We start from the raw sequence: 57,671 nt of genomic DNA on the forward strand, positions 1-57,671 counted from the left end.
TCGCCGTCGTTTACCGCGCCGCCGTCATCCTCAACGCCGTCATCGCCTGGACCCGGCAATTGTCAGACACACCCTAGACGCGGACGGCGCCCCCGAACGCGGCGCGCAGGCGCTCCCGCAGCGCGGGGTCGTGTACGTAGACGTACGTGCCCCGCATGCCGCGCGTCATCAGCACGACGTAGATGTTGACGATGAAGTCGCGCAGGTCATCGTCGCTGGGGGCGACGCCGAGCATCCGGTTCGCTTCCTTGCCTTTCGCGTCGAAGTAGCGCGAACGGTCGGCACGCACCGTTTCCGTAACCGGATCCCAGGTGAGCTCGGGGCCGATGATGACGCCGGCGTAGTTGAGGTCGTACCCCTGGACGGTGTGGATCGAGCCGACCTCGTCGACAGACCCCGGCGAGTTGATCCAGTCGACGACCCGCGAGTTCCAGCGCATCGCGAGCCCGCCAACCTCGATGTCGAACGCCGCCTTGTCACCCTTCGACCGCCACGGATACCCGTACCCGCCGAGCATGCGCGCGAGGCCGGACTCGGCGTCGCGCCGGGCGATCGCCTCCCGCATCGCGACAGGAGAGTCGAAGAAGCGGAAGTCGTAGTCGCCGAGGTCGATGGACCGGACAGATCCCCCGAGCGCGTCGCGCACCCACCCGACGTAGTCCACGCCCGCCTTCACGCGCATCTGCGTCATGAGGTGGTGCCAGTGGCCAGATCCGCGCGCCTGCTCGCGCAGGTCGCGCTGCGTGTCCTGGTCGATATCCGCCGGCCGCACGCTCTGCGCGCTGTCCATGAGGAAGATCTGGTGCGTGCTCTGCGCGCGGATCCAGTCGACCTGCGTATACGCATAATCGTCGGCGCCGAACAGGCGCTCGTTGATGAGCCGGTAGTCCCGGTTGCGCACGCCCGAGGACTGGTTCGACCGGCGCGTGAGGCGGTGCGTCTCGTCGACCACGAGCAGGTCGTACGGCTCGTCGCTCTCGCCGACCTCGAACGGCGTCAGCACCATGTCGGCGCTGAGCCCCGGCGTCCGCGCAAAGACCCGGCGCACCGACTTCCGCAGCGACTGCTGCGGGATGACGAACCCGATCCGCAGTCCGCGCGCGAGCTCCGGATACCCGCGCAAAAAGTAGTCGGCGAACACGGAGTCACCCTCGAACGCGTCCGCGTCGTCGGCCGCGCCGATGTCGCGGAGGAGCTTGAGAAGGTAGATCGCGACCACGGTCTTGCCGGTGCCCGGCCCGCCCTGGACCACCGACATGCTGGGCGTCGCAGCCGCGAGGTCGGTGAAGAGCGCCTCGAGGATGCCGTCGACCGCCGCGAGCTGATCCGGGCTCAGCGCCTTGAAGGGCGAGAGCTTGAACAGGTCGCTGTTCTCGATGTCGCCCCGCGACCGCGTGAAGATGCCCTCGGCACGTAGCGCCTCGAAGATCTCGTCGAACGTCTCGCGGTACCGGGCGCGATCGAAGTAGTCGGCGTCGGTGACGCCGTCGTTGCGGTTGCGCACCTGACGGGATCCGTCGCCGCCGAGGTAGCGGATGAGGTGCGACTCGAGGTCGAGGCAGGCCGACTTGTTGAACTCGTCGCCGAGCACGATCCGTGCCTGCGTCATGGTGCGGTTGCGCGAGGCAGGATCGCGGTGCTGCCGCAGCCGCTTGGCGGCGTTGATCGTCTCGCCGACGTAGACGGAGGACGTGTCGTTCAGGACGTAGACGACCGGCCAGTTCGTGAACTGCTCCCCCGCGGCGGCAAGCGCCCGAACATCCTGATCCGTGAACGGGCGCCGTTCGAGACTAAAGCTCGTCATACTTCGCGCTCCGGCCGCGGGCCTTGTCGACGGGGTACTTGGCGCGCGTTGTCGCGAGCTTCGCGCGGATCAGTTCTAGCGGATCCGCACCGATCCGGTCCGCGAGGAGCAGGCAGTACGTCAGGACATCCGCGAGCTCACTGCGCACGCCATCGAGGTCGGCTGGCTCGCCCCACTGGAACTCTTCGAGAAGCTCGCCCGCTTCGATCGCGACGGACTTCGCGAGGTTCTCGGGGGCGTGAAACTGCGCCCAGTCCCGCTCGGCAACGAACGCGCGGAGCTCGCTCTGCACTTCCTCGACCGACATGCGCGCCAGCCTAGCGCGGGCCTACGACACGGCCGGAACGACCTCTTGCGCGGGGACCCGCACCTCAATCGTCACCCACTGCTTCTGCATCGGCCACTGCTCGCGTCAGCGCCATTTGGGAGGTCGGGTGTACGTGGTCGCGCCGACGGTGAAGGTCTCGGGCAGAAGAGCCTGGCGGATCTTGTCGCGACCGATCGGCGACGACGCGGGCATCAGCTGCTTGAGCTCGCTCGAGAACCGCTTGGGTGGGAAGGCTGCGCCGATGAACATGTGCGGGCGGAACTGTTTGGCCGCCCTGACCGCGGGCGCAAGATCACTGTCGGCGCTGATGATCAGTGCCGAGTCCATCGCGTTCATCGCGGCGTCGCCGACAAGCGCAACGGCGATGTTGACGTCGGTCTCCTTCTCCTCGTGGACCGTACGCGTTGCGCGACAGGTGAAGCACGTCACGGTCTTCGCTTGATATCGGCCCTGCGTGACGCTGAAGACGTGCGGGTGACGCGCGGCGACGGCTGCCTGATGGTAGGCCTGACGACTGGCCGCGCCCCCATCGCCCAACACGGGCGCGGTGAAGTACTTCACCGCGACGATATGGCTACGCGGACGCAGGCTCTGCGCGAGGGCAACGAAGTCAATCCAGAGCGTCGAGCGCCCGAACTTGTCGTGCATGCCGTGATAGAAATTGAAGCCGTCGATGTAGACGATGAGCCGCTCGTGCGGCGGTTCAGGCACGGGTGAGGCTGACACCAGATAACTCCAAATCGTTGCGCGAGGTGGTCATCTTCCTACCAGCGATCGTGTGTATAGTGTGGTTACACCCCGCCCGGTTGTTCATCCCAACCGTGGCCCGACGCCCTCCCTCGTGGAGGGCGTCTTTGTGTCTAAACGCGCGAGGTCCCCGCACCGTTTCGCTGAGCGCCGTCACCAGCGACAGTCGCCATCACTCCTCGCCCCAGTGCCCGGGGAACCACTCGTGCTGCTCCACGGTGCATACGTAGACAGGCTCGTTGTCGACCAGCGTCGCCATGACTCCCGACCGGTCGACCTTGAAGCGTCCCCCGCCCGGGCGCACCTCCCGCATGATGTCGCGGACTATGCCGGCCTGAGTGGAGCCGATGGTGCTGACGAGCGAGCGACTGCTATCGAGCGGATAGATGTGGCCCTGCGTGTCGAGCTGGTACGAGATGCCGTCGGCCCACGCCACGGCCGCGGCGGCGGTCCACTGACCGCGACGATCGTCGGCCTCGACATAGTCTCGCGCAGTACTCTCAGCCCGTGGCCTCTCCGGGGCGGATCGCGGGCGGCTCGCTGTCTCAGGCGACGGCGGCTCAGACACGGTCGGTACCGCAGCAGACTCGCCGCCACGGGCATGCGCGGCCACATACGCCTCCTGGATCTCCTTGGAGATGCGGCCGCGGTCTCCGATCGAGAAGCCGTTGGCGCGAGCCCACTCGCGCATCCCCGCTACACTCGTCGGCTTCGCCGCGGTTCGCGGCTCAGCCTCTTCAGCCCCGGTTGCCAACGAGCGGCCCGGCGTCTTCCGCACGGCTGTGCCGGGCGAAGTACGGCGAAGCTCGTCAGGCGCGACCAGGGTGTCCCGTGTCTGAGCACCCAGCGCCCCCGGACCATCAACCGGTGCCGTCTCGTCAGCCTCAGGAGACTCGGAATGCGCCACAGCCGTGGCGACCGGCGCAACCGCCTCGGCGCGCGCCGCGTCCTGGAGCGCCTGAAGGCGCTCCGCGTCGGCCCTCTCCTTCCGGACCCGCGCGAGGTCTTCAGACTCCGCCGCTCGGGCCTTCATCTCCTCGAGCCGCGCCCAGAGCGGCTTCATGGCCTCTTCGGGGTCGAGATAGTACTTGGACGCGCGGATCCGCCAGAACGTCCACCCCAGGCGCTCGAGGACGCGCTGGCGCCGCACGTCCTCGTCCCACTTGTCGGGGCCGTGGAACGAGTCGCCGTCGCATTCGACGGCGAGCCGCTCCCCGGCCGCGACGCGCACGACGAAGTCGATACGGTAGCTGCCCACACGGTGCTGCGCCTCCACGTCGTACCCGCGCTCGAGCATCTGCTTGAGGACATCGCGCTCGAACTTGGATTCCGTCAGCTCGTAGACGCTCTTCGCCTGCTCTCGGCGCCCGTAGCTCTGCGCGTATTCGATCATCGCGCGGCGCTGGTCCTCATGGTTGAGGGTGGCCGGATCCATGCTGTGGAAGACCCAGAGTTGGTCCTGGGCGCGCGAGGCGGCGACGTTGGCCCACTGTGAGTAGCGGGGGCTCGTCGCGGCGAAGGAGGCGTCGTGCGCGACCATCGAGACGAACATGACGTTTCGCTCGTCGCCCTGGAAGAGCGGAGGGTTCCCGACGCGCAGCCGGCGGTTTTCGAACTCCTCGTCGCCGATCTCTTCGCGGACGAGGTCCTGGATAATCTGGGCCTGCGGGCCGCTCATCATGGTGACGACGCCGAAGGTCAGGCCGTCGTACGAGGGATCGCGCGTGCATTCCGCCACCTGCGCGGCGATCGCCTTCGCCTCGTCGACGTTGACGCGGCTCGAGCCTTGGACCACCGAGACGGCCTCCTCGACGCGCACAGCTCGGAGCGGCTCGCCGATCTGCGGGACGCCGACCTCCCGCAGCGGGAGAATCGCGTTGTTGTAGTACCGATTGGAGAACCCGATGATCTCCGGCACGCATCGGAAATGCTCCTTCAGCGCGATCGTCGAGGGGAATGCGCGGCCGGATATCGAGTAGAGCGAGTCGTCGAGCGTGAGGAGCCGCGCCTCCGGTATGCCCTTCAAGTGCTGGTCCTGGAGTGCGGCGATCTTGTCCGTCGGGATCCCGACCCGCTCAGGGGTGGTCTGCTTGTCGTCGCCGACGACCACAGTTTTCTTTCCGAGCGCGAGTACCCCGAGGGAAAGCAGGTCGCATTGCGAGGACTCGTCGACGACCACGACGTCGAACAGGTCGGAGACGCGCGGATCGAAGTTCTCCATGACGCGGTAGATCGGCATGATCCAGATCGGAACGGCGCCCATCGCCGCGGGCAGCGCCTCGCGCGCGGCTGCCTGGAACCGCGGCGCGTTCTTGCCCGTGCCCTTGCCAACCCGCTTGACGGCCGTCAACCAGGTCTCGAGGGCACGACGCTGGCGATCTTTGAAGTTCTTCTTGAGTTGGACCCGCGCTGATCGGCTCGCGAGATCGACGATCGCGCGACGCAGCTCCGCCCCGTCGTTGTGCGACCGCTCCATGAGCGACTCGACGTCGGTCTCGGCGTGGAGCGACAGGATCCAGGCACGCGCCTGGGCGCACGCCCACGCGAGCGGGAGGCTCGCGGGGTCTCCCAGCACCGCCTCGTCACCGCGCGACTCAACGATCGCTCGCGCCCACACCGGCGCCCCGCCCTTGGCGAGTCGTTCTCGGATCTCCTCCGAGCGGAGCACGCGAGCCCGCACGGCCTGGAGACGTCGCGACTCCTCCTCCACCTCCGCCCACGTGTCCGCGCGCGCGAGGTCCAAGGCCGAGCGCAGCCGCGGCCACAGGGGCGATGCCTTCTTGCCGCGCCCGCTGCGGGCGATGCGGTCCTTCAGGACAACGAGCTCGCCGCTCAGCTCGCGTTCCTCGAGCCGCGCCGCCGCGCCGTCAAGGAGCTCCGCGGCGCTCTCGAGCGTCTCGGGGTGCCTGGCGGCATCGTGCGCCGTCACGAATGTCTGGATACGCGTCGCGAGGGTCGGGTAGGTCTCGGCCCACCAGTGCGCAACCGCGTCAACGCGCGCGGCGAGCTGATCCGCCGCGAAGAGGAACGACCCGTCGAGCGGCGGCACCGGGATCTGGGACGGGGCATACGCCTGGGTCATGAGGACGTGCACCTCGCGCGTCGCCACACGCAAGTGAACCTGAATGCGCACGAAGTCGATCTGCGCGGGGGTAGTGACCGGGAATCCATCGACCGTGACCTGCGAACTGAATTCCTTCAGCTCCTTGCCCGCGAACATGCCGAGCTTCTTGCCCGCGCTGATCCGCGCGCCCCAGGTCTCCAGCCAGGGCAGCTGTTCCGCAGGGTTTCCCTCCGGAACCACCACCACGTGGCCGGCGAGCTGGCCCGCGAGATGAAGGGCCTCGGAGAGCTTCTGCCGGGTCTGGGGGTTGTGCTGCCGTACCCACCCGACGGCAGGGTCTCCGCTACGGATCGCCGCCGCGAACCGGTCTTCCCAGTCGCCCGACAAGCTCCGCAGGAGCGCCGCCATCTCGCGAAACCACGTGGCGTGCTCGCGGATCGATTCCAGCGTGACGTCATCGAGCGCCTCGACGCGCAGGCCACGGTCCTCGAGCGACGTCACCTTCGATCGCAGTTCTTCCAGGCGCGCGAATCGGTGTTCCAGGTCCGCGGCGGTGGGCAACCATTCCGCGTCCGGGAGCGTAAGCACCGACGCCTCCGCGTCGTCCGCCGAGACAGACCTCAGGATCTCGGCCATCTCCGCGAGCTCGTCGGACGAGATCGGCAGTTCCGCGTCGGGTTGCACGCGGTCGTCGATCACGTCGAGCGCGGCATGCCCCGCGAGCCACTGGGAAACCTCCGCCGCGCGGGCGGGGCCGGACGGCAGCGGGTATTCGCGCTGCTCGCTCTGCAGCGCGAGCACGAGCGCCGCGTCGGTGCGTGCGATGGACTCGCGCAGCGCATCCACTTTGGCGCCCAGTTCGGTGATGCGCTTGCTCTCGCGCGAGACATCGATCGCGGACAGTGAGTCCTGCATCGACTGCGCGGCGCTGCGCAGGTCTTCCATGGCCGTCGGCGTCGAGCCGAGCACGGCGATCGAGAGGTCTCGCAGCCGGGGCGGAATCTTCTCCCGCAGCACGGACAGCGCCTGCTCCTTCTCGGCTGTGACGAGGACCCGCTTCCCCTGCGCGACGAGGTGGGAGACGAGGTTCACGATCGTGTGGGATTTGCCCGTGCCGGGAGGCCCCTGCACGGTGACGCCCCGGGAGGTGGCGAGCTGGCCGGCGATACGCACCTGCTCCGCGTTGGCGGGGAGCGGCATGAGGAGACGATCGGCCGTGCCGTCGTTCGCGGTCACGGGCTGGCCGAGCGCGCGCAGCGCGTCGTCGACGCGGTCGCGATCGGCGACGACCGATGCGAGCCCTTCCGGCAAGAACTGCTCGTCTCGGATCTTGTGAGCGAGCTCGTCGTAGAAGCGTTCCTGGCGCATCGGGCGCTTCCTGACGAACAGGGCCCACCCGTCATTGATCTGCGGGGCCTTCGTCGGATCGACAGGGTCGTACGAATCGACCAGGGTGGCGTCGATGCCGAGCGGGGCGCTGATCCGCTCGCGTACGGCCAGGCGCTCGTCGCTGTTCCACGGGTCGGGCGGAGACTCCCGCAACAATGCCTGGAGCGCGACCAGACCGTCGAGGCCGGGGACATTGGCGCCCTCGACGCCATCGAGCTCGAGCTCCACGGCCTGCTCCGGAACGACCCGGATCGTGGCGTCCTTCGGATCGACCTGGACGATGACGCGCGCCGTGAGCATCGGCGTCACGATGGAAGTCGTGCCATCGCGCATCGAGAGGACAACGTGGCCCCACACGACCTCGTGTGTTGCCGCCTCGGCCTCGGCCGTCAGGTGGAGGGCGTAAAGCGCGGAGTAGAGGTCACGGGCCGCGAAGACGGGCCGGCTGCGTTCGGACCACGGCACCCACGTCGTCGTCAGCCACGCGTCGAATGCCGCCCGAAGCTCGCCGGTCAGTCTCTCTCGGAGAGCCTCACTCGAATCGCTGCCTTCCTCATCGACGTTGGAATCCGGAGCCGCGTCGCCATCGGGATCGGCATCGACATCCGCTTCGACTTCGACTTCGACTTCGACTTCGACTTCAGCATCAGCATCAGCATCAGCATCAGCATCAGCATCAGCATCAGCATCAGCATCAGCATCAGCATCAGCATCAGGCGATTGCGCGAGCGCGGCCTCAATCTGCTCCTCGACGCGTCGTTCGACCGCATCGCCGTCAAGCTGCGGCGTGTAGGCGATGTTCTTGAGCGCTTCCGTTGGCTTAATGAGGCCGGACAGCTCAGACGGCACCTCCGCCGGGTCCGGCGCAGGGATGCGCGCGATCGAGAGCCACTCGGGGCGGTCTTCGCCCGGGCCAATCTTCACCGACGGGTGCTGAGGTACGGCCGAGGGGAGGATCAGAGACGTCCGGCGACGAACATCGCGGACGGGCTTCGGCCCGATCTCCCGCGAGACTGCGGACAAGTATTCGAGAAGGTCATAGCTCTGCTCGAGGACGGATTTCCCCGTATCGCGTTTATTTGCCTCGAGCACTGCTTGCTTCCTTTCCCGCGCCAATCAGTCGACCCTGACGGTCTACATAGATTTGGTACGGCGATCACACCGCCTCAAACCTGAAGTGTGCGCCAGCCTAGCGCGGGCCTACGACACCGCCGGAACGACCTCCTGCGCCGCGATCACGGTGTTGAAGCCGCCGTAGTGCCGCAGATCCTCGTGCGAGTGGATCCCGGTGTACTGCAACGAGGCGTCCTCGTACCGACGGAACGCGAAGATGGCCTGATTCATGTGCGTCGCGTTGAACACCCCGAGGCCGACGAGCAGGTCAAAGTCCTCGATCGTCAGGCCCGTGACGGTCCGGAACAGCTCGGGCTCGAGCTTGCGGATTACGTCGGTCAGCGTGTGTTCGCGGTAGTCGGTGAGATACATGAACGCCGGGATCCGCGTCGCGAATTTCACCAGCTTTTCCTGGATCTGCTTGCGCTTGGACTTGTACTCCTTCTCCTCCTCGGAGAGCTGCTTCTTCTCCGGCTTGTCGAGGTCGTCGCCCTTTTCCTTCTTCGCCTTCTGCACCGCCTCGCTCTTGTTGACGACGGTCTCGAACACGCTGTCGCCGAGCGCGCGGAACCCCTCGATGTTCATGATGGCGGCCATCGCTGCCGGGTCGTCCATGATCTTCTTGAGCGTGAGGTTGTCGACGTTGACGAGGGTCGCCGACTCCCAGCGCCGCGCCAACAGGGTCGCCGAGGTGCCGGACATCGCGATGTCCAGAATCTGCGCCGCGTCGACCGGGGTCATGTCGGATCCGTCATACGCGAGCACGGGGAGGAAGCTAACGAGCTCGGCCACCGCGTGCTCGGGGTTCGGCGTCTTCGGCGCGAGCCCCTGACCGTATTCGGAGATCTGCCGAAGGGCACGCGTCGGGGCGAAATCGAAGACGAAACTGACGGGTTTGAGAATCGCCTCCTCGTTCGGATCGTCGCCGTTCGGGTTGCGGATTACCCACGGCGACTGGACCCGGAAGGCGGCCTGGAAGTACGTCTCCGGCGCGGAGAGGTTGCGCAGCATGAGGATCGACGACCACTGCGGAACGGTGACACCGGTGGTCAGCTTGCCGACCGTGAGCGTGATCGTCTTGGTCTCGTGCCCACTACCGATCGCGTCCCGCACCGGCGGCAACGCGTCGAGCCCGACCCCGGTGCCCGGCCCGGAGACGTTCACGACCGCATAGTCGTGCCAGAACACGTTGTGCTTCTCTGCGAGGAGGTTCTCCATCGCGGAACACGAGGACTTGCGGGGCAGCATCCAGATCGAGTGCTGGAGGTACGGGAGCAGGCGCGTGTCGGAGTACGGCAGCGGCGGCTTCGTGCCCGCCTTCATCGCGTCGACCTGCGTCGGAAGATGCGCCCCGCGAATGATGTCGAGCCACTTCTGCACCTCATCCTTATGCACGAACTCGGCATCCGCCCCGTCGCCCGTCGCCTCGAAGAACGTGTTGAGGTCGAACTCATCGAACTCGCCCTGCGTCGCGATCGCGAGGAGCTCCTCGGGCATCTTGTAGGTCAGCAGTCGCATCTCGGGAAGCGCCGCATACGGATTCTTCTCGCCGGGATGGGCGTCCGCAAAAGCCGCCTTCGCACGCTGCTCGTCGCTGTAGGTCCAGTTGAAGATTTGCTCCTCGATGAAGCGCCCCTCCTTCAGGACCTTGAAGGGGGTGCCCGAGAGGTACAGGTAGGCGTTCGCGCGAATCGGTACGAAGGCGTCAGGATCATCACCCAGTTCCTCGGCGTGCTCCGCGAATGCGTCCTGGTCTTTGTCCGTCTTCGCTTCCGCCTTCGCGGTCTGCTCGTCCTCGCCCTCGAAGAGCTCCTTCGCCGCGTCCCGCCACGCGCCGAAGTGATACTCGTCAAAGACGACGAGGTCCCACGCGACGTCCGTGAGCCACTGGTGCTTCGCCTTGAAGTTGCCCGCCGCATCGCGACCCATGAGGTCCTGGAAGGACCCGAAGAAGACGAGAGGTTGCTCGGGGTCGACCTGTCCCGGATCCCCTCCCGTCGCCCGTGAGACGTACTGCCACCCCTCGAAGTCGACATGCGACTGCAGGTCCGATCGCCACGCGTCCTCGACGGCCGGTTTGAACGTGATGACGAGCACCCGCTTCGCCTGGAGCTTCTTCGCCAGCTGGTAGGTCGCGAACGTCTTCCCGAATCGCATCTTCGCGTTCCAGAGAAACTCGGGCACCGCGTCCGCGTCCTGCGCCCAGATGGACTGAAAGTACGCGTATGCCTCGTCGACCGCGTCCTGCTGTTCCTGACGCATAGAGAAGGTGGCGTAATGCGACCCGGCCGCCGGTTTCCCCTGCCGAAGCTCGGTGATCGCGGCCTGCACATCCTCGACGGAGCAGCGCATCCACTCGAGCTCGGTGTTGACGAAGCCCTTCTGCTTGAGGCGCGCGCGCACCTCGTGGTCGGTGATCCGCGAGCCGTCCTCGCGGTCGGCGGACTCGTCCAGCACGATCGTGAAGTTCTTGATCGCCGCCGTCTTCAGCTGCTGCCCGACGCGCGCTTTCACTTCCTGAATCGTCTCGCCGACCTTGAGAAGGCCCTCGTGGGCCGCGTCGTGAATTGCGTAGGCGTAGAGACGAGGGCGGGCGTATGGCTTCTCGGGGAGGAGGTTGTCCGCGGCGTTAGGCATCCGGGATCTCCATCGGGCGGACCATGCTCTCCATATAATGTCGCTCTTCGGTAGTCAGCCCGTAACGCTCGGCTAGCGAATCGTCTGTCCACGATTGGTCCATGGGCAGATTTGGAACGAAATTGAAACCTGCCCGCGTAATACTCTGGTTAGCAGCTCGAAGCGTAAGAAGGAATCTCACGAATCGCGTGCGGAGATACTCGCACATCCTGATCGCTTCCACCTCATCGTCGAACACGTTTACGATCGGATATGCTTCCGTCGTAATTGTCCCTGGTGGAATCACGCGAATCGTGCTTAAGCCGTAGTACTTGCCATCCTTGTCTGGGCGCCCCCCGGCTGGAGCAGCGCGACTTACGCTCGCTTTCCATTTATCAATCCACGCACTATTCATTGACACCGCTGAGCGAGCGACAAAACCTTCGCCAGCACTGCTAATCAATTGAATGGGGTCAGGGATGCCTTCCGTCGAAGTCTCTCCACGAGCCGTTGTGGCAAAGCCGAAGGCTTTGCGCCCAGACATTTTGGATCCCAAAGATTTAGATACTTCTGGACCGTCGGGCCAAACTCGCTTGAGAATTGAAACGGCCGCCGCGTGTCGAACAAATACATCGAACTCGTCGAGCGATCTTTCGATAGGTCCGACACGCTTGCCGCGGATGTCAGTTGTAACCGAACACGATCCATGCGAGTCGCGATCCCAAAGAAAGTATGAAACCCCACCGGCTATATCTACCCCCGGAAATGCCTCATCGGAATCCATGAAGTCAACTAGCGTTCGAATTCGATCATCATGAAGCATCTCTGCACGAAACTCGTCTAGCCCCTTACCTCCAGCCATCCAGCGCGATGGGGTGATCATCGTGACAAATCGTGGGTCAAGAGCTTTAGCCGCACGTATGAAGAAGTGGTAGATCGGTGCGGCACTCTTCCCAGCCCCTCCGTCATCGAGCTGGTAAGGCGGGTTCCCGATAATCACGTCGAACTGCATTTCTTCCCCAAACAGCTCCGCGATTCGAGCCTTGATGTCGTCGGTGTGGATGAACGCGTAGGCGTGCGTTTCGAGCTCGTCGCCGCGGCCGTAGGCGTCCTCCTGGGCGCCGCAGTAGCGGCAACGGCGGCCGACGATCACGGCGTTGCCTTCCGCGTCGAGGAGGTCCTGCTTCTTCTTGCCGCCCGTCCAGGTGTGCTCGGTCCGTTCGAACCAGACGTTGCCCCAGTGGCGCTCGAACGACCCCGCGATCGAGTGCTCGCCCGACGCGTCCTTCGAGCAGTACAGGCTGCGACGGGCGAGGAGCGCCGTGATCTCGGTGATCCCGATTCCGTAGACCTGCTTCGTAAGAATGTGGTCGACGCGGTCTTCGAGGACCGGGATCTCGTCGGCCAGCCCCTCCGACAGCCGGCGGGTGATCTCCCGGAGGAAGACGCCTGATTTCGTGAACGGATCCAAGAAGGTCACGGTCGAGTCGGCCCAGATGCTCGCTCCGTCGTGCGCCGCAGCCCAGGACTCCTCGAGGGTGTCGAGCATGCGGTTGGCGAGCTCGGGCGGCGTGAACACCTCGTCGTTCGACAGGTTCGCGATACAGGTGAGGACGTCGGGGTTGTGCGTGCGAAAACCGGAGAGGACGGCCGGCTCCAGGGCCTGCGCGCTCATGCGGCAATCTCCGCAACCGTCATCGCGGGGTAGGTCCGCTCGGGTGTGAAGATGTCGTGCTCGTCGAAGCCCTGGAAGAGAGTTCCCTGGAAAGACGACCGCTGCGTGAGGTTGTCGTACGCGAAGTCGCGGCGCTGGAAGCGGCCGCGCCCGAGATACCCCCACTCGGGGAAGACGATCGGCGCGCCGGTCGCCGTCGTCATCTTCAGCGCGTCACCCTGCACGATGTTCGCAGCCAGGACGGCATCGGCCGCACGAATCCATTCGTCGGGCGCATCGGATTTCAGAAACCGGGCGAAAGTACCCGACAAGTTTTCGCGACACTCGCGTGCGTTGTCTTCGAGGAGTTCAATGCCATAGACGCACATCAGGGCGTAAAGCGCATAATGGCGCCGCTCAAACACGCTCGCGCCGTGCCGCCGCTCGACGGCGACGAGCTTGCGCTCCAGGATCGGGACGAGGAAGTTCCCCGACCCGCACGCCGGCTCAAGGAACCGGGAGTCGATGCGCTCCGTCTCCGACTGGACGAGATTGAGCATGTCCTCGACGAGCCACCTCGGGGTGAACACCTCCCCGTGATCGGCCACACGCTGCCGCGACTTGACCAGCTTCTCCGCGCTCACCGGGATCCCCTCATCCTGTACACGGTCGACAGTGTACTAGTGCGCGGGTTTATACACCCTGGCGCATACGACCGCGTACACGCACGCTGTTTCTATGCCCCGGGTTCCGTCATCTGCCGCCGCGCACGTCGGCGCCAAGATCGCGGAATTCCGTAAGCGGAATGTGATGACGCAGGACCAGCTGGCGGTGGCCAGCCGGATCGACTCGTCAAACATCCGCAGCTACGAATCCGGGCGGGCGATGATGAACGTCCACTCCCTCGTGCGCATCGCGGAGGCGCTCGGCGTCGAGCCCGGCGAGATCCTCGACGGCGTCACCGCCGAGATGTTCGACGCCCCGCGGCCGTCCGTGGGCTTCTCCGCCTGACCCTCGGATCCGCCCGCCCGCAACATCCCGTAACGCGCCGGAATAGCCCCGGGGATCCGCCCGTTGGGCCCCGTCGTGCCCGCGCGCAGGTCGCGCCGGCGCACGCACCATCACCGACCGGGAGAACCATGAGCACCACCACCCCGCGGGAGACGGCGACGAAGAAGCGACCCTTCTACGCCTCGTTCGGCTTCCAGATCATCGCCGCGCTCGTCCTCGGCATCGCCCTCGGGCTCGTCGCCCGCCAGACCGGCGCGAGCGCGGAGAACCCGACGCCGCTGTCCGACACCCTCGGCACGATCGGATCCTCGTACGTCACGATCCTGCGCGCGGCCGTCGTGCCGCTCGTGTTCACGGCGATCGTCGCGAGCATCTCGAACCTGCGCCGCGTGCAGAACGCCGCGCGCCTGGCCGGCCAGACGCTGCTGTGGTTCGCGATCTCCGCGTTCATCGCCGTCATGATCGGCATCGCGCTCGGCCTCATCATCCGCCCGGGCGACCGCGCGGGCACGGGCCTCGAGGAGGGCGCCCCCTCCTCCGTCGGCTCCTGGTGGAACTTCCTCCTCGGGCTCGTGCCGCAGAACTTCCTCGGCCTCGGCGTGAGCGGATCCGTCGACGAGACAGGCGCGTTCAGCGGATCCGTCACCTTCAACATCCTGCAGATCATCGTCGTCTCGGTCGTGGTGGGCCTCGCGGCGCTGCGCGCGGGCCGCAAGGCCGAGCCGTTCCTCGCGTTCACCGAGTCGCTGCTGAAGGTCATCCAGCGCGTCGTGTGGTGGATCATCCGCGTCGCCCCGATCGGCACGCTCGGCCTCATCGGCAACGCCGTCGTGCAGTACGGCTGGGAGCGCCTCACGTCGCTCGTGTGGTTCACGGTCGCGATCTACATCGGCCTCGCGCTCGTCCTCTTCGTCGTTTACCCGCTGCTCGCGAAGGCCAACGGGCTCTCCATCAAGCAGTTCTTCACGGGCGTGTGGCCCGTGACGCAGTTCGGATTCGTCAGCCGCTCCTCCCTCGGCACGCTGCCCCTGACGCAGCGCGTCGCGGAGCGCAGCTTCGGCGTCCCGCGCGAGTACGCCTCGTTCGCCGTGCCGTTCGGATCCACCACCAAGATGGACGGCTGCGCCGCCATCTACCCGGCCATCGCCGCGATCTTCGTCGCGCAGTTCTTCGGCATCGAGATGACCTTCATCCAGTACGCGCTCATCGTGCTCGTCTCGGTCGTCGGATCCGCCGCCACCGCCGGCACGACCGGCGCGACCGTCATGCTCACGCTGACGCTGTCGACCGTCGGCCTGCCGCTCGAGGGCGTCGGCCTGCTCCTCGCGATCGACCCGATCCTCGACATGGGCCGCACCGCCGTCAACGTCAGCGGCCAGGCCCTCATCCCGGCGATCGTCGCCAAGCGCGAGGGGATCCTCGACATGGACCTCTACAACGCGCCCCGGAACGGCCTGCCGTTCTCGGAGGAGGACGACGACGCCGAGGAGTCCGTGGAGACCGCCGGCGCGACCCGGTAAGGGTTTCGCGTGGAGGGGGCCGGAGCCTTGGGGTCCGGCCCCCTTGGCGTGCGGGGGTGCGGTTGCGCCCCCCGACGACCCCTACCCCGCCTACCCTGGCCGCATGCCTTCTTCCTCGCCGACCACCCTCATCACCGGCGCCAGCGCGGGCCTCGGCGCGGAGTTCGCCGCGCAGCTCGCCGCGCGCGGGCACGACCTCGTGCTCGTCGCCCGGCGCGAGGAGCGCCTGCGGGAGCTCGCCGATCGCCTCGCCGCCGACCACGGCGTCCTCGTGGAGACGATCGCCGCCGACCTCGCCTCAGACGGTGCGGCACGGCGCCTCCACGCCGAGACGGCATCCCGCGGGATCCACGTCACGGGCCTCGTGAACAACGCCGGGTTCGGCCTGAAGGGCGCCCTCGCCGACGAGGATCCGACCCGCCTCGACGCCATGATCCACCTCAACGTCGCCACCCTCACGGCGCTGACCCGCGCCTACCTGCCGGACATCCTCGCCGCGGGCGGGATCCTCGTGAACGTCGCGAGCACCGCGGCCTACCAGCCCTGCCCGAGCATGGCCGCCTACGGCGCGACGAAGGCGTACGTGCTGAGCTTCACGGAGGCGATCGCGCACGAGGCCCGCGGATCCGGGGCGCGGATCCTCGCCATCAGCCCCGGCGCCACCCGCACCGAGTTCTTCGACGAGGTGGGCACAGAAGCGATGGCCTTCGGCCGCTTCCAGTCTTCCCGCCAGGTCGTCGCACACACCCTCCGCGCCCTCGACGCGCGCTCGCGCCCCGCGAGCGTCGTCTCCGGCCGCCTGAACGCGCTCACCGCCGCGATCGCCCAGCGTGTCCCCCGCCGACTGGCCCTCGCCGCGAGCGGCCGCGCGCTGCGCTGAGGGGCGCGCGGCCAGGTCGCGCAAATGCAGCTCATGCCCGCGGGGAAGGTGCATACGGGCGATCCGAGCGCGGGACCGCGCAGCCGGGTCGCGCAAATGCACGCTCAAGCTCGCGGGAAGGTGCATATGCGCGACGCGAGCGCGGCGAGGCCACCGCGCCCCCTCCGCGCCGGCCTACCCCGCGCGGGCGTCGTCACCTCGGGCGGATCCGCGGGCGTCGAGGGCGAGTTCCTCGGCGTCGACGGCGCGCAGGAGCTCGCGCATGACCTCCTCGCTGAGGCGGCCCGCGCGGCACTCCTCCAGGAGCACGCGGCGGCGTACCTCGAGCCACCCCTTCGACAGCGCGGTGAGCTCGCGGCCGATCGCGCCGCGGCGGGCGAGGGCCGCCTCGTCCTCCACGAGATCGCGCTGGCGCTCGGCGCGATCGCTCTCCTTCTCCAGCCGCAGCAGCATGCGCGAGTACTTCTTGAATATGGCGTCGCCGTCGGATCCGTGCGCGTCGAGCCATGACTGCTGCCGGCGGCGGAGATACTCGATGCCGGCCGCGTTGCTCAGCCGGCGCACGCGCGTGATGGCGCGCTCGTCGGATGCGCGTTCGTCCTCGCTCGAGACGCCGAGGCCGCGGATCAGCGCGGGCAGCGTCAGACCCTGGAGGAGCAGGGTCCCGACCGTGACCGCGAAGGCCACCGTCACGAGCACCTCGACCTGGCCGGACGGCATGCCGCCGTCCGTGAGCTCCGGGAGCGCGAGCGCCATCGCGAGGGTCACGACGCCGCGCATCCCGGCCCACGAGATGACCGCCCGATCCTGCCAGCTGAGGCGGGGTTCGAGGATCCGATTCTGCACGAGCGCCGACGCGCTGGCGCCGCCGCGGCGTTGGGCCTTCGCCCGCGCGGCGCGCACGGGCTTCGCCCCGCGGCTGCGCGGATCCCTCTGGAACGCCTCGACGGCGTGCTTCCAGCGCACGAGGCGCGCGCCCTGCAGCCACTGCCCCCACGCGTACGCGCCGAAGACGAAGAGGGGGCGCACGACGAGCACGGTCCCCAGCACGGCGAGCGCGAGGAGCACGGTGGTGGATCCGTGCGAGGATCCCACCTCCGCGATGACGGTGGGCAGCTGGAGGCCGATGTAGGCGAAGACGAAGGCCTCGAGAAGGAAGTCCATCGAGGCCCAGACGGGGCCGTCCTGCATGCGCGTCGCGTAGGGGGCGCGCGGCGCCTGGTAGCCGACGAAGAGGCCCATCGCGACGACCGCGAGCACGCCGGATCCACCGAGGTGCTCGGCGATCGCGTACACGCCGAAGGGAAGCAGCAGGCCCACGCTGCCGGTGACGACCGGGTCGTCCACGTGCATGCGCAGGGCGTGCAGTCCCGTGCCCGCGACGAGCCCCACCGCGACGCCGACGACGACCGCGAGGGCGAAGCCGCCGAGCCCGTCCCACAGCGTGACCGTCGCCCCCGCGACGATCGCCGCGAACACGCGCACGAGCGTCAGGGAGGTGGCGTCGTTGATGAGGCTCTCGCCGCTGATGACCGTCATGACCCGGCGCGGCAGGCCCAGCTTTCGCCCGATCGCGGCGGCGGAGACAGCGTCGGGCGGGCCGACGATCGCGCCGAGGAGGAGCGCGCCCGCGATCCCGAGCTCGGGCATCATGAGCCACGCGACGAGGCCAACCGCCGCCGCGGTCACGGCGACGAGCCCCACCCCGAGGCGCCGCACATGGGGCGCCGCCTGCCGGAAGCTGAGGAAGGACGCGTCGAGCGACGCCGAGTACAGCAGGGGCGGCAGGACAAGGGCGAGCAGGACATCGCCGTCGAGCGTGAGGTCGGGCACGATCGGCAACAGCGACGCGGCGAGCGCGACGCCCGTCACGAGCAGCGGCGCGGGCCAGCCTCGCCACTTCGCGAACGATGCGACCGCGCTCGCGCACACGAGGACGACGAAGAGCTCAGCCATCATGGGAAAAGGCTAGGCCGCGCCCGCCGCGACCCGGCGCAGGCGCTCCCAGCAACATCACAAAACGATAACTATGGTGGAGACGATGAGCCAGACCACCGCCGCTCGCCCGTCCGCGGATCCGCGCGCCTCGCACGCGTCGTGGCGCCCCGACATCCAGGGTCTGCGCGCGCTCGCGGTCGTGCTCGTCGTTCTCTCGCACGTGCACCTCCCCGGCCTCGAGGGCGGGTTCGTGGGCGTCGACGTCTTCTTCGTCATCTCGGGCTTCCTCATCACCCAACTCCTCCTGCGCGAGGTGGAGCGCACGGGCACCGTGAGCATCGCCGAGTTCTATGTGCGCCGCGCGCGCCGGATCCTCCCCGCCGCCACGGTGGTCACGGTCGTCGTGCTCATCTACGCCGCGATCGCGCTCCCCGTCGCCCGCCTCGACGACACGGCCGTCGACGCGGCCTGGACGAGCGTGTTCCTCGCCAACTGGCACTTCGCGGCGTCCGGCGCCGACTACTTCTCGGTGACGGATCCGAGCCTCTTCCAGCACTACTGGTCGCTCGCGGTCGAGGAGCAGTTCTATCTCGTGTGGCCCGTGCTCGTGCTGCTCTTCGTGCCGCGCCTCGGCGCCCGCGCCTTCACGGGGATCGCGACGTTCGTGCTCGCCGCCTCGTTCGCCTACGCCCTGTGGGTCACGGCCGCCACCCCCGAGCCCGCGTACTTCAACACCGCCGCCCGCGCCTACGAGCTCGCGGCGGGCGCCCTCCTGGCGTGCCTCGGATCCGCGCCCCTCCGCTCCCGCTGGCGTCACGGCGCGGCCTGGGCGGGCGTGCTCCTCCTCGCGGTCGCGACGGCCACGTTCTCCGAGCAGACGCCGTTCCCGGGCTGGCACGCCGCCGTCCCGGTCGCCGGCACCGCGCTGCTGCTCGCCGCCGGCCCCGACACGTGGCCCGGGCGCGTGCTCTCGGCCCGCCCCGTCCGCTACGTCGGCGACATCTCCTTCTCGCTCTACCTCTGGCACTGGCCCGTCGCGCTGGCGTTCGCCGCCGCGCTCCCCCACGACGCGCCGCTCGTCGTCAGCGCGGCCCTCACGATCGTCGTCTCGTTCGGCCTGGCCTCGGCGAGCTACCACCTCGTCGAGACGCCGTTCCAGAAAAAGCGCGTCCCCGTGTTCTCCCGCGACCGCCGCACGCTGTGGCTGTGGCCGATCAGCGTCGTCGTCGTGCTCGCGTGCGTCGCGGGATCTGCCGCGTACGGATCCGCCCGCCAGGCCGCCCAGCAGGCGGACGCCGAGGCGTACTTCGACGAGCACGGGTACCAGGAGATCCAGGGCGAGGACGTCGACGAGGTGCAGGACTCGCTCGACGAGGCCGTCGAGGTGGCCGAGTCGGGGGCGCCCATTCCGCCCGACATCGACGCCGACGCCCTGCAGGACGCCAAGTGGACGGACCTCGTCGACGGCGATTGCTACGCGAGCGAGGGCGAGCGCGACGCGGACGTATGCGCGTACGGGAATACGCAGTCCGACACGACGATCGCCGTCATCGGCGACTCGCACGCGGCGATGTGGATCCCCGCGCTCGACATGATCGGCAAGGACCACGACTTCCGCGTCGTGCTGTTCGCGAAGATGGCGTGCGGGGCATATCCCGTCGTGCAGGACGCCGACGGGCACGACCAGCCCGACTGCGACGCGTTCCGCGACTTCACGCGCGACGAGGTGGCCGACCTCGCGCCCGACGCGGCGATCCTCAGCGCCCGCGGGCAGCTGAACATGACCGACCAGCCGGACGCGTCGATCGACGAGCAGTGGGCGACGGCCGTCACGGAGGCCGTCACGGGCTACCAGGAGTCGGCCGGCCGCGTCATCGTGCTGGGCGACGTGCCCGCGCGCGACGAGTCGGAGCCGAAGGACTGCGTCGACGCGCCTGGCGCCGACCAGGAGAACTGCGTCGTCTCGGGCGAGAGCCAGGAGGCGCACAGCAACGCGATCACCCAGGAGCGCGCGGAGGCCGCGAACGCGATCTATGTCGACACCGAGCCGCTCGTGTGCACCGAGGAGGGCTGCCCGCTGTTCGCGGGCGACGTGCCGATCTACGAGGACAACTCGCACCTGAACCGCCTCTGGGTCGAGCACATCGCCCCCGCGCTCGGCCGCGAGCTCGAGGACGCGCTGCCGTAGCGGGGAATAGCCGGGGCGGATCCGCGGTTCTCGACAAGCGATGAGCACCACTCCCGCACTGTCTGTCCTCGACCTCGTCCCCGTGCGCACGGGCCAGACCACGCCGCAGGCGATCGCGTCGTCGATCGCGCTGGCGCAGGCCGCCGACCGGTTGGGCTACCGGCGCTACTGGTTCGCCGAGCACCACAACATGCCGGCCGTCGCCTCGACGTCGCCGCCCGTGCTCATCGCGGCCGCGGCGGCGCGCACGGAGCGGATCCGTGTGGGGTCCGGCGGCGTCATGCTGCCGAACCACGCGCCGCTCATCGTTGCGGAGCAGTTCGCGGCGCTCGAGGCGATCGCGCCGGGCCGCATCGACCTCGGGCTCGGGCGCGCGCCGGGCAGCGACCCCGTGATCACCCAGCTCCTGCGCCGCTCGGGGACGACGAGCGAGGCGCAGCAGTTCCCGGAGCACGTGCAGAACATCATCCAGCTGATGGAGCGCGACGGGGCGACCGTGCGCTTCACCTCCGGCGGCACGTACGAGGTCACTGCGACGCCGGACGCGTCGAGCGCGCCCGAGGTGTGGCTACTCGGATCCAGCGACTTCTCCGCCCAGCTCGCCGCGCAGCTCGGCCTGCCGTACGTGTTCGCGAACCACTTCGCGGGCGACGGCCTCGAGCGCGCGATGGCGCTGTATCGCCAGGGCTTCCAGCCGAGCGAGCGGCACCCGGATCCGCGGTCCTTCGTCACGGCGAACGTCGTGGTCGCCGAGACGCAGGCCCTCGCGGAGGAGCGCGCGCTGCCGCAGCTGCGCCAGTTCGCGCGCCTGCGGTCGAACAAGCCCATGCGCAAGATCGAGACGATCGACGAGGTGCGCGAGAACCCGTCGGACGCGCTCGAGGACTCGCTCATCCAGCAGAACCGCCAGCGCTGGTTCGTGGGCGAGGCGCCGCGCGTGGCGGACGAGCTGCGCGCGTTCGCCGAGACGCACGGGGTCGACGAGATCATGATCTCGCCGTCGGCGGGCGCGTACCGGACGGATCCGCTGGACGAGACCCCGGGCCGCCTCGCGACGCTCGAGCTGCTCGCGGCGGCGCTGTAGGGGCCTGTGCTGTAGGACGCTCGGTGCCGGAGGCCCCGGCGGCCGAGCCGCCCGCGACCTACTCCTCGTCGGCGCCCGCGAGGATGCCGCGGAGCCAGTCGCGCGCGTCGGCGAAGGACTCGTCCGCGTAGCGGGCCTCGGCGTGCACGCGCTCGCGGTCCGCGCGGGGGTAGGACCCGAGGAACATCACGTGCGGGCTGAAGCGCTTGAGGCCCTTGAGCGCGTCGGCCATCCGCTCGTCCGAGACGTGCCCGTCGGCGTCGATGACGAAGCGATACCGCCCGAGGCGGTCGCCGATGGGGCGCGACTGAATGAGGCTGAGGTTGATGCCGCGTGTCGCGAACTGCTCGAGCATCTCGACGAGCGCGCCGGGCACCTCCTTCGGCAACTCGACGATCAGCGAGGTCTTGTCGGCCCCGGTCTTCTCCGGCGGCACGACGGTGCGCGTCACGAGCACAAAGCGGGTCACGGCGTCCGGGTTGTCCCCGATCCCCTCGGCCAGCACGTCTACGTCGTAGTGGTTCACGACGCCCGGCGCCGCGATCGCCGCGTGCGCGGGGAGGGATCCGTCGAGCACGCCCATCGCGCTGGCGACGTTGCTCGCCGCGATGACCTGCGTGTGGCCGGGCACGTTCCGCCCCAGCCACTCGAGGCACTGCGCGTACGCGACGGGATGGGCCGCCACGTCCGTGACGTCCTCCAGCCGCGTGCCGCGCGGGGCGACGAGCACGAACGACACGGGCACCAGGTACTCGCCGATGATCCGCAGCCCCGGCGTGTTCGCGAGCGCGTCCTGGGCGCTCGAGACGCCGCCCTCGACCGTGTTCTCGATCGCGATCATCGCGCCGTGCGACCGGCCGCTCGCGACGTCGGCGAGCGCCGCCCCCACGTTCGCGACGGGCCGCCACGCCTGCCCCCGCGCCTCCTCGACCTGCGCGAGCGCGGCCTCCGTAAACGTCCCCGCCGGCCCGAGATAGCTGTAGGTGCGCGGGGAGGCGGGGGTCTCGGTCATGGTCACAGCGTACGCGGAGCGCGGGGAGCGGATCCGCCCACGTCACCGTTCGGTAACGCCCACCTGGCACACTGGATCCATGAGCACTCGCGCCGGACAGCCCGCAGAGCCCCAGGACCTCGTCGACATCGACGCCCTGATCGCCGCGTACTACGACCGGAAGCCGGACCCGGACGTTCCCGCCGAGCGCGTCGCGTTCGGCACGAGCGGGCACCGCGGATCCAGCCTCGCCACGACCTTCAACGAGGACCACATCCTCGCCACGACGCAGGCGATCGTCGACTACCGCAGGGCGCAGGGCATCGCCGGCCCCGTATACCTCGGCCGCGACACGCACGCGCTCTCGCTGCCCGCCGAGCGCACCGCGCTCGAGGTCCTCGTCGCGAACGAGATCGACGTGCGCGCCGACGCCCGCGACGCCTGGGTGCCGACGCCCGCGCTCAGCCACGCGATCCTGCGCCACAACCGCGACCTGGCGGCCGACGACCCGGCCCGCGCCGACGGCATCATCGTCACCCCGAGCCACAACCCGCCCGCCGACGGCGGCTTTAAGTACAACCCGCCGCACGGCGGCCCGGCCGACACCGACGCGACGGGCTGGATCGCCGACCGCGCGAACGAGCTCATCGCCGCCGGCCTCGAGGGCGTCCAGCGCGTGCGCTACGGCGACATCGTCGACGGGGCGGTCGGGTCGTACGACTTCCGCGACGTCTACGTCCGCGACCTCGGGGACGTGATCGACATGGACGCGATCGCCCGCGCCGGGGTGCGGATCGGGGCGGATCCGCTCGGCGGCGCCTCCGTCGAGTACTGGCAGCTCATCGCCGAGGTCTACGGGCTGGAGCTCACGGTCGTCAACCCCGACGTCGACCCGACGTGGAAGTTCATGACGCTCGACTGGGACGAGAAGATCCGCATGGATCCGTCCTCCCCCTCCGCCATGGCCTCCCTCGTCGCGCGCCGCGCCGAGTTCGACGTCCTCACGGGCAACGACGCCGACGCCGACCGCCACGGCATCGTCACGCCCGACGCGGGGCTGATGAACCCCAACCACTTCCTCGCCGTCGCGATCGACTACCTGTTCGCCCACCGGCCGGGCTGGCCCGCGTCGGCCGCGGTCGGCAAGACCCTCGTGTCGTCGATGATCATCGATCGCGTGACCGCCGAGCTCGGCCGGCCCCTTCTCGAGGTGCCCGTCGGCTTCAAGTGGTTCGTGCCGGGGCTGATCGACGGATCCGTCGCCTTCGGCGGCGAGGAATCCGCGGGCGCCTCGTTCCTCCGCCACGACGGCGGGGTCTGGACGACCGACAAGGACGGCATCATCCTCTGCCTGCTGGCCGCCGAGATCATCGCGGCCACGGGCAAGACGCCGTCGGCGCGCTACGCCGAGCTCGAGGCCGAGTACGGCGCCTCGTCCTACGAGCGCGTGGATGCCCCCGCGTCGGACGCCGAGAAGGCCGCGCTGAAGGCGCTCGCCCCGGAGGACGTGGCGGCCGAGACGCTGGCGGGGGATTCGATCACCGCGAAGCTGTCGGAGGCGCCCGGGAACGGGGCCGCGATCGGCGGGCTGAAGGTCCAGACCGAGTTCGCGTGGTTCGCCGCGCGCCCCTCGGGCACGGAGGCCGTCTACAAGCTCTATGCCGAGAGCCTCAAGGGCCCGCAGCACCTCGCCGAGGTGCAGGCGGAGGCGCGCGAGATCGTCGCGGCCGTGCTCGGCGCGTAGCGCGGATCCGTCTCCCCGGGCACCCCGGGCAGAAGTCACCATTTAGGCAGACCTACGTCACGAGGTGCCCCCGCGGCGTTCACCGTCCGTTCACGCGCGGCCGGGCTAGAGGTCACCTTCGCGGGCGAGCGTGGACGCATGACCGACACGATCCCCTCGCCCGCCGACGGCCGCCGGCGCCCGCTGCTGAACCTGCTCATGACGGGCCGCACGCACGGCAAGCGCAGCGCCGTCACGTGCCTCTACAAGTGCGATAACGCGTGCTTCCACCCCGCGCCCAACACGTCGGACAACGGCTACTTCCGCGACATCGCCGGCGCCGCGCTCAGCCGACGCGCCGTGCTCGCGGGCGGCGCCGCGGCGGCCGCGGCCGTCGTCATCGGGTCCTCGCTCGCCGGCGGATCCCCCGCGCAGGCGACGACGGCGCAGGTCCTCGGGCGCGACAAGGGCGCCGCGTTCGGCTTCACGCCGATCGCGCCGGTGCCGAACACGGTCGATGCCGTGACGATCCCGGACGGGTTCACCTGGACGCCGGTCATCCGCTGGGGCGACCCGCTGTTCGACGCCGCCGACGCGTTCGACCCCGCGCACCAGACGGCCGCGAAGCAGGCCCGGCAGTTCGGCTACAACAACGACTACCTCGACATCATCGCGGAGCCGAACGGCAAGCGCGCCGTCCTCGCCGCGAACAACGAGTACACGAACGCGGGCATCATGTTCCCGCCGGCCGCCTCGGAGGAGGAGCGGCTCGAGCAGGTGCGCGTGACGAAGGCCGCGCACGGTTTCTCGGTCGTCGAGCTCGAGCGCGCCCACCGCGGCCAGCCCTGGAGATACATCGTCGGCGCGCCCAAGAACCGCCGCATCACGGCGGACACGCCCATGGTGTTCGACGGGCCGGCCGCCGGATCCGACCTCCTGAAGACCACCGACCACCCCGACGGCCGGACCGTGAACGGCACGTTCGGCAACTGCGCGGGCGGAACGACCCCCTGGGGCACGATCGTCTCGGGCGAGGAGAACTTCAACGGGTACTTCCGCGCCGACGGCACGACCCCCGGCAACGCCCGCTACGGGATCACCGAGGGCGCGTCTTCGTACGGCTGGGAGGCGGTGGATCCGCGCTTCGACGCCCGCCAGAGCGGGTACGAGAACGAGCCGAACCGATTCGGGTGGATCGTCGAGATCGACCCCGACAACCCCGACGAGGCGCCCGTCAAGCACACGGCGCTCGGGCGCATGAAGCACGAGGGCGCGAACGTCGTCGTCGGCACGTCGGGCCACGTCGGCGCGTACATGGGCGACGACGAGCGCTTCGACTATCTCTACAAGTTCGTCTCGTCGGGCACCTTCCGGCCCGGGAACGGCAAGAAGGCGCGCGCGGCGAACAAGCAGCTGCTGAGCCACGGATCCCTCTACGTCGCGAAGTTCACGGGCGACTCGCCCGTCAGCGAGATCACGGGATCCGGCGCCCTGCCGAGCGACGGCGCGTTCGACGGCGCGGGCGAGTGGCTGCCGCTCGTCGTCGACGGCGAGAGCGCGGTCGCGGGCTTCACGACCGAGGAGGCGCTCGTCTACACCCGCCTCGCGGCCGACGCCGTGGGCGCCACGAAGATGGACCGCTGCGAGGACGTCGAGCCGAACCCGCGCACGGGCCGCGTGTACGTCGCGTGCACGAACAACTCGAACCGCGGCGTCGGGTCGAACGAGGGCGCGACCGAGCCCAACCCGCGCAACACGAACCGGGACGGCCACGTGATCGAGATCACGGAGGCGGGCGGCGACCTCACCTCGACGACGTTCGGGTGGAGCATCGTCATCCTCGCCGGCGACCCCGCGACGAACCCGAACACCTACTTCGCGGGCTTCCCCGCCGAGAAGGTCTCGCCGATCTCGTGCCCCGACAACCTCGCGTTCGACTCCGCGGGCAACCTGTGGATCTCGACCGACGGTCAGCCCTCGAGCATCGGCTACAACGACGGGCTCTTCCTCGTGCCGCTCGAAGGGGCCGAGCGCGGCCACGTGCAGCAGTTCCTCGCCGTCCCGCGCGACGCCGAGACCTGCGGGCCCGTGATCCACGACGCCGACGGCAGCGTGTTCGTCGCGGTGCAGCACCCGGGCGAGGACGGATCCTGGGGATCCCCGAACTCCTACTTCCCCGACTACGCCGCTCCCGGATCCCTCGCGGGCGGCACGTGGGGCGGCCCGCGCCCCAGCGTGATTCAGGTCACGCGGGCGTAGGCCGCGGCGCACGTCCACAATTCTCCGGTAAGTCTCACCCGGATCCGGGTGAGACTTACCGGAGACTTGTGGACTTAGGGGCGAACGGGGCGCCGCGCTACGGGCGGGCCCAGCGGGCGGGGCGGCCCTCGCCGTCCCAGACCTGGATGATGCCCCACAGCACGGCGGTCAGCGGCACCGCGAGGACGGCGCCCAGAACGCCCGCCAGCAGCGTGCCGACCGTCAGCGCGATCAGGACGACGAGGCTGTGGAGCTTCAGCGCCCGGCCCATGAGCACGGGCTGGAGGAAGTTGCCCTCGAGCTGGTTCACCCCGACGACGATCGCGACGACGATGATGGCCGCGAGCAGGCCGTTGTTCATGAAGCCGCCATCGACCAGCGCGACGAGCGCCCCGAGGATCCCGGCGAGCGTCGCGCCCACGATGGGGATGAACGCGAGCAGGAACACGAGGAGCGTCAGCGGGAGCGCGAGGGGGATCTGCAGGATCGCGAGCCCCACGCCGATGCCGATCGCGTCGACCGCCGCGACCGCCGCCGTCCCGCGAACGTAGGCGCCCAGGGTGTCGACCGTCTTGGATCCGACCCGCTGCATGCGTGCCTCCCACTCGCCCTCGAAGGGGCGCAGGACGAAGCCCCACAGGAGCGGCCCATCCTTGAGGAAGAAGAACAGCACGACGGCCATGAGGACGAGGCCCGTGATGAAGGTGGCGACGGCGCTCACGCCCGCGACCGCGCCACTGCCGACGCTCGAGCCGAACTGCGCGCTCGTCGCGAAGTCCTGGAGCGCGGCCCACCACTGGTCGAGCTGCGCCTGATCCGGCGCGTACGGCAGCGTGTTCACCCAGTCGATGACCTGATCGATGCCGCTCACGGCGCTCTGGTAGAGGTCGTCCCACTGCGCCAGCACGGCGCGGACCATCGCCCACCCGATGCCGCCGATCACCCCGATGATCGCGAGGAGCAGGATCACGGTCGCGAGCACCGACGGCATGCGCGCGCGCAGCCACTTCATCACCGGCTCGAACGCCGACGCGAGGATCAGCGCGAGGAGCACCGGGATGACGACGACCGTGATCTGGCGCATGCCCCAGATGACGCCGACGGCGAGCACGACGACCGCGATGATCTGAATCGCCCGCGTCGCGAGGATCCCCATGCCGTCGCGCCAGGCCCCGCGCGCGGGCGCGGTGGGCGCGGGAACGGGGTCGGGTGCGTGTCGTGCGGGCGTGCGGCGTCCAAAGAACATGGATCTCCCCCTTGTCGTTGCGCCCATCCTGCCGCAGGCACCCCGGAATGTCGCGCGGCGCGCGTCACGCGCCGACGGTGGAGGCCCGCACCTCGAGCGCGGGGGGAAAGACGATCGCTTCGGGCGCGGCGCGGGGGTCGCGGATCCGCTCGATGAGGAGCTCGCCCGCCCGGCGCCCCATCTCGACCGCGGGCTGCCGCACCGACGTCAGCGGCACCGCCGCGACGGTCGCGAGCGGCGTGTCGTCATAGCCCACGACCGCGACGTCCTCGGGCACGCGCACGCCCCCGTCGAGGAGCGCGCGCACAACGCCCATCGCGAGGTGGTCGTTCGAGCAGAAGATCGCGTCGGGGCGGTCGCGCGGATCCCACCCCGCGACCTGGGCGCCGAACTGCGCGCCCGAGAGCGGATCCGTGCGCGGCAGGCGCGTGGCCGCGAGATCGAGCCCCGCCGCGCGCACGACCCGGCGCGCGCCCTCCGCGCGGTCCCGGACCTGCGGGAGCTCGTCGCGCGAGCCCAGGAACAGGAGGCGGCGGCGGCCGAGCGCGAGGAGGTGCTCGGCGACGAGCGTGCCCCCGGCAACGTTGTCGAAGGACGCGGAGGCGAGCTGCCCGCCCGCGTCGATGCCGTCGACGAGCACGACGGGGATCCCCCGCCCCCGCAGGCGCGCCGCGGCGGCGTGCGGGTCGCTGAACGGGGCGACGAGCGCGCCCTCGACCTGCACGCTCTCGAACAGCCCCAGGTGGTCCCGCTCCTGCGCGGCGTCGTCGTCGCTGTTGCCCGCGAGCACCCGCATCCCCGCGCGGGACGCGGCCTCCTCCGCGCCCGCGATGAGGGATCCGAAGAAGGGGTTGGAGATGTTGATCACGGTCATCCCGATGAGGCCGCTACGCCCCGCGCGGAGCTGGCGGGCGGCGGGCATCGGCGCGTACCCGAGCGTCGCGACCGACGCGGTCACGCGCTGCCGGAGCGCGTCGCTGACCTGCTCCGGGCGGTTGAGCGCGTTCGAGACCGACGCGATCGAGACGCCCGCGTGCTCGGCAACGTCGCGGATCCCGACCCGCTTGGTCATTCCCCCCTGCATGCTCAGCTCACCAGGGAGCTTCCGCGCGCGGGGGCGTCCCCGTCGAGGCGCCGGATCGCGCGCAGCTGCCGCCCAACGTATGCCGCGATGCGGCGAGCGCCGCGCTCGTGGAAGTGGGTGTCGTCGGCGAGCCCGTCGGGCCAGTGCGGGTGCTCGCCGGGCGCGAAGTGGCTGAGCAGACCCACGGATCCGTCGGGCCCGGCGTCCTCGTACAGCCAGGTCGTGAACGCCGTGAGGTCGATGAGGGGCGCATCGAGCTCGGCCGCGAGGTCGCGGACGGCGTTGGGGTAGTCGCCGTGCGTGGGCGTGACGCGGTCGCCGTCGAACCAGCGACGCTCGCACGAGGTGCACAGCACGGCCGTCGCGCCGCGCTCCCGCACCTCGCGCACCATGCCGGCCAGGCGCTCGCGGTACCCGCCGCGGGACGCGAGCGCGGGATCCTTCTGGTCGTTGTGGCCGAACTGGATCACGACCGTGTCGCCCGCGCGCACCTCGTCGATCAGGCGGGGCCAGGCGTCCTCACAGAACGTCGCCGTCGTGGCGCCGCCGAAGGCGAGGTTCCGGACGGGATCCGGCACGTGGGGCGCGAGGTGCGCGCCCCATCCGGACATGGGCTGCTCCTCGGGCGGGCAGGCCGCGACCGTGGAATCGCCGGCCAGGTGGTAGGTCATGGTGGGCCTCGCTGTGGGTGTGCTCGTCGTTGAGGTGCGCCCCGCATGTCCACATTTCTCCGGTAAGTCTCACCGGATTCCGGTGAGACTTACCGGAGAAATGTGGACATAGGGGCCGTTCCCTCGACGGTGAGGAAACGGCATGATGGACATCATGCCGCAGCAAGCGCTTTCCCACACCTCGACGCGCGTAGATGGCCGAAGACCCACCCGCACGATCCTCCGCCTCCTCGCGCGCCGGCCGGGACGCATGACGCTCGCGATCCTCGCGTTCACGCTCAAGGAAATCCCCCTCTGGGGGATGCCCGTGATCACGGCGGCGATCGTCGACATCGTCGCCGCCGGAGGGCAGCTCTCGGCCGTGTGGTGGTGGTTCGCGCTCGCCTCCGCCCTGCTCCTGCAGAACTACCCCAACCACCTCGTGTATACGCGGATGTTCATGACCGTCGTCCGCGACACCGGCGCCGACCTCCGCAACGCGCTCGCCGACCGCCTCCAGAGCCTCTCGATCGGCTACCACTCGCGCGTGAGCGCCTCAATCCTGCAGACGAAGGTCGTCCGCGACGTCGAGAACATCGAGCTCATGCTGCAGCAGGTCACGCACCCGCTGCTCTCGGCCACCATGGTGCTCGTCGGCGCGCTCGCGATGACGGCGATCAAGGTCCCCGAGTTCCTCCCCGTCTACCTCCTCGCCGTCCCCCTCGCGATCGGGATCCGCTGGTTCTCCGCCCGCCGCTCCCGCGTGCACAACGAGGCGTTCCGCCGGGAGATGGAGGGCTTCGCCGCCCGCGTTGGCGAGATGGCATCGCTCATTCCCATCACGCGCGCGCACGGGCTCGAGCGCACGGCCGTCTCGCGCGTCGCGACGAGCGCCGACGAGGTGCGCCGCGCGGGCATGGTGCTCGACATGCTCAACGGGCGGATCGCCTCGATGTCGTGGGTCGCGATGCAGATGCTCGGCGCGTTCTGCCTCGTGCTCGCCGCCACGTTCTCGCTCACGGGGATCCTCCCCATCACCCCCGGCGAGGTCGTCATGCTCTCGGCATACTTCACGCTCCTCACGCAGGGCCTGACGCAGATCCTCATGCTCATCCCCGTCGCCACGCGCGGCGTCGAGTCGGTCCGCTCGATCGCCGAAGTGCTCGAGGAGCCCGACCTCGAGGAGAACGACGGCCGGGCCGAGGTCGATGCGGTCGCGGGCGACGTCGCGCTCGACCGCGTGAGCCACACGTACCCCGACGCCGAGTCCCCCGCGCTCGACGACGTCAGCCTCGACATCCGCGCGGGCGAGACGGTCGCGTTCGTCGGGTCCAGCGGATCCGGCAAGTCGACCCTCCTGAACCTCGTTCTCGGCTTCGTCCGTCCCACCTCGGGGCGCCTCCTGGTCGACGATGTCGACGCGCACGGCCTCGACATGCGCACGGTGCGCCGGTTCGTCTCGGTCGTGCCGCAGGAGTCGGTGCTGTTCGAGGGTTCCGTCCGCGACAACGTCACCTACGGGCTCGAGGGCGTCTCCGACGACCGCGTCCGCCGGGCGCTCGAAGACGCGAACGCGTGGGAGTTCGTCGCGCAGCAGCCCCACGGCTGGGACACCGTCGTCGGCGAGCGCGGGGCGCGCCTGTCGGGCGGGCAGCGGCAGCGGATTGCGATCGCGCGGGCCCTCGTGAGGGATCCGCGGATCCTGCTCCTCGACGAGGCCACGAGCGCCTTGGATCCGTCGTCGGAGGCGCTCGTGAAGGAGGCGCTGGAGCGGCTGATGCGCGGGCGGACGACGCTCGTGGTCGCGCACCGGCTGTCGACCATCCGCCGCGCGGACCGGATCGTCGTGCTCGAGCGCGGCCGGGTGGTGGAGGTCGGCACGCACGCGGATCTCGTCGCCCGCGGCGGCCGCTACGCCGACCTCCACCGCACGCAGGCGGGGTAGGCGGGGGCTGGCGGGCCGCTGCGGGCGCGGCCCGCCAGCACAACGCAGTCAATTTTCGGCCGCCCGCCCCGCGATCGGCGTGATCTCGTCGCCGGGGGCAAATATTGACTGCGTTGTGCGGGGGGGCGACGGGGCACCCCTGCCTCACGCGGGATCACCGACGAGCGGCTCGAGCGCGATCGCCAGCACCACCGCGATGAGCGGGAGCGCGACCACTGCCTGCAGGATTCCGTCCATCGTCCTCACCTCCTCTCGCGCCTGATATGCCTCCCATGTCACCCGTCGCGGTGATGACGGCGGCCTGCGGATCCTCGGATCCACCGGGGGATCTCCTGTCGACGCGCCAGCGCGAGCCCAGGATCCGCTGAACGATGTCGCCGGCCGGGGCTAGCCTGGTCGCGACGGACCGCGTAGGGTGTCGGCAAGCGCTTTCCCACGCGCCCGAGCAAAGGAGCCCCATGCCCATTCGCGTTGCCGTCGTCGGCACCGGAGCCATCTCCCGCGGCCAGCACCTGCCGAGCCTCGCCGCCCTCGGCGACCGCGTCGAGGTCGTCGCCGTCTGCGACGTCAACGCCGACGCGGCGCGCGCCGCCGCCGCCGAATTCGGCATCCCCGCGTGGTACTCCGACCTCGACGCGCTGCTCGCGGCCGAGTCCCCGCAGCTCGTGACGCTCGCGACCCCGCCCGTCGCCCACCGCGACGCCGCGATCGCCGCCCTGCGCGCGGGCGCGTGGGTGCTCTCCGAGAAGCCGCCGACGCTCTCGCTCGCCGACTACGACGCGATCGCCGAGCACGAGGGCGCGCACGGCCCCTTCGCCTCCTACGTCTTCCAGCACCGCTTCGGATCCGCCGCCGTGCGCCTGCGCGAACTCATCGCCGACGGATCCCTGGGGCGCCCCCTCGTGGCCCGCTGCGACACGCTCTGGTACCGGGATCCGGCGTACTTCGCCGTCCCGTGGCGCGGCAAGTGGGCGACCGAGGGCGGCGGCCCGACGATGGGACACGGGATCCACCAGGTCGACATGCTCCTCTCGCTCCTCGGGGAATGGACCGACGTCTCGGCCGTCATGTCGACCCTCGCCCGCGAGACCGACACGGAGGACGTGTCGATGGCGAGCGTGCGCTTCGCCTCGGGCGCGATGTGCTCGATCACCAACAGCCTGCTGTCGCCCCGTGAGACGAGCGCCGTGCGCATCGACTTCGAGCGCGCGACCGTCGAGGTCGAGCACCTCTACGGCTACGACAACGCGCACTGGACGTGGACCCCGGCCCCCGGCGTCCTGGCGGAGGAGGCAGCGTCGTGGGCGCCGCGCGAGAACGTCGCGAGCGACTCGCACGCCCCGCAGTTCGCGCAGGTGATCGCGGCGATGGAGCGCGGCGAGCGCCCCGTCGCCAGCGGCGACGACGGCCGCCGGATCATGGAGCTCGCCGCCGGCATGTACAAGTCGGCGCTCGAGGGCCGCTCGGTGGCGCGCGAGGAGCTCGTGCCCGGCGACCCGTTCTACCGATCCATGGCCGGATCCGATCCCGCAGACGCGACCGCGCGGATCCACGCCGGCACGATCCGCTCCGCGCGCCCGGAGGCCGCGCGTGTCTGAGGTCCGCATCGCCGAGGAGGACCGCGCCCTCGCCGTGACCGCCACGGGGGTGGAGATCGCGCGCTACGTCTTCTCCGACGACGCGCCGGTCTTCGAGGGGCCCAAGCCCTTCCTCCACCCGCTGCGGACCCTGTCGGGCGCGACCGTGACTGGCTACCGCCCGTGGGATCACCGCTGGCACAAGGGCCTGCAGATGACGCTGACCGACGTGTCGGGGCAGAACTTCTGGGGCGGCAACACGTACGTGCACGGCGAGGGATACGTGCCGCTCGACAACGTCGGGCGGATCCGGCACGACCGGTTCACGAGCGTGCAGGGCGGATCCGAGGCCACCGTCACCGAGGAGCTCACCTGGATCACGCAGGCCGGCGAACCGTGGCTGGCCGAACACCGGACACACCGGTTCCACGGCGTCGATACCGACCGCGGGACCTGGGCGCTCGACATCACCTCGAGCCTCACCTCGATCGCGGATCACGACCTCGTGCTCGGCAGCCCCACGACGCTCGGCCGAGAGAACGCGGGCTATTCCGGGCTCTTCCTGCGGCTCGCGCGCTCGTTCACCTCGGGCGCCGTGACGACGCCCGCACACCCGGGGCTCGTGGGGTCCGCCGCCGACGCCGTGATGGGATCCGCCGAGCCGTGGCTCGCGCTGTCGGGGCAGCTGGACGAGGTCGACGGCGGAGCGACGATCCTGGCGTTCGCGGGCGCCAGCTCGGCCGAGCCGCCCGTGCGCTGGTTCGTGCGCTCGGAGCCGTTCCCCGTGCTCGCGCCGTCGCCGACGTTCGACGAGACGGTCACGCTGGCGCCGGGCGAGCGGCTCGACCTCGCGCACCGCGTCGTCATCGCCGACGCGGCGCTCTCCCCCGGCGAGATCGCCACCCTCGCGGCCGCGACCGCCCCCTGATCCGGGCGGCGCGCGCGTGGGTGGGTCCGCGGCGCGCCGCCTGCCGCTGCGCGCGCGCCACGCCGCGCGCGGCCGCGCCCCGAGTGGATCTCCCCCGCGCACTTGTGAAACGTTTAGGGATGCAATATCGTGCCTCGGGAAGCGCTTTCCAATGTCTCGGGAGGCGCGGCATTCCTTCGCAACGACGCACTAAGGAGCACCAGCAATGACGCGACGCACGAGGCGCATCCTCACCATCACGGCCGGCATCGGCATCGGCTCCCTCGCCCTCGCCGGCTGCTCCGGCGACGCGGGCGGCGGCGAGTACGACCCCGAGGCCGAGGTCGAACTCACCTTCACGTGGTGGGGCAACGACGACCGCGCGCAGCGGTACCAGGACCTCATCGACTCCTTCAACGAGGAGTACCCGAACATCACCATCAACAGCTCGTTCAGCGACTTCCCCGCGTACTGGGAGAAGCGCCAGACCGAGGCGGCCGGCGGCGGCCTGCCCGACGTGTGGCAGTTCTCCGACACCTACCTGCGCCAGTACGCCGAGAACGGCCTGCTCGCCGACCTCGGCGAGTACGGCGACTACGTGGCGACCGACGCCATCGACGAGGGCCTGCTCGGCACCGGCCAGCTCGAGGGCGCGCAGTACTCGCTGCCCCTCGGCTACAGCACCTGGTCGGTCTTCCTGAACGACGACATCCTCGCCGAGTACGACATCGAGCCCTACGCGGGCGGCACCACCTACGAGGAGTACTCGGAGTGGATGGCGTCCGTGACGGAGGCCACCGACGGCGAGGTCTACGGCGGCACGGACTACACGCAGCGGATCCAGAACTTCGAGATGGTCCTGCGCGCCGCCGGCGGCAACCTCTTCACGGAGGAGGGCGAGCTCGGCTTCACGGAGGACGACCTCCGCGCGTTCTGGGAGGGCGGATCCGCGGATCGCGACGGCGTCGTCGTCCCGCAGCAGAGCCTCGAGGAGATCAACCCGGTCTCGGGCTTCGGCGCCAACCTCACGGCGAGCGAGGCCAGCTGGAGCAACTTCATCGCGAGCTACCTCGGCGACTCCGGCGCCGAGAGCATCTCGATCGTCGCGCCCCCGACCGCCGAGGTCGGCTCGCAGGACCTGTACCGCCAGGCGGGCCTGCAGATGGCCGTCTCCTCGTCGAGCGAGCACCCCGAGGCCGCCGCGATCTTCCTCGACTACGTCGTGAATAGCCCCGAGGCGGGCGCCGTCTTCGGCACGTCGCTCGGCTTCCCCGCGTCGCAGACGAAGCTCGACGGCGCGACGCTCGAGGGCCCCGACCAGCAGGTCGCGGACTTCCTCACCTCGGTCGAGGACCGCATCGGCGACGCCCCGCCCGCCCCGGTGGTCGGCTACGGCTCGCTCGAGCAGAAGTTCTGGGACCTCGGCAAGGAGCTCGGGCTCGGCACGGTGAGCGTCGACGAGGCCGTCGAGCAGTTCTTCAGCGAGGCTGACGTCCTCCTCGGCTGATGCCTTCCGGCCCCGCGTCACGATCAGGCAACGGCGCGGGGCCGGATCCGCCACCCTCTTGTGAATCGTTTCGCGTTCGCCCTAAGATCACCGGCAAGCGCTTTCCCATGCGCCACCCGGATCACCGCAGACCGGGCCTGAACGATGACGTTCTGAGAGGACACCGATGTTCCGCAAAACCACTCTGTTCGCCGCAGCGGCCGTCACGGTCGCGGGCGGCCTCGTGCTGACCAGCTGCTCCAGCGGGTCGGGCGGGGGCGACGGCTTCGACCCCGAGGAGGAGATCACCTTGACCTTCACCTTCTGGGGCAACGACGTGCGCGCCGACCTGTACGACCAGGCGTTCGACGCCTTCACCGAGGAGTACCCGAACATCACGATCAACAGCTCGTTCCTGGACTTCCCCGCCTACTGGGAGAAGCGTCAGACCGAGGCGGCCGGCGGCGGCCTGCCCGACGTGATGCAGTTCGACTACTCCTACCTGCGCCAGTACGCCGAGAACGGCCTCCTGCTCGACCTCGCCCCCTACGTCGGCGAGGAGATCGACGACTCCGCCCTCTCCGAGGAGATCCTCGCGATCGGCGAGGTCGCGGACGGCAACTACGGCATCACGACCTCGACCAACGCGTGGGGCCTGTTCAGCAACCCCAAGCTCCTCGACGAGGTCGGCGTGCAGGACTTCGCCGGCGGCACCTACGAGGAGTACACCCAGTGGATCGCCGACGCGACCGCCACGGCCCACGAGAACGGCCGCGAGGTCTGGGGCGCGAGCGACTGGACGGGACGGATCCAGCTCTTCGAGCTCCAGCAGCGCGCGATGGGCGAGGACCTGTTCACGGAGGACGGCGAGCCGAACTTCACCGAGGACGACCTGCGGGCGTTCTGGGAGCAGGGATCCGCGATCCGCGAGGAGGGCGCCTTCCCGTCTGCGAAGGCGGAGGAGGTGTACCCGCTCGGCGGCTTCGACACGGCGCAGGTGCTCAGCGAGGGCACGTGGGACAACTTCGGCGCCGGCTACCTCGGCAACCTCGGCGGGGACTACACGGAGCTCACGCTCCAGGCCCCGCCGATCGTCGAGGAGGGCGCGCAGGACCTCTACCTGAAGCCCTCGATGCTCCACTCGGTCGCCGCGACGACCGAGCACCCCGAGGCGTCCGCGCTCCTCGTCGACTTCCTCGTGAACTCGCCCGAGTCGGGCGAGATCTTCGGCACGAACCGCGGCCTGCCGGCCTCGGAGACGGCCCTCGAGGCCGCCGAGCTCGACGAGCTCAGCCAGCAGGTGCGCGACTACGAGGCCTCGATCGCGGATCGCCTCGGCGACGCCCCGCCCGTGCCGATCGTCGGCTACGGCACCCTCGAGGAGAAGTTCCGTCAGCTGGGCCAGGAGCTCGGCTACGGCACCGTCACGGTCGACGAGGCCGTCGACCAGTTCTTCTCCGAGATGGACGTCATCCTCAACTGAGTACACCCCGGTGGGCGGGGCGACGCCGCCCCGCCCACCACCCACCGATCGGGAGATCATGTCAACGACAACAACGAGAGCCGTCGTCACGGCGAACAGGGCGGGGCTGAAGCCACCAAGGCAGCGCGGCACAGCGACGCCCGCGCAGCGCCGTCGGAATCTCCGCGAGACCCTCGCCGGATACGCCTTCCTCACCCCGTGGATGATCGGGTTCCTCGGCCTCACGGTCGGCCCGATGGCGTACTCGCTGTACCTCTCGTTCACGTCGTACAACCTCTTCACCGCCCCCGAATGGGTTGGGTTTGAGAACTACATCCGCCTATTCACGGACGACCCGCAGTTCATCCAGTCGGCGCAGATCACCCTCGTCTACGTCCTCGTGGGCACCCCGATCAAGCTCGCCGCGGCGCTTGCGATCGCGCTGCTGCTCAACTACCGCGACCGCGGCGCCGCGTTCTTCCGATCCGCGTTCTACGCCCCCTCGCTCATCGGCGCCTCGGTCTCGGTGGCGATCGTGTGGCGCGCGATGTTCAACACGGACGGCCCCGTCGACACGGCCCTGTCGGCGATCGGCATCAACCTCGGCGGGTGGATCGGAAACGTCAACCTCGTCGTGCCGATGATGATCCTCCTCGCCGTGTGGCAGTTCGGCGCCACGATGGTGATCTTCCTCGCGGGCCTCAAGCAGGTCCCGAAGGAGCTCTACGAGGCCGCCGAGGTCGACGGCGCGGGCCCCGTGCGCCGCTTCAAGGCCGTCACGCTGCCCATGCTCTCGCCGGTGATCTTCTTCAACCTGCTCATCGAGCTCATCGGCGCGTTCCAGGTGTTCGCCTCGGCCTACATCATCTCGAACGGCACCGGCGGCCCCGCCGGCATGACGAACTTCATCACCCTGTACCTCTACAAGCGCGGATTCACGGACACCCAAATGGGCTACGCGAGCGCCATCGCCTGGGTCGTGATGATCGCCGTCGCCATCATCGCCGTGATCCTGTTCTGCACCCAGAAGAACTGGGTCCACTACTCGGGAGACGACCGATGACCGCCACCGCCCTCGTCACGACCGGTAAGCCCGCCCCGCGACGCCGCATGACCCGTCGCGCCTGGCAGACGGTGGTCTGGTTCGTCGTTCTCCTCGCGATCACCGCCGTGGTGATCTACCCGCTGATCTGGCTGTTCGCCTCCACGTTCAAGCCCAACGCCGAGTTCGGCCAGAACCAGGGGCTCATCCCCTGGGATCCGACCCTGTCGAACTACGCGACCGTGTCGGAGGGCATCGGCGGGGTCCCCATGTGGCGGTTCTTCCTGAACTCGACGATCCTCGCCGTGTCGGCGGTCGTCGGCACGCTGCTGTCGAGCTCGCTCGCGGCGTACGCGTTCGCCCGCGTGAAGTTCAAGGGCCTCGGCATCTTCTTCGCCGCCATGATCGGCACGCTGCTGCTGCCCGTGCACGTCGTGATCATCCCCCAGTACATCTGGTTCAACAAGCTCGGCTTCGTCGACACGTTCGTGCCGCTGATCCTCCCGAAGTTCCTCGCGACCGAGGCGTTCTTCGTGTTCCTCATGGTGCAGTTCATCCGCAACCTGCCGCGCGACATGGACGAGGCCGCGCGCATCGACGGCGCCGGCCACCTGCGGATCTTCTGGTCGATCACGCTGCCGCTCATCAAGCCCGCCCTCATCACGAGCGCGATCTTCACGTTCATCTGGACCTGGAACGACTTCCTCGCGCCGCTGCTGTACCTCAACAGCCCGGAGAACTACCCGCTCCCGATCGCGCTGCGGCTGTACAACGACCAGACCTCGACGAGCGACTACGGCGCGACCGTGACGGCCTCGTTCGTGGCCCTGATCCCCGTGCTGCTGTTCTTCATCGTGTTCCAGCGGTTCCTCGTCAACGGCGTCGCGACCCAGGGCCTGAAGGGCTGATGGCGATGGGGAAGGCCGAGCGCGAGGCGCGCCGCATCGCCCGGTCGGGCAGTGGCCCGACCGACGCCGAGCCCGGGGCGAACCCCGGCGCCTCGGGGGCGTTCGCGCTGCTCGGCGAGGTGCTGCTCGTCGGCATCATCGTCACGGTCCTCGGCCTCCCCCTCGTCACCCTCCCCGCTGCGCTGGCCGCGGGGATCCGCCACCTGCGCCGGTTCGCGCGGGCCGACGGATCCCCCTACCGGGCGCTCTGGCGCGACTTCGTTCGCGCGCTCCCCGCCGGCCTCGCGGTCGGCGCGGGCGCCGTCGTGCTGGCCGGCGTGCTGGCGCTCGACATCGTGCTCGCCGGGTCCGGGGCGCTCCCGGGCGGCGGGCTGATTGCGGCGGCCGGCTGGGTCGTCGCCGCCCTCGCGGGCGGGGCGCTCGTCCTCGCCGCCGGGCTGTGGTCGCCCGATCTGGGGTGGGCGGGCGCGCTGCGCGCGCTCCCGGCCGCCGTGGGCGCGGATCCGGCCGGTGCCGCGTATCACGCGATCGCGGCGGCCTTCGTCGCCCTCGCCGGCTGGATGCTCGTGCCCCTCGTCGTGCCCGCCATCGGGTGCGCGACCCTTGCGGCCGCGGCGGTCCCCCAGCGCCCCCGCCGCCGCACCCCCTAACCCCCTGACCCCCAGGAGACACACACGTGCTGTATGGCGCCGACTACAACCCCGACCAGTGGCCGGAGGAGATCTGGCCCGAGGACGTCGCGCTCATGCGCGAGGCCGGCGTCACCACCGTGAGCCTCGGCATCTTCTCCTGGTCGCGGATCCAGCCCACCCCCGACACGTGGGACTTCGCGTGGCTGGACCGGGTCATCGACCTCCTCCACGCCGGCGGCATCGGCGTCAACCTCGCCACGGCCACCGCCTCCGCGCCGCCGTGGGTGACGACCAAGCACCCCGACACGCTCGCGGCGGACGAGAACGGCGCGCCGTACTGGCACGGATCCCGCCAGCACCACTCCCCCTCCTCCCCGACCTGGCGGCGCCTCGCGGGCGAGCTCGTCCGGCGCCTCGCCGAGCGCTACGCGGATCACCCGGCCATCGTCATGTGGCACGTCGACAACGAGCTCGGCTGCCACCTCAACGAGGAGTTCTCCGACTCCGCGCGCGACGCCTTCCGCGCCTGGCTCCTCGAGCGGTACGGATCCGTCGAAGGCGTCAATGAGGCCTGGGGCACCGCGTTCTGGTCGCAGCGCTACTCCTCGATCAACGAGGTCTTCCCTCCGCGCAAGGCGCCCTTCATCCGCAACCCCTCTCAGGTACTGGACTACAAGCGCTTCATGTCCGACACGTGGCTAGCCGTGTACCGCGAGCAGCGCGACATCATCCGGGCCGCGGGCGCGAGCCAGCCCATCTCGACGAACATGATGGGCGCGTTCCCGCCCGCCGACTACGCGTCCTGGGCCGACGACATCGACGTCATCACGGACGACTGCTATCCGGATCCGCTGGATCCGGCCCGCCCGCTCACGACGGCCTTCCAGCGCGACCTCGTGCGCTCCCTCAAGCGCGGCACGCCGTGGATCCTCATGGAGCAGGCGACCGACGCCGTGAACTGGCGCCCCGCGAACCCTTCGAAGGTGGACGGGCAGCTCGCCGCCGAGACGGCGCAGTCGATCGGCCGCGGCGCGAACGGGATCCTGTTCTTCCAGTGGCGGCAGTCCCGCGCGGGCGCCGAGAAGTTCCACTCGGCGATGCTGCCGCAGGCCGGCACCCGCACGCGCACGTGGCACGAAGCCGTCGCGCTCGGCGAGGCGCTCGGGCGCCTCGGTGAGCTGCCGGATCCGGGCGACGACGCCCCCGTCGCGCTCGTGTTCGACTGGGAAAACTGGTGGGCCGTGGAGGGCGAGGGCCACCCGACGCGCCTCGACTACCTGCAGCTCGTGCGCGACTGGCACGCGGCGCTCGTGCGCCGCGGCGTCATGGTCGACATCGTGCCGCCCGAGAAGGTCGACGCCCGGTACAAGCTCGCGATCGCGCCGTTCCTCTACCTGCTGCGCGACGCGGGCGCCGCGGCCCTGTCGCGCTTCGTCGCGGACGGCGGCGTCCTCGCCGCCGGACCGTTCACCGACGTCGTCGACGCGAACGACCGCTTCCGCGTCGGCGGCTTCCTCACCCAGCTCGGCCCCGTCCTCGGCGTCGCCTTCGAGGACTTCCGCGCGCTCGTTCCCCCGGCCCGCGCGACGGTCGCCGAGCGCGCGGGCGAGGAGGGATCCGCCGCGGCCGCCCACGACCCGCGCGCGTACGCGGCGTTCGCGGGCCGGGTGTCCGGATCCGGCACGATCGTCGCCGAGGCCGTGTGGGCCGACGACGCCGACGTCGTCGCCGCGTTCACGGACGGGCCGTCGGCGGGGCGCCCCGCGCTCACGCGCCGCGCGTACGGGGACGGATCCGCGTGGTACCTCGCGACGATGCCCTCGCCGGATGCGCTGGGGGACGTCGTGGGCGCGCTGCTGGGGGACGCGGGCGTGACGGGCGAGATCGCCGAGGTGCCGGACGGCGTCGAGGTCGCCCGCCGCGGCGAGCTCCTCACGCTCATCAACCACGGATCCGTCCCCGCGACCGTGACCGCGCCGGGCACGCTCCTCGGATCCGCGGATCCGTTCGGCACGCGCACCCTGGCGCCGCAGGAGTACGCATTCGTCGTCGCGCCGCGGGCGCGCGCGTGAGCGCGGCGGCGGGCCTCGTCCGTGCGCACGTCGAGGCGGGCCGGCTGCCCGCCGCCGTCTTCGGCATCGCGACCGCTCGCGGCACGACGACCCTCGAGGCGTTCGGCGGGACGGCCGAGCGGCCCGCGCGGACGGGCGACCACTTCCGCCTGTTCTCGATCACGAAGCCGCTCGTGGGCCTCGCGGCGGCGCGGGCGATCGAACGCGGGCTTCTGACGCCGCTCACGCCCCTGGCCGACGCCGTGCCCGAGGTCGGCGCCGGCCGCGAGGACGTCGTGCAGCTGCGGCACCTCGTCAGTCACACCTCGGGCCTGATCGAACCGGCCCTCGACGCGCCGGAGGGGCTCGCGGCCGCGCTGCGCCGCCCCGGGCGCGACTTCGCCGCGGGCGCCGCGTCGCGCTACTCGTCGATCGCGTTCGAGGGGGTCGCGGAGCTAATCCGCCACGCCACGGGCCGCGCGTGGGACGCGGAGGTGGCCGATTTCGCGCGCGCGGCCGGGGCGACGAGCCTCACGCTCGAGGAGTCCGCGGATCCGCACCCCGTCGTCGACGCCGCCGAGCAGGGCCTCAACGTGGCCCGGATGGCCGCGCTCCGCCACCCGGGCGCCGGCCTGATCGGGCGCGCGGAGGACCTCCTGAACATCGGATCCGCCCTCCTCGCCGGGGGCGGCGACATCGTGCGGCCGGCGACCCTCGCCATGATGCGCCGGCCGCTGACCGGCGACATCCCGCGGCTCGAGCCGTATCCCGCCGAGCGCGGGCAGGACTGGGGCTTCTCCTGGAACCTGCGCACGCGCGCGCCGGGCCTCATCGACCGCGACGTGTACGGGCACGGCGGCTGGTCGGGGACGGAGTTCTGGATCCACCCCACGGCGGGCCTCGCGTGGGTCCTCCTGACGAACCGCGCGGTCCGCCCGGGCGTCGACCTGGACGCGATCGACAACGCGGTGGTGTCGGGGGTATAGGCGCCCGGGCGGGAGGGCGCCGAATCGGTGCCATGATCTGAGGTGACCCTGCTGACCCCACGCAATGGAGCACCCCGCATGCAGATCGCCCAGACCTCGCCCGGAACCGGGTCGTCGCCGCCCCGCGCCCGGATGCGCTCGGACGCGCCGAGCCAGCTCCTCGACGGATCCTGGCGCTTCCGCGTGTCCCCCAGTCTGCGCGCGGCGCCGGGCGGGGAGTGGGACCGCGCGGACGTGAGCGCCTGGTCGACGATCGAGGTCCCCGGCCACTGGAACCTGCAGGGCCACGGGTCGCCCGCGTACTCGAACGTGCAGATGCCGTTCCCGCTGGATCCGCCCTTCCCGCCGGACGCGAACCCGATCGGCGACTACGTCGTCGAGTTCGAGGTCGACCCCGACGTTGCCGGCCACGCCGCGCAGACGCTGCGCTTCGACGGCATCGAGTCGGCCGCCGAGGTGCGGCTGAACGGCGCCGTTCTCGGCACGACGCGCGGCAGCCGCCTCACCCACGAGTTCGACGCGACGACCGCGCTGCGCCCGGGCACCAACCGCCTCGCCGTGCGGGTGGCGCAGTTCAGCGACGCGAGCTACCTCGAGGACCAGGACATGTGGTGGCTGCCGGGGATCTTCCGCAGCGTCACCCTCCTCGCGCGCCCCGCGTCCGGGATCCGCGACGTCTTCGTGCGCGCCGACTTCGACGCCGCCACGGGCGCCGGGTCCCTCGAGATCGACGTCGACGCGGACGCGGAGGCGCGGATCCGGATCCCCGAGCTCGGCGTGGACGCCCCCGCGCGCGGCACGGTCGCCGCGGGCGCCGTCGCGCCGTGGTCGGCGGAGTCGCCGCGGCTCTACGACGCCGAGGTGTCGACCGCCGGGGAGACGGTGCGGATCCGGGTCGGCTTCCGGCGCGTGGAGGTGCGCGACACGGAGCTTCTCGTCAACGGCGCCCCCATCATGCTGCGCGGCGTCAACCGCCACGAGCACCACCCCGAGCGCGGCCGCGTCTACGATGCCGACTTCGTCCGCGACGAGCTGCTCCTCATGAAGCGGCACCACATCAACGCGATCCGCACCTCGCACTACCCGCCCCACCCCGACACGCTCGACCTGTTCGACGAGCTCGGCTTCTGGGTCATCGACGAGTGCGACCTCGAGACCCACGCGTTCGAGTACGTGGGCTGGCGCGGCAACCCCAGCGCGGATCCGGCCTGGCGCGACGCCTACCTCGACCGCATGGCGCGCACCGTCCACCGCGACAAGAACCACGCCTCGGTCATCATGTGGTCGCTCGGCAACGAGTCGCACACGGGCACGAACCTCGACCAGATGGCGCTGTGGACGAAGCAGTTCGACCCCACGCGCCTCGTGCACTACGAGGGCGACTGGTCGTGCCGCTACACCGACGTGTACTCGCGGATGTACGCGAGCCACGAGGAGGTGCGCCAGATCGGCGAGGAGGGCCTCGCGGGCCCCGCGACCGACGCGGCCGCGGCCGAGGCCCGGCGCGCGAGCCTGCCGTTCCTGCAGTGCGAGTTCGTGCACGCGATGGGCACCGGCCCGGGCGGGATCCGCGAGTACTGGGACCTGTTCGAGGCGTACCCGCGCCTCGTGGGCGGGTTCGTGTGGGAGTGGGCCGAGCAGGGACTCGCGGTGCGCGGCGAGGACGGCACCAGGCGGATCCTCTATGGCGGCGACTTCGGCGAGGACGTGCACGACGGCAACTTCGTCATCGACGGCCTCGTCTCCCCCGACCGCGAGCCGCGCCCCGGCCTGACGCACTACGCGGCCGTCATCGCGCCCGTGCGCCTCGCGGTCGACGCCGCGCGCGCCTCGGTCGACGTCGCGAACCGCTTCGACCACGCCGACCTCTCGGGCTTCGAGCTCGTGTGGCGGCGCGTCGTCGACGGCGAGACGGTCGCCGAGGGGCGGATCCCCGCACCGGCGTGCCCCGCGCGCTCGGCCGCGGAGGTCGCGCTCCCGGACGAGGCCCGCGCGCCCCGCGACGCCGCGACGGCCGACGTCCTGACGGTCGAGGCGGTTACCCTCGCCGACGCGCCGTGGGCGCCCGCGGGCCACGCGATCGGTGCGGGGCAGGACGCGCGCACCCCGCGCGCCGCGGCCCCCGCTGCCACCGCGGATCCCGCCGCCCGATTCGACGAGACCACGGGCGCGCTCCGCGGACTCGGCGCCCTCGAGATCACCGGCCCGGCGATCGGCATCTGGCGCGCGCCGACGGACAACGACAACGGCCGCCTCCACGGCGAGGCGGACCCGCGCCGCGTCGCCGAGCGCTGGGAGCAGGCCGGCTACGACCGCACCGTCTCGCGGCTCGTCGCGTTCGAGGCCGACGGCGGATCCGCCCGGATCCGCACCCGCACGGCCCCGCCGATCCTCGACTGCGGGATCGACGCGCGCTTGACCTACACGGCGGTCGGCCCCGCGGCCGTCCAGCTCGACGTCGAGATCGACCCCACGGGCTCGTGGCCCGTCGACTGGGCCCGCCTCGGGCTCGACCTCACGATCGACGCGGCGCCGACGGGCCTCGCCTATGCGGGCCTCGGCCCCGTCTCGGCCGCGCCGGACATGGTCGACGGCGCCGCCTTCGGGTGGTGGCAGATCGCGCCGGACGACCTGACGGTCGACCACATCCGCCCGCAGGAGAGCGGCGCCCGGCAGGGCGTCGTCGACGCGACCGTCGAGACGGCCGCGGGGGCGCTCCGGATACGCGCGCTCGGGGATCCGTTCGCCCTCACGGTCTCCCGCGCCGCGCGCGCCGAGATCGCGCGCGCCGAGCACAACTGGGACCTCACGGCCGACGGCAAGACGCACGTGTCGATCGACCTCGCGCAGTACGGCGCGGGCACGGCGAGCTGCGGCCCGGGGGCGCTGCCGCGGCACCGCCTGGCGCCGGGCGCGTTCCGCGCCTCGTTCCTGCTCGAGGCGTCGGCCTGACGCGACGCGGCGCCCCCTCCCCGGCCTCGGGGAGGGGGCGCCTTTTTCGCGCCGGTCAGGCGGCCGCCCCCGCGTCGGCCCCCACCGCGTAGCCGAGCCGCGGCGCGACCTCGGTCGCGAGCAACTCAATCGACCGCACGGTGGTCTCGTGCGTCGCGGGCACCGAATGCACCTGGAAGGTCACGTCGGTCGACGCGGCGATCGCGTCGTCGGCCGCGAGCGAGGCAACGACCTCGTCCGGCGTGCCGATGTGCGTGTCGGTCAGACGCACGAGGTCGTCGAGCCCGATGCCCGAGGCGTCGACGCCGAAGGTCGTCTCGACGAGCCGGCGCAGGGGTTCGCGCGCGCTCTCGAGCACGCGGGTGCGGTCCTCCGGATCCACGACCACGGCGGTGCGCGAGGCGAGGATCCGGGGCGCGGCCGCGTCGGGAAGGGCCGCGCGGTACGCCTCGATAATCGGCAGCTGCACCGCGGACAGCGGCGCGTCGATCGGGAGGCCGGGCCGGGGCTGCGTGCGCGAGAGCATGAGCCCGTCCCCGCGGGCGCCAGCGCGCGCGCCGCCGTCGGCGGAGAAGGTCGCCTGCCAGATCCGCCCGCCGAGCGAGCCGCCCGCGGGGTACATCCGCGAGTCGGTGCCCCGCACGGGCCGGCCCGCGAGCGCGTCGGCGAAGACCGCGAGGTGGTCTGCGAAGATCGCCCGGCGCGCGGCCGGGTCCCGCCCGAACGCCGCGAACGAGCTCGGCGTGCCGCCCGCCGCGACCCCGAGCTGCACCCGGCCGCCGCTCATGTGGTCGAGCACCGCGGCGTCCTCGGCAGCCCGGACGGGGTCGTCGATGGGGAGCGTGAGGACCGCCGTACCGAGCGCGACGCGGGAGGTCTGCGCGGCCGCGGCCGCCAGGAGCACGAAGGGCGACGGCAGCCCGCCCTCGTCCTCGCCGAAGTGGTGCTGGGCGACCCACGCCGAGGCGAATCCCACCCGCTCGGCCTGGACGATCTGCTCGATTGCGAACCGGTACCGGTCGGCCGCCGGCGCGTCCTCGAGCAGTCGGGAGAAGAATCCCAGCCGCGGTCCCGTCATCGTGCGTCCTCCTTCGCGTGTGCGCCGTCCCCGCGGAACCGGATTCCGAGGCGGGCGGCGAAAGGGTGTGTGCTCTTATCGTCGCGCGGATCCGCGGGGCAGGCGCCCCGCGGCGCCCGGTGGTCGCGCGCGTTCCCACGCGCACGCGCGAGATTCCGCGGGAGAACGCTTGCCCGGATCCGCGCGATGTGTCACACTCGATGCATTCGGAAAGCGTTTACCGAACAACTTCACCCACGACAGCACGGAAGCACCATCCTGCCCGATGGCGGGTCGGCGCGCACGAGTCCACAAGTCTTCGCCGAGTCCGGCGCGATTCGCGCCGGACTCGGCGAAGACTTGTGGAGTCGGGGTTACTTCACCGCGCCCGCGGTGAGGCCGCCGACGATGTACTTCTGCAGGAAGAGGAACAGCGCGACGACGGGGAGAGCGGCCATGACGGCGCCGGCGGAGAACGCGCTCCAGTCGGCGTAGCGGGGGTTCGACACGAGCTTCGTGAGCCCGACCGCGAGGGTCTGGATGTCGGTGTCGATGAGGATCACGGACGCGACGACGAACTCGTTGACCGACGCGATGAAGCTCAGCAGCGCGACGACCGCGAGGATCGGCGTGACGAGCGGCAGCACGATCGTGAAGAACACGCGCACGTGGCTCGCGCCGTCGATGCGGGCGGCCTCGTCGATCGACTGCGGGATCGTGTTGAAGAACCCGTACATGAGGTAGGTGTTCACGCCGAGCGCGCCGCCGAGATACACCATGATCAGCCCGATGCGGCTGTTGAGCCCGATGGCGGGGAACCAGTCGCCGATCGCGCTCAGCAGCAGGAAGATCGCGACGACCGCGAGCAGCTGCGGGAACATCTGCACGACGACGATCGTGATGAGCCCGACGCGGCGACCGACGAACCGCATGCGCGAGAACGCGTACGCGGCGAGCGCGCCGAGGAACACCGTGAGGATCGCGGTGACGCCCGAGATGATGAGCGTGTTCGCGAACCACGCGCCGAAGGGCGCCTGCGAGCTGTTCAGGATCCGCGCGTAGGCGTCGAACCCGATCTGAGAGAAGAGCGCATTGGATCCCGTGAGCGTGCCCTGCGGGTTGAGGGAGCTCGAGACAACGAACACGATCGGCAGCATGGCGACCGCGAGGACGACGACGCCCGTGAGGTGCCGCCAGCCGGTGTCGGCGAACCAGCGGCCGAAGGTGCGCCTGCGCGGGGCGAGTGCGGTGCTCATCCGTTCAGCTCCTCGAGTGACTTGGTGCGCCGGAACGCGATGATCGAGATCACCGCGACGATGATGAAGATGATGATCGTGTAGGCGCTCGCGAGGCCGTAGTCGCGGGTCTGACCCGTGAAGGCGACCTTGTAGACCATCGAGATGAGGATGTCGGTGTGGCCGACGGGGATCGGCGCATCCGAGTCGCGCGGCCCGCCGTCGGTCAACATGTAAACGACGTTGAAGTTGTTGAAGTTGAACGCGAACGAGGCGATCAGCAGCGGCGCGAGGCTCACGAGCAGCAGCGGCAGCTTGATGAGGCGGAAGATCGCCCACGGCTTCGCGCCGTCGACCGTCGCCGCCTCGGTGATCTCGTCGGGGATCGACTGCAGCGCGCCCGTGCACACGAGGAACATGTACGGGAAGCCGAGCCAGATGTTGACGATCAGAACCGAGACCTTCGCCATGACCGGATCCGTCAGCCACGGGATGTCGGCGCCCGGGAAGATCACGTTGTTGAGGAACCCGAAGCTCTGGTTCATCATGCCCGCCCACACGAGCGCCGACAGGAACGACGGGATCGCGTACGGGAGGATCAGCAGCGACCGGTAGAGGCGCTTGCCGCGCATGCGCTGGTGGTTGAACGTGATCGCGAGGAACAGGCCGAGGAAGAACGTCGCGGCGACCGTGATGGCCGCGAACGCGAACGTCCAGATCGTGACGTAGACGAGCGGACCCGCAAGGCGCTGATCCGTCACCGCCTTCGCGAAGTTCTCGAATCCGACGTTCACCTTCCAGCCGGGGAGCATCTGCTCACCGCTGTCCGACGTAAAGGCGCCCTCGCCCGTGTCGCGGTAGACCGTGCCGGTCTCGGTGTCGGTGAGGTCGCCGGTGGCCTCGTCGTATTCGAGGGTCGACGTGTACTGGTAGGCGCTGGATCCGTCGGGCGTGCGCAGGGCGCCGTCGTTCGGATCCTCGCTGTAGGGCACCGCGAGGTCGACGACCTCGTCCTGGCGCTCGAGCACGTCGGCGAAGATGAGCGTCTCCCAGCCGGGAGCCTCGACGGCCTGGTCGCCGTCGAACACCGCGTCGGGCACGACCTCGAGCGGGCGCTCGTTCGCGCCGACGAGGGCGTCGCCCTCGGGTGACGTGACGAGGAGGCCGAGCTCGCCGCCCTGCTCGACGACCGTGACGGGGTACGAGGGCGAGTCGGGCACGCGCTCGAGTGCGCTCGCCATGAGCGCCGAGACCGCCTGCTCCTTGGATCCGTTATGCCCGGTTCCGTAGTTCGTGAAGCCCACGTAGCCCGTGTAGAGGAGCACGAAGACCTGGAACAGGGCGAGGAAGAGCACGCCCGGTGCGAGGTACTTCGCGGGGAGGGCGCGCTTCGAGAAGTAGATCCAGTTCACGAGCGTCGCGACGGCGACGACGATCGCGATGACGCCCCACTCGCCGAACGAGACGAGCACGAGCACGGCGTAGACGGCGATGGCGTCGACGATGCCGAGCGCCGCGAGCTTGATGATCAGCGACCTCATGCTGCCGCCGGCCTTGTCGGCGATGCCGCGCGCCTGCTCCTGCCGCTTCGCGCGCTTCGGGTCAGTCGTGACCAGCTCGGTCTCGGTGGGTGAATGCGTCATGGTTCCTCCGGGGGACGGGTGCGGGCGGCCTCACCTGCCGAGAGGCCGCCCGCAGCGCGTCAGCCGATCGCGCCCTCGACGTCGGCGACGAGCTTGCTCCAGCGCTCGGCCGGGTCTGCGCCGTTGATGATCTCGGCCTCGGCGATGCCCCAGTACTGCCAGACGGATCCCATCTCGGGGATCGCGGGCATCGGCACCGACTCGGCGCCGACCTCGGCGAAGCCGGCGATGATCTCGTCGCTCGACGCGGTCTCGGCCGCCGTCGACAGCGCGGGGAGGATGTTCCCGGCCTCGAAGAGCGCGAGCTGCGCCTCCTCGGTGCCGAGGTAGTTGAGGAGGAAGTCGCTCGCGGCGACCTTGTTCTCGGACTCGCTCGAGAGGAAGAAGCCCTTCACGCCGGCGAACGGCGAAGCGGGCTCGCCCGTGGGGCTCGGCACGGTGTCGATCGCGACGTCGATGCCGGCGTCGGTCGCGGCGGCGACGTTCCAGGGGCCCGTCAGCCAGAAGGCCGCGTCGCCGTCGAGGAAGCGCTGCTTCGCGATGTCGCCGTCGATGTCGGTGTTGAGGTGACCGGCGGCGCCCTGCTCGCCGAGCCAGGCCGCGAACTGCTCGCCGCCCTCGCTGCCGAGCTGGAGATCCGTCGCGTCGTACCCGGCGTCGGTCGTGCCGAAGACGGGGGCGCCGAATGCGGTCTGGAACGGGTACAGGTGGTACGGGTTGCCCTCGGCGCCCTGCTCGACGACGAACGGGTGGTCGAGTCCCGCGTCCTGGCCCTTCGCGATCATGTCGGCGAAGTCGGCTGGCTGCTCGGGGACGAGCTCGGTGTTGCGCAGCACGGCGATGTTCTCGACGGCGTACGGGAGCATGTAGACGTTGCCGTCGTAGGTCGCCGCGTCGATCGCGACGTCGAGGTAGTCGCCCGCGGAGTCGCCCATCTCGAGCGGCGCCACGACGCCGTTCGTCGAGAACTCGCCGAGCCAGTCGTGCGCGCCCATCGCGATGTCGGGGCCCTCGCCCGTGGGGACCTGCTGGATGAAGTCGTCCTTGATGTCGGCCGTGTCCTTGCCGACGAGGTCGACCGCGACGCCCGTCTTCTCGGCGTAGTCGTCGGCCGCGCCCTGCAGCGAGTCCACGCGCTCGGCGTCGACCCACACGGTCAGCGTGGTCGAGGCCTCGCCGCCGCCGCTCTGGTCGCCGGTCTCGCCGGTCGGCTCTTCGCTCGTCGAGCACCCGGCGAGGCCGAGGGTCGTCACGAGCGCGATGGTCGCTGCTGCGCGGCCGGTGTTCTTCACCTTCATCGGTGCTGCCCTTCTGTCGTTCCCCGGCGGCTCTGCCGGAATGCAAGCGGTTACATGTATACCTGCCGAATGACGGCATGCCAAATCACGATCTCGCATCCGTCACGAAATCCTGGGGTGCGGATCGGGCGTGGAGATTGCAAGCGCTTGCAGTTTTGCCCTACCGTTGCTGACCATGACCAGCGAATGGTGGCGCTCCGCCGCGATCTATCAGATCTACCCGCGCTCCTTCGCCGACGCGTCGGGCGACGGCGTCGGCGACCTCGTCGGCATCACGTCGAGGCTCCCCGAGCTCGCCGACCTCGGCGTCGACGTCGTGTGGCTGTCGCCGTTCATGACCTCGCCCCAGAAGGACGCCGGCTACGACGTCGCCGACTACTGCGACGTGGATCCGCTCTTCGGCACCCTCGACGACTTCGACGCGCTGCTCGCCCGCGCCCACGAGCTCGGCCTGCGCGTCATCGTCGACCTCGTGCCGAACCACTCCTCCGACCAGCACGTCTGGTTCCAGGAGGCGCTGGCCGCCGAGCCCGGCAGCCGCGCGCGCAGCCGCTACATGTTCCGCGACGGCAAGGGCGAAGACGGATCCGAGCCGCCGAACAACTGGGAGTCGATCTTCGGCGGGCCCGCATGGACCCGAGTCACCGAGGCCGACGGATCCCCCGGCCAGTGGTACCTGCACCTCTTCGACGAGTCGCAGCCCGACTTCGACTGGGGAAGCGCCGACGTGCGCGAGGAGTTCCGCCGGATCCTGCGCTTCTGGCTCGACCGCGGCGTCGACGGATTCCGCGTCGACGTCGCCCACGGCCTCGTCAAGGCCGACGAGCTGCCCGACTACACCCCGCCCGAGAACGCCGACTCGATGGGCGGCGTCGAACCCGTTCCCTACTGGGGCCAGGAGGGCGTGCACGAGGTCTACCGCGACTGGCGCCGGCTACTCGAGTCCTACGACGGCGAGCGCGTGCTCTGCGCCGAGGCGTGGATGCCCACGGTCGACGAGATCGCGCTCTGGGTGCGCCCCGACGAGATGCACCAGGCGTTCAACTTCTCGTACGTCATGAGCGAGTGGGATCCCATCGTCCTGCACGACGTGATCCACGAGTCCCTGCGCGCCTTCGGCGGCGTCGGCGCCCCCTCGACGTGGGTGCTCTCGAACCACGACGTCATCCGCCACGCCTCGCGCCTCGCGCTCGCGGCCGACTTCCCGCAGGGCCACGGCATCGGCCCGAACTCGCCCGGCAAGCCCGACCCCGTCGTCGGCCTGCGCCGCGCCCGCGCCGCGACGAGCATCATGCTCGCGCTGCCGGGATCTGCGTACATCTACCAGGGCGAGGAGCTCGGCCTGCCCGAGTTCATCGACCTGCCCGACGACGCCCGCCAGGATCCCACCTGGTTCCGGCTGAAGGGCGAGCGCTACGGCCGCGACGGCTGCCGCGTGCCGATCCCGTGGGAGTCGGACCGCCCCGCATACGGCTTCAGCGAGACCGGATCCTCGTGGCTCCCCCAGCCCGAGATGTGGGCCGACTACGCACGCGACCGGCAGGTCGGGGATCCGTCGTCGACGCTCGAGCTGTACCGCACGCTGCTGCGCCTGCGGAAGGAGCAGTCCGTCGCGACGCAGGTGCTCGAGTGGGTCGAGGGCCTGCCCTCGCAGACGCTCGCGTTCCGCGTCGGATCCATCACGGTCATCGCGAACCTCGGTCAGGATCCCGTCGCGATTCCCGCGGGCATGCGGGTGCTCGTCGCGAGCGGCTCGCTCGACGACGGCGCGATCCCCACCGACACGACCGTATGGCTCGCGGAGGACTGACGCGGTGGAAGGATAGGCGCTCGTGAGCATCACCGAGGTGGCCCAGGCGGCCGGAGTGTCGACCGCGACCGTGTCGCGCGCGCTTTCCGGGCGCGGATCCGTGTCCTCCGCCACCCGCGAGCGCGTCATGGCGGCCGCGCAGAGCCTCGGCTACGTCGTGTCGCAGGCCGCGTCGACGCTCGCCAGCGGCCGCAACCGCAACGTCGGCATCGTGCTGCCGTTCCTCGACAAGTGGTTCTTCACGCAGGTGCTCGACGGCGCACAGCAGCGGCTCATGCAGTTGGGCTACGACGTCACGCTCTACAACCTCGCCGGGAAAGGCGCCCCGCGCACGACGGTGTTCGAGCAGTTCCTCCTGCGCCAGCGGGTCGACGCCGTCATCGCCGTGTCGCTCGAGCTCACCGAGGGCGAGGTGCAGCGACTGCACGACCTCGACAAGCCCCTCGTCGGCGTCGGCGGCCCCATCGAGGGCGTGCGCACGCTCGCCGTCGACGACGTCGCCGCCGCCGAACTCGCCACCGAGCACCTCCTCGGGCTCGGCCACACGCGCATCGCCCACATCGGCGGCGACTCCGCCAGCGACCTCGACTTCCACCTGCCGACCAAGCGCCGCCGCGGCTACGAGAACGCCCTCACGGCCGCCGACGTCGAGGTCGAGGAGGCACTCGTCGTCGGCGCCGACTTCACCGTGCCCGGCGGATACCGCGCGGCCAAGCAGCTGCTCGGATCCCCCGCCTCCCAGCGCCCGACTGCGATCTTCGCCGCGAGCGACGAGATGGCGTTCGGCGCCATCCTCGCCGCCCGCGACCTCGGGCTCGTCGTGCCCCACGACGTCTCCATCGTCGGCGTCGACGACCACAACATGGCCGACTTCTTCGGCCTCACGACCATCGCGCACCACCCGCGCCGCCAGGGCGCCCTCGCCGTCGACTGCCTCATGGCCGAGCTCGAACCCGACGCCGACGCCGCCCCCGAGCTCGAGTCGATGCCGTTCGAGCTCGTGGTGCGGTCGTCGACGGCGCGGCCGCGGGCCTGAGGGGCCGCCCGCTGAGCGATCCGGCCCGCACCCGCACCCTGGATCCGCAGGCCTTCGCGTTCGTGCGCTCGGCGCGCTGAGGTAAGGACGATGCGCCGAGAATCGCGATCTGGGGCCGAAATCCCCTTGCCTCAGCGCATTCCCCTTGTCTCAGAACATGGATCCGCGCGCGATCCGGGGATCAGTGCCCCGCGCCGAGGCCTCCCGACAGGCGGCGGTGGATGTCACCCGAGGCGTCTTCGATGCCCTCGATGACGACGTGCTTGTCATGCTGCTCGTACTTCGTGACGACGGCGTCGAGCGCGGCGACGGTCGAGGCGTCCCACACGTGCGAGTGGGTCATGTCGATGACGATGCGCTCGGGGTCGTCGGCGTACTCGAACTGCGTCGTGAGGTCGTTGCTCGAGGCGAAGAAGAGCTCGCCGCGCACGGTGTAGCGGGCGACGGCGTCGCCCTCGATGACGCGCGTGACGCTGACGAAGTGGGCGACGCGGCGCGCGAACATCACCATCGCGGTGAGCACGCCGAGCACGACGCCGATCGCGAGGTTGTCGGTGAGCACGGTCGCGATGACGGTGATCACCATGACCGCCGTCTCGCTCTTCGGCATCATCCTGAGGGTCGCGGGGCGGATGCTGTGCCAGTCGAACGTCAGGTACGACACGATGATCATTACGGCGACGAGGGCCGCCATCGGAATGATCGCGATGACGTCGCCGAGCGCGACGACGAGGATCAGCAGGAACACGCCCGCGAGGAACGTCGAGAGGCGCGTGCGGGCGCCCGACGCCTTGACGTTGATCATCGTCTGGCCGATCATCGCGCAGCCGCCCATGCCGCCGAACAGGCCCGAAAGCACGTTGGCGATGCCCTGGCCGACGGCCTCGCGCGGCTTGCGCGAGTGCGTGTCGGTGATGTCGTCGACGAGCTTCGCCGTCATGAGCGACTCGAGCAGACCGACGACGGCCACGGCGAGCGCGAACGGCGCAATGATCTGCAGCGTCTCGAACGTGAGCGGCACGTTCGGGAACAGCAGCGTCGGGAGGCTCTCGGGCAGCTCGCCCTGGTCGCCGACTGTCGGCACGTCGATCTGGAAGACCACGACCACGGCGGTGAGCACGACGATCGCGATGAGCGGCGCGGGGATCGCCTTGAGGAACTTCGGCACCACGAAGAGGATCACCAGCCCGGCCGCCACGAGCGGATAGACCATCCAGGGCACGCCGTGCCAGACCCAGTCGTGGGTGTCGAGGCCGAGCTGCGGCAGCTGCGAGAGGAAGATGAGAATGGCGAGCGCGTTGACGAACCCGACCATGACGGATCGCGGGATGAAGCGCATGAGCTTCGCGACGCCCAGCACACCGAGCACGATCTGGATCAGGCCGCCGAGCAGCACCGTCGCGATGAGGTAGTCGACCCCGTGCTCGCGCGCGACCGGGGCCACGACGAGGGCGACGGCGCCCGTGGCCGCCGTGATCATCGCGGGGCGTCCGCCGACGAACGCGATCGCCACGGCCATGATGAACGACGAGAACAGGCCGAGGCGCGGATCCACGCCCGCGATGATCGAGAACGCGATCGCCTCGGGGATGAGGGCGATCGCGACGACGAGGCCGGCGAGCGTCTCCCGCGTGAGGAGGCGCGGGCTCTTGAGCGCCTGCAGCACTGTGGGCTCGATGCGGTAGCGGGAGGCGGGATCCTTCGCGGGGGCGACCGTGGTCATGCGACTCCTCGGCGTGGTGACAGGGCTGGACAGGGGGATCTCCGGGCGCACCATCGCGCGGATCGCCGACACAGGTCGACGCGGAAGAATGGGGAGACGGTTCAGATGCGAACCTCGTGAAGCCTACCCTAACGTAAGGGGAGGGTTCAATGCTCCTCTGCGCCCGCCCCCGAGGGAGACCGCGATGACGAAGACCGCCGTGATGCACATCGGCGAGCTGGCCGGCCGCACGGGCCTCTCCCTGCGGACGATCCGCCACTACGACGAGGTCGGCCTCGTCAAGCCGTCAGGCAGGTCCGACGGCGGCTTCCGCGAATACGGCGAGGCCGACCTCGACCGCCTCATGCTCATCCGCCGCATGAAGCCCCTCGGCTACAGCCTCGAGCAGATGGCCGAGCTGCTCGACGTCATCGACGCCCGCGCCGGCGGCGAGCACTCCGCCGAGGCCGACGAAGCCCTCGAGCGCTTCCGCGCCGACGCGGCCGCCCGCCGCGAGAAACTCGCCACCCAGCTCGAGATGGCCGACGAGTTCATCGCGCAGCTGCGCGGGCGCTGACGATTCGTCGAGACCCCCGGGCGGATCCGGCGGAATCGCCAGCGCGCGAGCCTCGAGTGACGGACGCCCACGAATAGCCACGACACGCCCTCTGCCGCCGTTGCGACAGGGCGTGTCGTGGCGACTCAGCGAGGGCTCCCACTCACCGGGAGCGACGGCGGAAGAATCGCTTGCCCACCGGACCCGTCCGTGTCACACTCGTGGGAAACGGAAAGCGCTTACCCACTCAGGGGCGCCCTCGACGAGAGCAAGGAAGCATCATCGTGATCGACACGACCCCCGCCGTCCGCGAGATCGGCATCATCATGAACGGCGTCTCCGGGCGCATGGGCTACCGCCAGCACCTCGTGCGCTCGATCCTCGCGATCCGCGACGCGGGCGGCTTCGAGCTGTCCGACGGCACCAAGGTCACCGTGCGCCCGCTGCTCGTCGGCCGCAGCGAGGCGAAGCTCGCCGAGATCGCCGCCGAGCACGGCATCGAGGACTACACGACCGACCTCGACGCGGCGCTCGCCGACCCGAAGTGGGAGATCTACGGCGACTTCCTCGTCACGAAGGCGCGGAGCGCGGCGCTCCGCAAGGCGATCTCGGCCGGCAAGACCATCTACACCGAGAAGCCGACGGCCGAGTCGCTCGAGGAGGCCCTCGAGATCGCGCAGCTTGCGAAGGACGCGGGCGTGAAGGCGGGCGTCGTGCACGACAAGCTCTACCTGCCGGGCCTGCAGAAGCTCAAGCGCCTTATCGACTCGGGCTTCTTCGGGCGGATCCTCTCCGTGCGCGGCGAGTTCGGGTACTGGGTCTTCGAGGGCGACTGGCAGGACGCGCAGCGCCCCAGCTGGAACTACCGCACGGAGGACGGTGGCGGCATCATCGTCGACATGTTCCCCCACTGGAACTACGTGCTCGAGAACCTCTTCGGCGAGGTCGAGAGCGTCTACGCGCACGCCTCGACGCACATCCCCGAGCGCTGGGACGAGGCCGGCGAGAAGTACACGGCGACCGCGGAGGACGCGGCGTACGGCATCTTCGAGCTCCCAGGCGGCGCGATCGCGCAGATCAACTCGAGCTGGACCACGCGCGTCGACCGCGACGAGCTCGTCCAGTTCCACGTCGACGGCACGCACGGATCCGCCGTCGTGGGCCTGTTCGGCGCCAAGATCCAGGAGCGCAACGCCACCCCGAAGCCCGTGTGGAACCCGGACCTCGAGGACCAGATCGACTACGACGCGACCTGGCAGAAGCTCCCGACCAACGACGTGTTCCTCAACGGCTTCCGCCAGCAGTGGCAGGAGTTCCTCACGAGCTACGTCCTGGGCACCGACTACCCCTTCGACCTCCTCGCCGGCGCGCGCGGCGTGCAGCTCGCCGAGGCCGGCCTGGAGTCGAGCCGCACCGGCGCCAAGGTCGCGCTTCCCGCGCTCTCGCTGGACTGACGGCCATGAGCGACACCCTCACCCTGCTGGCGGCGGACGGATCCGTCACCTCCGCGCCCCTGAACGACGCGCCGGGCTTCGACAAGCCCGCGGCCGGGCTGCGCTCGCGCGTAGCCTTCGCCGCCGCCCACGTCACCCCGCTCACGTGGGCCGACAACACGCCGGGCCAGCCCGCCGAGATCGACTGGGACGCGACACTCGGATTCCGCCGTGCGGTCTACTCGTGGGGCCTCGGCGTGGCCGACGCCATGGACACGGCGCAGCGCAACATGGGCCTCGACCCCGCCGCCGTGCGCGAGCTCATCGCGCGGAGCGCGCAGGTTGCCCGCGAGGAGGGCGGCCAGGTCGCCGTCGGCGTCAACACCGACCACCTCGAGAGCGAGACCGCCTCCCTGGCGGAGATCGTCGACGCGTACAAGGCTCAGCTGCACCACGCCGAGGAGCACGGCGCGATCCCCGTGCTCATGGCGAGTCGCCACCTCGCGCGCGCCGCCGGATCCGCCGACGACTACCGGCGGGTCTACCGAGCCGTCCTGGACGCGGCGACCACCCCCGTGGTCCTGCACTGGCTCGGGACCGCGTTCGATCCGCTGCTCGCGGGCTACTTCGGATCCGAGGCCTGGACCGCCGCGGCCGACGTCCT

General features: G+C 70.2%; 40 protein-coding genes (1 of these 40 running past the window's edge). 23 read left to right on the forward strand and 17 right to left on the reverse strand.

Annotated features, from left to right (window positions below; translation table 11 throughout):
- Window positions 1–73: 73 nt before the first annotated feature.
- From GJQ66_RS08510 to GJQ66_RS08540, 7 genes are all read right to left on the reverse strand, one after another.
- Window positions 74–1,804, reverse strand: coding sequence for a DUF2075 domain-containing protein (locus tag GJQ66_RS08510; RefSeq protein WP_155048917.1), 1,731 nt, complete (start codon window positions 1,802–1,804; stop codon window positions 74–76).
- Complete coding sequence (locus GJQ66_RS08515; RefSeq protein ID WP_155048918.1) at window positions 1,791–2,111, reverse strand: nucleotide pyrophosphohydrolase; 321 nt, start codon at window positions 2,109–2,111, stop codon at window positions 1,791–1,793. The genes GJQ66_RS08510 and GJQ66_RS08515 overlap by 14 nt, the downstream gene beginning before the upstream one ends.
- 105 nt (window positions 2,112–2,216) lie before the next feature.
- A complete protein-coding gene (locus GJQ66_RS08520; protein ID WP_368732820.1) occupies window positions 2,217–2,843 on the reverse strand; it encodes an NYN domain-containing protein in 627 nt (208 codons plus the stop codon).
- A 208-nt stretch (window positions 2,844–3,051) separates the two neighbouring features.
- A complete protein-coding gene (locus tag GJQ66_RS08525) occupies window positions 3,052–8,256 on the reverse strand; it encodes a histone-like nucleoid-structuring protein Lsr2 (RefSeq protein ID WP_155048919.1) in 5,205 nt (1,734 codons plus the stop codon).
- Window positions 8,257–8,532: 276 nt separating this feature from the next.
- The gene (locus GJQ66_RS08530; protein WP_155048920.1) at window positions 8,533–11,082 is read right to left on the reverse strand and encodes a GIY-YIG nuclease family protein; all 2,550 of its coding nucleotides are present in this window, start codon (window positions 11,080–11,082) and stop codon (window positions 8,533–8,535) included.
- Window positions 11,075–12,736 (reverse strand): Eco57I restriction-modification methylase domain-containing protein, encoded by a 1,662-nt coding sequence (locus GJQ66_RS08535; protein ID WP_155048921.1) that lies wholly within the window; start codon window positions 12,734–12,736, stop codon window positions 11,075–11,077. The genes GJQ66_RS08530 and GJQ66_RS08535 overlap by 8 nt, the downstream gene beginning before the upstream one ends.
- Window positions 12,733–13,359 (reverse strand): N-6 DNA methylase, encoded by a 627-nt coding sequence (locus tag GJQ66_RS08540; protein WP_368732821.1) that lies wholly within the window; start codon window positions 13,357–13,359, stop codon window positions 12,733–12,735. Before GJQ66_RS08540 ends, GJQ66_RS08535 begins: the two co-directional genes overlap by 4 nt.
- A gap of 94 nt (window positions 13,360–13,453) precedes the next feature.
- Here GJQ66_RS08540 and GJQ66_RS08545 point away from each other — a divergent pair, with 94 nt between their 5' ends.
- From GJQ66_RS08545 to GJQ66_RS08555, 3 genes are all read left to right on the forward strand, one after another.
- Window positions 13,454–13,726 (forward strand): helix-turn-helix domain-containing protein, encoded by a 273-nt coding sequence (locus GJQ66_RS08545; protein WP_155048922.1) that lies wholly within the window; start codon window positions 13,454–13,456, stop codon window positions 13,724–13,726.
- A gap of 128 nt (window positions 13,727–13,854) precedes the next feature.
- Window positions 13,855–15,246, forward strand: a complete 1,392-nt coding sequence (locus GJQ66_RS08550; RefSeq protein ID WP_155048923.1) for a dicarboxylate/amino acid:cation symporter — start codon at window positions 13,855–13,857, stop codon at window positions 15,244–15,246.
- A 103-nt stretch (window positions 15,247–15,349) separates the two neighbouring features.
- Window positions 15,350–16,126, forward strand: coding sequence for an SDR family oxidoreductase (locus GJQ66_RS08555; RefSeq protein ID WP_155048924.1), 777 nt, complete (start codon window positions 15,350–15,352; stop codon window positions 16,124–16,126).
- A gap of 174 nt (window positions 16,127–16,300) precedes the next feature.
- On the opposite strand, the gene GJQ66_RS08560 is transcribed toward GJQ66_RS08555, so the two are convergent.
- Window positions 16,301–18,085, reverse strand: coding sequence for a sodium:proton antiporter (locus GJQ66_RS08560; protein WP_155048925.1), 1,785 nt, complete (start codon window positions 18,083–18,085; stop codon window positions 16,301–16,303).
- An 82-nt stretch (window positions 18,086–18,167) separates the two neighbouring features.
- Here GJQ66_RS08560 and GJQ66_RS08565 point away from each other — a divergent pair, with 82 nt between their 5' ends.
- Window positions 18,168–20,252, forward strand: a complete 2,085-nt coding sequence (locus GJQ66_RS08565) for an acyltransferase family protein (protein WP_196215845.1) — start codon at window positions 18,168–18,170, stop codon at window positions 20,250–20,252.
- A 40-nt stretch (window positions 20,253–20,292) separates the two neighbouring features.
- The gene (locus GJQ66_RS08570) at window positions 20,293–21,336 is read left to right on the forward strand and encodes an LLM class flavin-dependent oxidoreductase (RefSeq protein ID WP_155048927.1); all 1,044 of its coding nucleotides are present in this window, start codon (window positions 20,293–20,295) and stop codon (window positions 21,334–21,336) included.
- A gap of 58 nt (window positions 21,337–21,394) precedes the next feature.
- Here GJQ66_RS08570 and pheA read toward each other — a convergent pair whose 3' ends face one another.
- Window positions 21,395–22,348: a prephenate dehydratase gene (gene pheA / locus GJQ66_RS08575; RefSeq protein ID WP_155048928.1), complete on the reverse strand. Its 954-nt coding sequence runs from the start codon at window positions 22,346–22,348 to the stop codon at window positions 21,395–21,397.
- A 79-nt stretch (window positions 22,349–22,427) separates the two neighbouring features.
- Here pheA and pgm point away from each other — a divergent pair, with 79 nt between their 5' ends.
- Both pgm and GJQ66_RS08585 read left to right on the forward strand, forming a co-directional pair.
- A complete protein-coding gene (pgm, locus tag GJQ66_RS08580) occupies window positions 22,428–24,071 on the forward strand; it encodes a phosphoglucomutase (alpha-D-glucose-1,6-bisphosphate-dependent) (RefSeq protein ID WP_155048929.1) in 1,644 nt (547 codons plus the stop codon).
- 138 nt (window positions 24,072–24,209) lie between these two features.
- Window positions 24,210–26,309 (forward strand): PhoX family phosphatase, encoded by a 2,100-nt coding sequence (locus tag GJQ66_RS08585; protein ID WP_155048930.1) that lies wholly within the window; start codon window positions 24,210–24,212, stop codon window positions 26,307–26,309.
- 97 nt (window positions 26,310–26,406) lie between these two features.
- On the opposite strand, the gene GJQ66_RS08590 is transcribed toward GJQ66_RS08585, so the two are convergent.
- From GJQ66_RS08590 to GJQ66_RS08600, 3 genes are all read right to left on the reverse strand, one after another.
- Window positions 26,407–27,555 (reverse strand): AI-2E family transporter, encoded by a 1,149-nt coding sequence (locus tag GJQ66_RS08590; protein ID WP_155048931.1) that lies wholly within the window; start codon window positions 27,553–27,555, stop codon window positions 26,407–26,409.
- 64 nt (window positions 27,556–27,619) lie between these two features.
- Window positions 27,620–28,627, reverse strand: coding sequence for a LacI family DNA-binding transcriptional regulator (locus GJQ66_RS08595; protein WP_155048932.1), 1,008 nt, complete (start codon window positions 28,625–28,627; stop codon window positions 27,620–27,622).
- A 14-nt stretch (window positions 28,628–28,641) separates the two neighbouring features.
- A complete protein-coding gene (locus GJQ66_RS08600; protein WP_155048933.1) occupies window positions 28,642–29,310 on the reverse strand; it encodes a rhamnogalacturonan acetylesterase in 669 nt (222 codons plus the stop codon).
- Window positions 29,311–29,464: 154 nt separating this feature from the next.
- Between GJQ66_RS08600 and GJQ66_RS08605 the strand changes: the two genes are divergently transcribed.
- The 11 genes from GJQ66_RS08605 (at window position 29,465) to GJQ66_RS08655 (ending at window position 45,237) form a co-directional block, all read left to right on the forward strand.
- Complete coding sequence (locus GJQ66_RS08605; protein ID WP_155048981.1) at window positions 29,465–31,234, forward strand: ABC transporter ATP-binding protein; 1,770 nt, start codon at window positions 29,465–29,467, stop codon at window positions 31,232–31,234.
- 458 nt (window positions 31,235–31,692) lie between these two features.
- Window positions 31,693–32,832: a Gfo/Idh/MocA family protein gene (locus GJQ66_RS08610; protein ID WP_155048934.1), complete on the forward strand. Its 1,140-nt coding sequence runs from the start codon at window positions 31,693–31,695 to the stop codon at window positions 32,830–32,832.
- Window positions 32,825–33,739, forward strand: coding sequence for a PmoA family protein (locus GJQ66_RS08615; RefSeq protein WP_368732822.1), 915 nt, complete (start codon window positions 32,825–32,827; stop codon window positions 33,737–33,739). The genes GJQ66_RS08610 and GJQ66_RS08615 overlap by 8 nt, the downstream gene beginning before the upstream one ends.
- A gap of 205 nt (window positions 33,740–33,944) precedes the next feature.
- Window positions 33,945–35,225, forward strand: coding sequence for an ABC transporter substrate-binding protein (locus tag GJQ66_RS08620; RefSeq protein WP_155048935.1), 1,281 nt, complete (start codon window positions 33,945–33,947; stop codon window positions 35,223–35,225).
- 166 nt (window positions 35,226–35,391) lie between these two features.
- Entirely contained in the window at window positions 35,392–36,687 is a 1,296-nt protein-coding gene (locus GJQ66_RS08625) for an ABC transporter substrate-binding protein (RefSeq protein ID WP_155048936.1), read from the forward strand.
- 58 nt (window positions 36,688–36,745) lie between these two features.
- Entirely contained in the window at window positions 36,746–37,729 is a 984-nt protein-coding gene (locus tag GJQ66_RS08630; RefSeq protein ID WP_155048937.1) for a carbohydrate ABC transporter permease, read from the forward strand.
- Complete coding sequence (locus GJQ66_RS08635) at window positions 37,726–38,616, forward strand: carbohydrate ABC transporter permease (RefSeq protein WP_155048938.1); 891 nt, start codon at window positions 37,726–37,728, stop codon at window positions 38,614–38,616. Before GJQ66_RS08630 ends, GJQ66_RS08635 begins: the two co-directional genes overlap by 4 nt.
- Window positions 38,616–39,266: a hypothetical protein gene (locus GJQ66_RS08640; protein WP_230379476.1), complete on the forward strand. Its 651-nt coding sequence runs from the start codon at window positions 38,616–38,618 to the stop codon at window positions 39,264–39,266. Before GJQ66_RS08635 ends, GJQ66_RS08640 begins: the two co-directional genes overlap by 1 nt.
- 26 nt (window positions 39,267–39,292) lie before the next feature.
- Window positions 39,293–41,320 (forward strand): beta-galactosidase, encoded by a 2,028-nt coding sequence (locus tag GJQ66_RS08645; protein WP_368732823.1) that lies wholly within the window; start codon window positions 39,293–39,295, stop codon window positions 41,318–41,320.
- The gene (locus GJQ66_RS08650) at window positions 41,317–42,285 is read left to right on the forward strand and encodes a serine hydrolase domain-containing protein (RefSeq protein WP_368732824.1); all 969 of its coding nucleotides are present in this window, start codon (window positions 41,317–41,319) and stop codon (window positions 42,283–42,285) included. Before GJQ66_RS08645 ends, GJQ66_RS08650 begins: the two co-directional genes overlap by 4 nt.
- Before the next feature lie 78 nt (window positions 42,286–42,363).
- Window positions 42,364–45,237, forward strand: a complete 2,874-nt coding sequence (locus GJQ66_RS08655; protein ID WP_155048939.1) for a glycoside hydrolase family 2 TIM barrel-domain containing protein — start codon at window positions 42,364–42,366, stop codon at window positions 45,235–45,237.
- Window positions 45,238–45,292: 55 nt separating this feature from the next.
- Here the strand turns inward: GJQ66_RS08655 and GJQ66_RS08660 are convergent, their stop codons facing one another.
- The 4 genes from GJQ66_RS08660 to GJQ66_RS08675 all read right to left on the reverse strand — a co-directional run bounded on the left by GJQ66_RS08660 (window position 45,293) and on the right by GJQ66_RS08675 (window position 50,470).
- The gene (locus GJQ66_RS08660) at window positions 45,293–46,315 is read right to left on the reverse strand and encodes a putative FMN-dependent luciferase-like monooxygenase (protein ID WP_155048940.1); all 1,023 of its coding nucleotides are present in this window, start codon (window positions 46,313–46,315) and stop codon (window positions 45,293–45,295) included.
- Between the two features lie 353 nt (window positions 46,316–46,668).
- Window positions 46,669–47,550, reverse strand: coding sequence for a sugar ABC transporter permease (locus GJQ66_RS08665; protein WP_155048941.1), 882 nt, complete (start codon window positions 47,548–47,550; stop codon window positions 46,669–46,671).
- Window positions 47,547–49,172: an ABC transporter permease subunit gene (locus tag GJQ66_RS08670; protein ID WP_155048942.1), complete on the reverse strand. Its 1,626-nt coding sequence runs from the start codon at window positions 49,170–49,172 to the stop codon at window positions 47,547–47,549. The genes GJQ66_RS08665 and GJQ66_RS08670 overlap by 4 nt, the downstream gene beginning before the upstream one ends.
- 59 nt (window positions 49,173–49,231) lie before the next feature.
- A complete protein-coding gene (locus GJQ66_RS08675; protein ID WP_155048943.1) occupies window positions 49,232–50,470 on the reverse strand; it encodes a maltose ABC transporter substrate-binding protein in 1,239 nt (412 codons plus the stop codon).
- Between the two features lie 175 nt (window positions 50,471–50,645).
- Between GJQ66_RS08675 and GJQ66_RS08680 the strand changes: the two genes are divergently transcribed.
- Both GJQ66_RS08680 and GJQ66_RS08685 read left to right on the forward strand, forming a co-directional pair.
- Window positions 50,646–52,280 (forward strand): alpha-amylase family glycosyl hydrolase, encoded by a 1,635-nt coding sequence (locus GJQ66_RS08680; protein WP_155048944.1) that lies wholly within the window; start codon window positions 50,646–50,648, stop codon window positions 52,278–52,280.
- 22 nt (window positions 52,281–52,302) lie between these two features.
- Entirely contained in the window at window positions 52,303–53,316 is a 1,014-nt protein-coding gene (locus tag GJQ66_RS08685; protein WP_368732825.1) for a LacI family DNA-binding transcriptional regulator, read from the forward strand.
- 181 nt (window positions 53,317–53,497) lie between these two features.
- Here GJQ66_RS08685 and GJQ66_RS08690 read toward each other — a convergent pair whose 3' ends face one another.
- A complete protein-coding gene (locus GJQ66_RS08690) occupies window positions 53,498–55,039 on the reverse strand; it encodes a SulP family inorganic anion transporter (RefSeq protein ID WP_155048945.1) in 1,542 nt (513 codons plus the stop codon).
- A gap of 184 nt (window positions 55,040–55,223) precedes the next feature.
- Here GJQ66_RS08690 and GJQ66_RS08695 point away from each other — a divergent pair, with 184 nt between their 5' ends.
- The 3 genes from GJQ66_RS08695 to GJQ66_RS08705 form a co-directional block, all read left to right on the forward strand.
- Window positions 55,224–55,595 (forward strand): MerR family transcriptional regulator, encoded by a 372-nt coding sequence (locus GJQ66_RS08695; protein WP_155048946.1) that lies wholly within the window; start codon window positions 55,224–55,226, stop codon window positions 55,593–55,595.
- Window positions 55,596–55,900: 305 nt separating this feature from the next.
- The gene (locus GJQ66_RS08700; protein WP_155048984.1) at window positions 55,901–57,028 is read left to right on the forward strand and encodes a Gfo/Idh/MocA family protein; all 1,128 of its coding nucleotides are present in this window, start codon (window positions 55,901–55,903) and stop codon (window positions 57,026–57,028) included.
- Window positions 57,029–57,033: 5 nt separating this feature from the next.
- Window positions 57,034–57,671, forward strand: partial view of a DUF993 family protein gene (locus tag GJQ66_RS08705; protein WP_155048947.1) — the 5' portion only. It continues 568 nt past the right edge of the window; the window shows 638 of its 1,206 coding nt (coding positions 1–638); it begins with the start codon at window positions 57,034–57,036; its stop codon lies beyond the right edge, outside the window.

Source organism: Microbacterium sp. ZXX196, assembly GCF_009709595.1.
Lineage (GTDB): Bacteria > Actinomycetota > Actinomycetes > Actinomycetales > Microbacteriaceae > Microbacterium > Microbacterium excoecariae.

Coding starts and splice junctions, on each gene's coding strand:
- GJQ66_RS08550 (WP_155048923.1), top strand. CDS start 13,855: ATGAGCACCACCACCCCGCGGGAGACGGCGACGAAGAAGCGACCCTTC.
- GJQ66_RS08535 (WP_155048921.1), bottom strand. CDS start 12,736: ATGAGCGCGCAGGCCCTGGAGCCGGCCGTCCTCTCCGGTTTTCGCACG.
- GJQ66_RS08625 (WP_155048936.1), top strand. CDS start 35,392: ATGTTCCGCAAAACCACTCTGTTCGCCGCAGCGGCCGTCACGGTCGCG.
- GJQ66_RS08680 (WP_155048944.1), top strand. CDS start 50,646: ATGACCAGCGAATGGTGGCGCTCCGCCGCGATCTATCAGATCTACCCG.
- GJQ66_RS08655 (WP_155048939.1), top strand. CDS start 42,364: ATGCAGATCGCCCAGACCTCGCCCGGAACCGGGTCGTCGCCGCCCCGC.
- GJQ66_RS08620 (WP_155048935.1), top strand. CDS start 33,945: ATGACGCGACGCACGAGGCGCATCCTCACCATCACGGCCGGCATCGGC.
- GJQ66_RS08665 (WP_155048941.1), bottom strand. CDS start 47,550: ATGAGCACCGCACTCGCCCCGCGCAGGCGCACCTTCGGCCGCTGGTTC.
- pheA (WP_155048928.1), bottom strand. CDS start 22,348: ATGACCGAGACCCCCGCCTCCCCGCGCACCTACAGCTATCTCGGGCCG.
- GJQ66_RS08560 (WP_155048925.1), bottom strand. CDS start 18,085: ATGATGGCTGAGCTCTTCGTCGTCCTCGTGTGCGCGAGCGCGGTCGCA.
- GJQ66_RS08600 (WP_155048933.1), bottom strand. CDS start 29,310: ATGACCTACCACCTGGCCGGCGATTCCACGGTCGCGGCCTGCCCGCCC.
- GJQ66_RS08570 (WP_155048927.1), top strand. CDS start 20,293: ATGAGCACCACTCCCGCACTGTCTGTCCTCGACCTCGTCCCCGTGCGC.
- GJQ66_RS08585 (WP_155048930.1), top strand. CDS start 24,210: ATGACCGACACGATCCCCTCGCCCGCCGACGGCCGCCGGCGCCCGCTG.
- GJQ66_RS08675 (WP_155048943.1), bottom strand. CDS start 50,470: ATGAAGGTGAAGAACACCGGCCGCGCAGCAGCGACCATCGCGCTCGTG.
- GJQ66_RS08640 (WP_230379476.1), top strand. CDS start 38,616: ATGGCGATGGGGAAGGCCGAGCGCGAGGCGCGCCGCATCGCCCGGTCG.
- GJQ66_RS08595 (WP_155048932.1), bottom strand. CDS start 28,627: ATGACCAAGCGGGTCGGGATCCGCGACGTTGCCGAGCACGCGGGCGTC.
- GJQ66_RS08695 (WP_155048946.1), top strand. CDS start 55,224: ATGACGAAGACCGCCGTGATGCACATCGGCGAGCTGGCCGGCCGCACG.
- GJQ66_RS08530 (WP_155048920.1), bottom strand. CDS start 11,082: ATGCCTAACGCCGCGGACAACCTCCTCCCCGAGAAGCCATACGCCCGC.
- GJQ66_RS08515 (WP_155048918.1), bottom strand. CDS start 2,111: ATGTCGGTCGAGGAAGTGCAGAGCGAGCTCCGCGCGTTCGTTGCCGAG.
- GJQ66_RS08610 (WP_155048934.1), top strand. CDS start 31,693: ATGCCCATTCGCGTTGCCGTCGTCGGCACCGGAGCCATCTCCCGCGGC.
- GJQ66_RS08700 (WP_155048984.1), top strand. CDS start 55,901: ATGAACGGCGTCTCCGGGCGCATGGGCTACCGCCAGCACCTCGTGCGC.
- GJQ66_RS08660 (WP_155048940.1), bottom strand. CDS start 46,315: ATGACGGGACCGCGGCTGGGATTCTTCTCCCGACTGCTCGAGGACGCG.
- GJQ66_RS08690 (WP_155048945.1), bottom strand. CDS start 55,039: ATGACCACGGTCGCCCCCGCGAAGGATCCCGCCTCCCGCTACCGCATC.
- GJQ66_RS08565 (WP_196215845.1), top strand. CDS start 18,168: ATGAGCCAGACCACCGCCGCTCGCCCGTCCGCGGATCCGCGCGCCTCG.
- GJQ66_RS08510 (WP_155048917.1), bottom strand. CDS start 1,804: ATGACGAGCTTTAGTCTCGAACGGCGCCCGTTCACGGATCAGGATGTT.
- GJQ66_RS08545 (WP_155048922.1), top strand. CDS start 13,454: ATGCCCCGGGTTCCGTCATCTGCCGCCGCGCACGTCGGCGCCAAGATC.
- GJQ66_RS08605 (WP_155048981.1), top strand. CDS start 29,465: ATGCCGCAGCAAGCGCTTTCCCACACCTCGACGCGCGTAGATGGCCGA.
- GJQ66_RS08590 (WP_155048931.1), bottom strand. CDS start 27,555: ATGTTCTTTGGACGCCGCACGCCCGCACGACACGCACCCGACCCCGTT.
- GJQ66_RS08555 (WP_155048924.1), top strand. CDS start 15,350: ATGCCTTCTTCCTCGCCGACCACCCTCATCACCGGCGCCAGCGCGGGC.
- GJQ66_RS08670 (WP_155048942.1), bottom strand. CDS start 49,172: ATGACGCATTCACCCACCGAGACCGAGCTGGTCACGACTGACCCGAAG.
- GJQ66_RS08630 (WP_155048937.1), top strand. CDS start 36,746: ATGTCAACGACAACAACGAGAGCCGTCGTCACGGCGAACAGGGCGGGG.
- GJQ66_RS08635 (WP_155048938.1), top strand. CDS start 37,726: ATGACCGCCACCGCCCTCGTCACGACCGGTAAGCCCGCCCCGCGACGC.
- pgm (WP_155048929.1), top strand. CDS start 22,428: ATGAGCACTCGCGCCGGACAGCCCGCAGAGCCCCAGGACCTCGTCGAC.